The organism is Psychroserpens jangbogonensis, from assembly GCF_000797465.1.
Classification (GTDB): Bacteria; Bacteroidota; Bacteroidia; order Flavobacteriales; family Flavobacteriaceae; genus Psychroserpens; species Psychroserpens jangbogonensis.
Map to the genome: position 1 here is coordinate 230,685 of NZ_JSWG01000001.1, position 57,671 is coordinate 288,355.

Below are 57,671 nucleotides of genomic sequence, written 5' to 3' on the forward strand. Positions count from 1 at the left end.
ACCTTGAATTTCAATAATTTCTGGATTAACAGCGGCATCATTATCATTACAATCACCATCAGCAATTGTAAATCCATCGCCATCAAAATCAATTGGGTTATCTACCCATTCTGGTATTCCATTTACAATTCGTAACACCTGACCTTCAGTACCTCCTGATGGTATCCCATTGTTGGCATGCAAAGCATAAGGCACACTCAATAATTCACTCGTACCAGTAATGGTATACGTTGCGCCTCCTGTTGGATCGGTTTCTGTTTTTATAAAATAGGGACCAGCAGACCAATCAATAGTAGAGAAATCTCCTGAGACTACAGAGCCCATTCCTATCTCTATACTTATTAAACCATTGGCATTGGTCGTTGGTGTTTGGGTTTCTACATAAACCGCTGTTGCGTCTTGTAAAATGCTTATTTGCATACCTACAGCTTGATTGCTTACTATGGCATTACCAGCGTCTCTCACTACGGCTTGGTAACTTAGTTTCTCTGGCGCTTGAGCGAACATAGTCGCTGTTGCGAATAAGGTCACTAATAAGGTGTATAGTTTTTGAATCATAGTATTTGCTTTTAAATTCTGAATGTTTTAATTGATTGCTAATTCATGTTATTTACTTCTGCAATTTTTTATTTCAACTCTTTTATCGTTAATGATGATGGTGCTCTACCATTAGCACCGTTAGGATCAAAGTTTGATGAATAGTTTACTACTATTGTATGAGTTCCCGCAGCTAATCGAACCACACCGGAACACGAATTTGAGACCGATGAGGCCCCACCACTATTACTAGTTCTTATTCTTTTTGTAAATATTCTGTTTTCAGAACCGTCGATAAAAACAGAAGTGTTAAAATACTTATTTCCAGTTGGACTATAGGCGTTTGTATTGTATGTAATCAAGACATCAGATTCTTTATCCAATAAAATGGTTTTAGCCAAAACATCAAACTGTGTTATTTGATTCATAGTAAAAGTAAAATTTGCATTAGAAATTATATTTTCATAAATCCCTTTATCTACGTCTTTAGCATGCAAAGCATAAGGCACACTCAACAGTTCACTCGTACCAGTAATGGTATAGCTAGTTCCTCCTGTTGGGTCCGTTTCTGTTTTTATAAAATAAGGACCAGCAGACCAATCAATAGTAGAGAAATCTCCTGAGACTACAGAGCCCATTCCTATCTCTATACTTATTAAACCATTGGCATTGGTCGTTGGTGTTTGGGTTTCTACATAAACGGCTGTTGCGTCTTGTAAAATGCTTATTTGCATACCTACAGCTTGATTGCTTACTATGGCATTACCAGCGTCTCTCACTACGGCTTGGTAACTTAGTTTCTCTGGCGCTTGAGCGAACATAGTCGCTGTTGCGAATAAGGTCACTAATAAGGTGTATAATTTAGTTTTCATTTTTTATGTATGTTATTTTATTAATTGTATTAAAATGCTCGAACTGCACGCGCATTGTATTGGTACCAGGTCTTCCCTTCGAAAAAATAATTACCAAAATCAAAATTCCGTATAAAGACATAGTCATCTAGGTTACTCTCATTGGATCCTGTAGTACTCCAATACATACCACTTAAATTCGCAGCGTTAGTGCTAATATAAATGTCATACATAAGGTCTACTTCTCTTATGGTAGGTAATCGCCAATCTTTAAATTCAGAGCCATTAATATCATGATTAGCAGCAATGTTCAGCATATCATCAGCCTCATACCACCTTACACCTCCATTTTGGTTTTGGTCTTGCATAGCAACTACCAAACCATGTTTCCCACTAGCGCTAATTTCTATGACGTATCCTCCCAATTCTGCATAAAAGGTGTTTACAGTATAAATTGGTTGTGTTACTGTTTTAGCATGCAAAGCATAAGGCACACTCAATAATTCACTCGTACCAGTAATCGTATACGCAGCACCTCCTGTTGGGTCGGTTTCTGTTTTTATAAAATAAGGTCCAGCAGACCAATCAATCGTATAAAAATCTCCTGAAACCACAGAGCCCATGCCTATTTCAATACTAACCAAACCATTTGCATTTGTTGTTGGGGTTTGGGTTTCTACATAAACCGCTGTGCCTCCTGCTGTGGTTTGTAATACGCTTATTTGCATGCCTACAGCTTGATTGCTTACTATGGTATTACCACTGTCTCTTACAACGGCTTGGTAACTCATTTTTTCTGGCGCTTGCGCAAATGTAGAAGCCGTTACTAGAAAGGCTGCTAAAATGGTAAATAACTTACACATACTATTAAATGTTTTTGGTTGGTTTTTATAATTAAGGAATTAGATTAAAAGACAATTATTACTTAATAATTACTTTTTGTGATTTGTTTTGTGCGTTATTTTGTAGTTGAACCACATACACACCTGCACTTAGGATGGAGACATCCAAACGGTTTTGTACAAGTGCTGCATCAAGTTCAGTTGATAATACCTGTCTACCTTGAATATCGTAAAGCGCTAATGTCGTGTTGTCTTGTAATTGACCATTCACAACTAATTCTTTAGAGGTATGTAAAGCGAAAATGTTGAGCGCATCTAAATTAGTTTCAATCGTTGATAAAGCATCATCAGATGTTCTTAAGAAGAAACGTCCAGTTCCAGATAAAGCTGTTGTTGGTGAGATTACATAATCAGAATTATTTAATAAGGTTGAAGTATTGGCAACTGCATCTTCAAGATATACAGAAACCGATGCTGGTAATGTTGTGTCAGCAATACTAAAAGTTAATTGTTCCCCTTGATTAGCATTGACTCCCAAAGGAATGGTTACCTCAATAAGATTATCTATATCAAGTGTTTGTAATGCGATTGGATGACCTGTATTATCTTCAACTAAGTTTGAATAGATGGCAAAATCTGATGACGCATCATCCCAAGCCCTAGCATCGTATCCAAAATCATATCCAGGAGTTGCATTCGCATTAAAGTAAAATTCTGTGTTATAAGAGTTTGTAGCAGTACTCGCATTTAATTTAACAAATGTCAGTTCTGCATTTCGTCCAGCGATAAAATCATCACCAGAACCCGTTGAACGCATAGCAGGCGTGAATTGTAAATCGTAAAGCGCTGCATTTGTTGGATCGGCACTGACAAAGAACCCTTGTCCAGGAGCAATAAGGGTAGACGCTGTTGTATTGGCTAAGTTGTATATTGTCCAGCCATTTTGTGCATTTCCATCATAACCATAGATAGCAGCCGTTCCAGTATCAAATAATTGAAGATTAGTAACAACAGCTGCAGTGTCATCAACATCATGATTAAGAAACGCTTGCACATTTAAATACGAAGGGTAAGGGTTTCCAATGAGGTTCCACTCTTCATTATTACTTCCACTATTGATAATGTCATTAAATACAATTCCATTATTTGCAGTACCATTAAAAACGAACGAACCATTATCTGAAGACGCAGCTCTAAAGCCAACACCTGGATCTAGTGTAGCCGTTTCTGTATCTGTCCAAGTTACAAACGTACCAGTTACTTTTTCAAAAGGTCCAAATAAATACAAGGTGCCGTTATTAAAAATATTCGGATTGTTAGTCGCAAAATCACTAAACACTTCTCCAGTTAAAGGTGCAGAAATTAAATCGTTACTTCCAGTTGTTCCAGAACCATTAATATTGACATGACGTTCATATTCTAACGTACCAGTAACAATGCCATCGAGAATTAAACTCGAATAGTTTGTAGAACTAGATTCAAGCATCAAACCATTCGTTGTTGAAAGCGTCATGCCTGGATCGATTATAAGTCCAGCACCTGGATTGATGGTCACAGTATTAGTAGTTGTATTAGCATCAATCGTGGCATCACCTGAAGCAATTACAATATCATCTGCAGCTGTAGCTGTACCATTTGGATTACTAGGCATCCACGTGCTATTAAAAATATAAATCGTTTTAGCGTCTGGCTGTTGCACACCTTCAGATAAGGTTCCATTACTACCTGTTTGAGTCGAGTAAAAGACTTGACCGACAGAATAGCTTACAGCACCTCCACTTCCTGTGGCTTCTGAACCAGAAGCATTGATGGATTCTTGTGAAAAAATAGACTGTGAAATAAATAAAAGACAGGCAATTAGTGTTGATTTAATCATAATTTGTTTGTGCTAAAGGATTAGACTTAAGTCAATTAGTTTAGGCAAATCAGATTAAGGGCAATTAGGTAAAAAACTTAGATAAAGGACTTATTTGTGGAGAGTATTTAAACTTACGAGATTAATTTGGTATTACCAATTTTTAGATAAACATATCCAAAATTTAACACATAAAAATCTAACACACAACGTGTTGTGAAATATTTTACTTTTTGCAAGTAGAAAAGAAATAGTTAAAATTATGAATTTTTAAATTAACATATGTTAATACTATGAGTTCTTAATTGTAGTTTTTGTTTATACTTCTGTTAACAACTTCCACTTCCAAAAGTCGCAAATAATTGTATTTTTACACTTCATAAATACCAAATCAATTAATGGGTAAAATCATTGCTATTGCCAATCAAAAAGGAGGTGTTGGTAAAACGACAACCTCTGTAAACCTTGCTGCTTCTTTAGGCGTGTTAGAAAAAAAAGTGTTGCTTATCGATGCAGATCCTCAAGCTAACTCAACTTCTGGCCTTGGGATAGATGTTGATGGTGTTGAAACTGGTTCTTACCAATTGATAGAACATACGGCTTCAGCCGAAGATTGTATTATTAAAACTAATTCTCCAAATGTTGATATCATTCCAGCACATATTGATTTGGTCGCTATTGAAATTGAATTAGTTGATAAAGATGACCGTGAATACATGCTTAAAAAAGCTATATCTCACTTAAAATCATCCTATGATTACATCTTAATAGATTGTGCTCCTTCATTGGGATTACTTACACTTAATGCTTTAACAGCATCAGATTCGGTAATTATACCGATTCAATGTGAGTATTTTGCGCTTGAAGGTCTTGGTAAATTATTAAACACTGTTAAAAGTGTTCAAAAGATTCATAATGAGAATTTAGATATTGAAGGCATGTTGCTTACAATGTTTGACCAACGTTTACGTTTATCAAATCAAGTGGTTGAAGAAGTGCAAAAACACTTTACAGATATGGTTTTTGAAACCATCATTCAGCGTAATGTTCGACTAGGAGAAGCGCCAAGTTATGGCGAAAGCATTATTAAATATGATGTAAGTAGTAAAGGTGCTTCAAATTATTTAAGTTTGGCTAAAGAAATTATTAATAAGAACGCATAATGGCGAAGGCAACAAAAAAACAAGCTTTAGGTAGAGGACTCTCAGCACTACTGAAAGATCCTTCAAACGATATCAATTCTGTTAAAGATAAAAATGCCGATACCATTATTGGAAACATTGTGGAGCTTGATATTGAAGCTATTGAATTAAACCCTTTTCAGCCTCGTACCAATTTCAACGAAGAAACTCTGCGCGAATTAGCGTCTTCAATTAGAGAGCTAGGTGTTATTCAGCCCATAACTGTTAGAAAATTAGAATTTAATAAATTTCAACTAGTATCTGGTGAACGTCGCTACAGAGCCTCTAAATTAATTGGACTAACAAGTATTCCTGCATATATCAGGATTGCTAACGATCAAGAATCGTTAGAAATGGCTTTGGTTGAAAACATTCAAAGACAAGATTTAGATCCAATTGAAATCGCTCTATCCTACCAACGGTTGATTGACGAGATTAAATTGACTCAAGAACAAATGAGCGAACGTGTTGGTAAAAAACGTTCAACCATTGCTAATTATTTGCGGTTATTAAAGTTAGATCCAATTATTCAAACAGGAATGCGTGATGGCTTTATTTCAATGGGTCATGGTAGAGCAATTATCAATATTGAAGACCAAAGCATACAACTCGACATCTATGAAAAAATAATAACCGATAAATTATCAGTTAGAGCTACTGAACAGTTGGTGAAAAATTTTCACAATACGACTACTGTAAGTCCTACAAAAAAAGAAGAATTACCAAAGTATATTAAAAAGGGCGTTAAAGAATTTTCAGAATACTTTGGACACAAAATTAACGTTAAGGTTACTAAGAATGGTAAAGGGCAAATTACGATCCCATTTCATTCTGAAGAAGATTTTAATCGCATAAAAAAACTCGTTCAAAGTGCCAAATAAGCATCTTTACATCATTGGTTTACTATTGTTTTTTGGGTTTAATTCATTTTCTCAAAACACTAAAAAAAGTGACAGCTTAAAAATTGACTCCGATCTTATAGTTGTACGAGACACAATTCCACGTAAACCAATTAACATACTTGGGCCTTCTAAAGCTGCATTCTACTCAGCCGTCTTACCTGGTTTAGGACAAGCTTACAATAAGAAATACTGGAAAATCCCTATCGTTTATGCTGCCTTAGGAACAAGCGTATATTTCTTTGTTACTAATAATAAAGAATACAATCGTTATAGAGATGAATACAAAAGTCGTTTAGCAGGGAATGAAGCTATTAATGGAGAGTTTCCTGGAGTAAGTAATGAAGGCCTCATTAACGCTCAGAAGACTCTAAAGCGTCGAAAAGAACTATCTCTATTGATAACTATTGGTATATATGCACTAAACATTATAGATGCTAACGTTGATGCTCATTTACTGCAATACAATGTAGATCAAAACCTAGCCATAAAACCTCATTTTCAGTATAATGAAATGGAGAATTCTTCAGACTTAGGCCTCACACTCAATTTTAAATTCTAAAACCATGAACATTGCGTTATTGGGTTACGGAAAAATGGGTAAAGCAATTGAAACTATTGCCATTAAAAGAGGACATGAGATTGTACTAAAAGTCTCTAGAGACCAAAAAGACTACTCACTTAAAAATGTAGATGTTGCCATAGATTTTAGTTTACCATCTTCGGCTTTTGAAAATATAAGTAACTGTTTCCAGCAACATACTCCAATTATTTCAGGAACAACAGGTTGGTTGGAAAAATATGACGATGCCGTAGCACTTTGTAATCAAAACAAAGGAACATTTTTATACGCTTCTAATTTCAGCTTAGGTGTAAACATCTTTTTTGAGGTGAATAATACTTTAGCAAAATTAATGAAAAGTCTACCACAATATGAGGTAGGTATTGAAGAAATACATCATATTCAAAAACTAGATTCTCCCAGTGGCACTGCAATAACTTTAGCCGAAGAGATTATAAAACAGTCTGACTACAAAAATTGGACACTAGAGACCGCTAAACCAAAAGAGATTGGTATTTTAGCAAAACGAATTGAAAATGTTCCTGGAACTCATGAAATCAAATATGAATCTGAAGTAGATAGTATTTCAATAAAACACACAGCACATAGTAGAGAAGGCTTTGCTCTTGGAGCTGTTATTGCTGCAGAATGGATTCATGATAAGACTGGAGTTTACACAATGAAAGATGTGTTAAACATAGGTTAAGGTGTGATTCATGGGTAACGTTTTAAGATATTTTTCAACCAACAACACAAACAAAACATTATGACAATAACACAGTGGTTAATTTTTATCCTGATTATACAAGTTATTCATGGACTTGGGACATGGAAACTTTATGTTAAAGCTGGCCGACAAGCTTGGGAAGCTTTTATTCCTGTTTATAATTCGGTAATCTTAATGAAAATCATCAATAGACCTTGGTGGTGGACCATCTTACTATTTGTTCCTATTGTGAACCTCATTATGCTTCCTGTTGTTTGGGTTGAAACCGCGAGAAGTTTTGGAAAAAACATGATTCAAGACACGTTTCTTGCTATTATTACTTTAGGGTTTTACAATTACTACCTTAACTATGTTGCAGACGTTTCTTATATTGAAGAAAGAGATTTACATCCAAAATCAAGTTCTGGAGATTGGGTAAGTTCTATTTTATTTGCCATAGTTGCAGCAACTATTGTGCACACTTATTTCATTCAACCATTTACAATTCCTAGTTCATCATTAGAGAAGTCATTACTCGTTGGTGATTTTCTATTTGTTAGCAAGTTCCATTATGGAGCCAGAATTCCTATGTCGACAGTTGGAGCACCAATGGTACATGATACAATTCCTGTATTAAAAAGTAAATCGTATCTATTTGATGACCGTTTCGACAAAAGAAACAGCTCTTGGAAAAACAAACTTCAATTGCCATATTTGAGATTACCAGGTTTTGAAGATATTGAACGTAATGACATTGTGGTTTTTAATCAACCTGCAGATACGTTATTGAATATGAATGATTTCAATCCTGATAGAAATTATTACAAACCTATAGACAAGAAAACGAACTTGGTAAAACGATGTGTCGGAATTGCTGGAGATTCATTGGAGGTCAGAGACGGTTACGTATATATCAACGGACAAAAAAATGAATTACCAGATAGAGCAAAACTTCAGTTTGCATTTGATATTGAATTGAAAGGCAATTATACTGGTGATCAAATTATGGATGCTTTAAAACGTTATGACATAACCGATAATCCATATCGAATAGCTGAATCCACTATTGTAGTTCAAGCAACTGAAGAATCTGTCGCTAAAGCTAAAAACAATCCATATTTCGCAAGTATCACTAGACGAATTACTCCAAAAGGTGTTGACGGAAATCTCTTTCCTAGAGATCCACAATATCAATGGAATTATGATAACTTCGGACCACTATACATTCCGAAAGAAGGGGTTACTATAGATTTAAATTTAGAAGTACTACCTATCTACAGACGATTGATTTCAGAATATGAAGGAAATTCGTTAACGGTAAATGGCAACCAAATTTTAATTAACGGATCGCCTGCTACCTCATACACTTTTAGACAAAACTATTATTGGATGATGGGAGACAATAGAGACAACTCAATTGACGCAAGAGCTTGGGGATTTGTCCCTTTTGATCATGTTGTTGGTAAACCTGTATTTATCTGGATGAGTTGGGACGGACTAAAAAGTCCGCGTTGGGAACGATGGTTTACGACTGTTGGAGGAAGTGGCAAAGCAACATCTTACTTAATTCCATTTTTAGTATTACTATTTGGCTGGATTGGATTCAATTCATGGCGAAAAAGAAAAAAGGCTAATAGCTAATTGGATTTTTAAATTCTAAACAGACGAATGAAAGTCTTAATACATCCTACATACTTTCCGAGTATTGCACATTTTGTAGCGATGATGAAAGCCGAAAGTCTTGTTTTCGAAATTAGTGATAACTATCAAAAGCAGACGTATAGAAACAGAACAACCATTTATGGTGCCAACGGAAGCTTAGATCTTAATGTACCTGTTCACTATACCCAAAAAAATCGCCAACTCTATAGAGATGTAGCCATTTCCAATATAGATAATTGGCAAGATTTACATTTCAAGTCTTTAGAATCCGCATATAGCGCGTCTCCTTTTTTTGAGTTTTATATTGATGATTTAAAGCCATTATTTGAAATTGAAGCGACTAATATTATGGACTTCAACTTTAGGTGCTTAAAAGTTGTTTTTGACTGTCTACAGCTGCCATTTGAATATAAAACAACTCAGGTTTTTGAAAAAGAACCTAAAAACCTACTCGATGCACGTTCTTTAGCCAACAGCAGAAAAGAAATAGAACAGACCTTAGAATCTTACGCACAAGTATTTGACGACAAACATGGTTTTCTAAAGAATTTGAGCATTTTGGATTTACTCTTTAACGAAGGACCAAATTCAATTATTTATCTAGAATCTCAAAAGCTAAACCTGTAATGACTCAATCGTTTGTTCATTACGGAATTCATTTTCTATTGCCCTTAGTTATAGCGGTTCTGTTTTTTAAAAAACAATGGAAATTTGCGCTTGTCATAATGCTAAGCACAATGTTAATAGATTTAGATCACCTTTTAGCCATACCTGTATTTGATCCTAGTCGCTGTAGTATAAATTTTCATCCACTTCACTCCTACTATGCTATTGGTGTTTATGTACTTTTATCTATTTTTAAAAAAACAAGAATTTTAGGGATAGGCTTTTTAATTCACATCCTTGCAGATGCAACTGATTGCTGGATGATGTAGCAAATTAGTTTTGCAATTTCACCTTGGCCATAACCGGATAATGGTCAGATAATTTAACGTCGTATGTTTTAAATGAATTCACTTCAAAGTTTTCATCAACAAGTACAAAATCAATTCTAACTGGAAAAAACTTAAAGTCGAATGTACGTCCGAAACCATTTCCAGCTTCTTTAAATGCATCTTTAAGATTTCCTTTTATTTCTTTATATACATAAGAATAAGCAGTATTATTAAAGTCTCCACAAATAATCATTTTGTAAGAACACTGCTTTTTATGTTTCAAAAAGAGTTCAGTTTGAAATTGTTGCAACTTAAAGGTGGTACTCACACGCTTAAATAAATTTTCAGAATCCTCATTCGCTAATTTTTCAACGGTTGGATCAATACCTAAAGATTGTAAATGCACATTGTAAATACGAATAGTATCTATCCCTTTAACAACATCAGCATAGATGGCATTATTAGAAGTTTCTGGAAATTCTATAGAACCCGATTTAATAATTGGAAACTTTGTAAAAATCGCCTGTCCGTTTTTTACCTTCTTTCCAGATAACTGTTCATATTTATAATACCCTTTAAGATTTACTTTATCATCAGGTCTATACTCTTGTATGCATAGTATATCTGGTTGTTTTTCAGCAATAAAGTTTGAAATATCTCGCTTTACATTCGCGTCTTTTATCCAATCAAAAGCATTAAACAAACGCACATTATAATTCATTATTGAAATATTCTGACTATCATCTACATTTTTCGAAGAAGAAAACTTGTACAGTGAAAACACATGATTATAGCCAATAACAAGTACTAACAGCGACAGAATAAGTTGACGTTTAACCTTTAGCAACCAATACACAGCAAACAAAATATTGACGATAATTAAAGCTGGTACAGTCAAACTTAATACGGATAGAAAAGCAAATTGCTTTGGCGCCATATAAGGCAATACGTAAGATAATAACAAGGCAAATGCCATCAATGAATTGACGACAAATATCAATTTGTCAAAACCTTTAAGATTCTTCATTTAAAAATCATTAATCCTTACCTGCATTAAATAAAAATGCCTTTTCCTCTGAGGTTAGGCTTTCATAACCACTCTTGCTTATCTTATCAAGGATAAGGTCAATTTTTTTTTGATTATTAAACTCATTAAATGAGTTTTTATTATGACCTGCGAATGGTTTCTTTTTGTTTTTGTGAACTGTTTTTAGCGTAGATTTTGGTTTAAATAGGTTAACAATACTATCCGTAAAGCGTCCAAAACCGATTCCTATATCTGTTCCTTTTAGTAATTGCGTGGCATAAAGGTATCCAAGAATACTTCCTCCAAAATGTGCTACTTTACCACCTTGATTTATTCCGAAAAGGCCAACAAAATCAATAACTATAATAGCCAATCCAATATGCCATAGCTTAATTTTAATTGCAAAAAATCTAGTTTCACGGTTAGGCATATAAGCACATAAAAAAATCAATAAAGCATTTACTCCTGCAGAAGCTCCAACTAAAGGACCAACCCTTAAAGACATTGATTCTGGAATAAGGTTATAGACCAATAGATATAAAAATCCTCCAGATAAAATACCCAAAAAGTAAATATTTAATGATTGCTTTGACGGGAATAAATTCACCATACTGCGTGACACAAAATATAGTATCACCAAATTAAATAGCAAATGAAAAAAATCATAATGCGTAAATCCATAGGTAAAAATAGACCAAGGTTTTAGAATAAAATCATAGAAATCTTTAGGAAGTTCAAACCAAGTCAATGTTTTTTCTCTTGGGATTTTCTGAATAGCTTTAATCAACCAGCCTAAAAAAAAGACCATAATATTTACAGCAATGATCTTTTCGAAAACATTAAGGTGTTTTAGCTTGTCTTTTATATCGTATGTTAACGAGCTCATCTATCCCAACGGTTTTGATTGAACTGATTTTTTTTCCAATACCACATGATAATAAACCCGGTTAATGCGCCACCAACGTGAGCCATATAAGCTGTATTACTCGGACTAAAGAACGACTGACCTGTTACTGCCGAAATAACATCTAAAAGAATAATTCCAGGAATAAAGTACTTAGCCTTTATTGGAATAGGCAAGAAAATCAGCATGAGTTTGGCTTCAGGGTTCATCATTCCGAAAGCTGCTAAAATTCCCATGATACAGCCAGAAGCTCCAACCATGGATGCGTTATAAATTGGATATAATGTATTCAACTGTGCTTCTTGTAAATCTGTAGTACGGAAATTCCATGTTCCAGTATTCATAATTTCATTAATAGTGTCCGTAGACAGACCTGAAGCTTGCAATTCAGAAAAAGTTGGCACATAATTAAAATAGTAATATCCTAATTGAAATAAAACAGCTCCAAATCCTGCAGACATATAAATGAATAAGAATTTCTTACTACCCAATTGTGTTTCAACTGCAGAACCAAACATCCATAAGGCAAACATATTAAACAAAAGGTGTGTAATACTTAAGTTTTGCAAATTGGCACCTCCATGCATAAACATGTGTGTAATAATTTGCCATGGCTGGAACATTTCACTCTTTGGGAAATATAATGCAAACCACTCATAAAATAAATTTCCATTCCCAACAAATAATGTTCCTATAAACATTACCACATTGATAATAATTAAGTGTTTTACTGTATTTGTGATGCCTTTTATCATAAATTAATTACATAAATTTTTTATCAAAATCATCTACATTCATTGTAATAAATGTAGTTCTATTGGTTGGTGAAACCGAAGGTTCCTTGCATGCAAACAAACTATTTAACAAATGCTCCTGTTCCATGTTTGTTAGAGATTGCCCAGTTTTAATGGCTAAACTTTTAGATAATGACTTCGCTAGTAAATCTGTTGAACTAAAATTACTATCTGGCACTTCTTGTTCAACATCACTAATAAGTTGTTCTAAAATAATAGACACCTCACTTTCAGGCACATTTACAGGAACTCCTGTAATTTCAATTATACCTCCTTCAAATTTAGAAAACACAAAACCTGTATGTTCTAAATCTTCTTTTAACTGCTGTAAAAGCTCCATCTCTGAAGATGAAAATTGCAATTGCAAAGGAAATAACAACTGCTGACTTACGGCTTCTTTAACTGTTGTATGCTTTAACAAACCTTCATACAGCACACGCTGATGTGCTCGTTGTTGGTCAATAATTAGTATACCAGATTTAATCGTACTTATAATATATTTATTGTGTAACTGGTATGTAGTTTGTTTAACCTCTATAGAATTCTCATTAAATAGTGGTTCGTTTCCTGGTTCACTTTCTAACTGAATTTCACTAAACTCTTGAGTTGTTTTTGTGCCTTTGCTTTCTAATCCTACGTATAAACTTTCCCATTGTGACGCTGGTTCTTTTTTATATGGCGTTGAAAAACTACCAGATTTGCTTGGCGACTTTTCCTCTTGAAACGGATTAAATGATCTATCAACTTCAACTGAAGGATTAGACACTCTTTTTCCTTCGTAATTGTAGGGCGTATCAAGGTTTTTGTCACGATCAAAGTCTAAAACTGGAGCAATATTAAACTGCCCTAAGCTATGTTTTACAGACGAACGTATAATCGCATATAACGTATGTTCATCATCAAACTTAATTTCAGTTTTAGTAGGATGAATATTAATATCTATTGTTTTTGGATCAACCGTTAGATTTAGAAAATAGCTTGGATGTCCTCCATCTTTCAATAAGCCTTCAAACGCAGCGTTTATTGCATGATTGAGATAAGCACTTTTAATGAAACGATTATTTACAAAAAAGAACTGTTCGGTTCTTGTTTTTCTAGCAAACTCAGGTTTACCAACAAAGCCAGATATTTTTAAAACCTCTGTTTCTTCTTCAACAGGAACTAGCTTCTCTTTGGTTTTTCCTCCAAAAATATTCACAATACGTTGTCTGTAGTTACTCTTTGGAAGATTAAAACTTTCACTTCCGTTATGAAACATTACAAAAGCGATGTCTGGATGTGCCAATGCTACACGATGAAACTCATCTACAATATGTCTCAACTCTACATTATTCGACTTTAAAAAATTACGTCTTGCAGGTATATTGAAAAACAAGTGTTTTACAGCTAATGAAGTCCCTTTTGGAGTCACCACAACATCTTGAGTTTTTACTTCGCTACCCTCAATTTCAATTTGAGTACCAAGCTCATCTTGTTCCTGCTTAGTTTTTAATTCTACATGTGCAATTGCAGCAATACTAGCTAAGGCTTCACCACGAAACCCTTTAGTATTTAAACTGAATAAATCTTCAGCAGTTCGAATTTTTGAAGTCGCATGACGTTCAAAACTTAATCGAGCATCAGTGACACTCATTCCTTTACCATCGTCAATAATTTGAATTAACGTTTTCCCTGCATCTTTAACGATGAGTTTAATGTTTGTGGATTCGGCATCAATAGCATTTTCAAGTAATTCTTTAACTACTGAAGCTGGACGCTGTACGACTTCGCCTGCTGCAATTTGATTAGCAACATGATCTGGTAAAAGTTGAATTATGTCTGCCATTAGCGATCTGAAAAGAAAATAGAGAGATCAAAATCTATAATAAACAAGAATACTAAAACTAAAACACCAATAATTATCATGATGCGTCTATTTGCACCAGATCTATCGTGATTGTATTTATAATCGTCTATAGCGTTATTAAGCTTAGTCTTAATACCTTTATCATTTCCAGCAGTAACGCGATACTCATCAAACTTATGTTTAAGCTCATAAGGATTGCCATCACCTTTGTAAAAACGAGGTGTGTAACTATACTTTTTATTCTTGCGTGTGTTTAGAATTCCCATAATTATGATATTTCGTAGTGAGTTAAAATATACCAAACAGCAATTATCATTCCTAAACCAATTAATAATACTACTAATTTATTCGAGGATTTACTTCTGTTTTTACCTTGATTTCTAACCGTTTCCCACTGCGACTTGATGTTATCATCTGAATTGCTCTCGGAATCTCTTAGATGTCTAGGCGTATAACTGAAGTGTTTATTTTTGCGTTGTTGAAATAAGTTCACTACAAAACCTAATAGATGTTATATTCCAAAAGTACTGAATTTACAAGGAAATATAGGTGTTGAAATCCTAAAAATTGTTAACAACAACTGAAGAGTCTAAGAAAGTCAAAATCAAGTAAATTAAAAACTACTTTAAGTTTAAGTCTGCCATTTTAATTGCAGCTATTGCTGCTTCTGTACCTTTATTACCATGTTTACCTCCAGAGCGATCTAAAGATTGTTGCATGTTATTATCGGTTAACACACAAAAAATAGTAGGTGTATTCGTGGTAAGATTTAATTCTTTGATGCCTTGAGTCACACCATCACAAACAAAATCGAAGTGTTTCGTTTCCCCTTGAATCACACAACCAATAGCAATTACCACATCAACATTTTGAGTGATCATCTTTTTTGAGCCATAAATCAACTCAAAACTCCCTGGCACATCCCATTTAATTATATTCTCTGAAAGTGCGCCACAGTCTAATAAAGCATCTAATGCACCTTTATAAAGCCCGTCAGTTACAGTATCGTTCCATTCTGAAACAACAATCCCAAACCGAAAGTCTTTCGCGTTTGGGATTATGTCTTTATTATAATTTGATAAGTTATGGTTTGCAGTTGCCATTTTAGTTCTTTGCTTCTGCTCTTCCTATAAATACATCAATACTAGTAGCTTCAGTAGAGCTTGAAAATTCTTCTTTTATTCTTTTGAAATAACCTAATGCTTTTTCAGCTTGTCCTAATCCTAAAGCAACATTTGCTGCTTTAAACAAATACATTGGTGTTGTATAGTCATTTGTAGAACTAGTAATTGCTTTTTCATAATACCCTAAGGCATCTTCTGGTTGGTTTAACTGAACGAATGCATCGCCAATTCCTCCTTTTGCAACAGGTCCTAAAACAGCATCGTCTGTTTTAAAATCACTTAAATGCTTCACTGCATTTGTGTAGTCTTTAAGATTTAAATATGACATACCTGCATAATAATTAGCAAGATTTCCTGCTGGAGTGCTACCATATTCAGTAACGATATCTAGCATACCATATTTTCCATCACCACCATTTAGAGCTAAATTATATAAAGAATCCTTAGCGGTTCCAGCTACAGCTTCTTCAAAGTATTTTTGAGCAGTGAACATTTCATTCATAGCTTCATTCCCTTTTGGTTCAGCAATAAACTTATTGTATCCTAAGTATCCTAATACTACAACAGCAGCAAGACCAATTAAAATAAAAATATTCTTCTGATTCTTAATAGCAAAGTCTTCAGCTTTTGAAGCACCTTCATCTAAGGTATTAAAAACTTCAGCAGTTGTTGAGTTTTCTTCGATAGCCTCAACTTTCTCAGCTTTTGTTTTTGGTTTGTAACCTCTTTTCTTATAAGTTGCCATAATTCTATATTTGTGCCCGCAAAAATAAAATTTTTATTGGGATTTAAAAGGTAATTTATTTGTTATTTTTACTTCTTCTTACTATGAACAAAACCTAAACACGAATATTCCTGTCTGTTTTATGATTTTAAAAACCCTCAGTCTGGTCAATTACAAGAATTTTGAAAGCCAAGATTTCGAGTTTGACAATAAGATAAATTGCTTTGTTGGCTTCAATGGTGTTGGTAAAACAAATGTGCTTGACGCCATATACCACCTGTCTTTAGGGAAAAGTTATTTTAATCCTGTTGCCACTCAAAACATAAAACATGATGCTGAATTTTTTGTTGTGGATGGTATATTTGATAAGAATGAGCGCACAGAAAAAATTATAGTTTCACTAAAACGTGGACAAAAAAAAATGATTAAACGCAACGGAAAAGCCTATGAAAAATTTAGTGATCATATCGGTTTTATTCCATTAGTTATCATTTCTCCTACAGATCGTGATCTAATTATTGAAGGAAGCGACACTCGACGCAAGTTTATTGACAGTGTTATTTCACAAAGTGACAAATCTTACCTCAACAATTTAATTAACTATAATAAAGTGTTATCTCAACGTAATGCGCTGCTAAAATATTTTGCACTTAACAACACTTTTAACCAACAAACTTTAGAAGTGTATAATGAGCAATTACATGCATATGGCTCTGAAATATTTAAAACGAGACATGAGTTTCTAGAAGCTTTTATTCCAATTTTCAAACAACGTTATGACGCTATCAGCAATAAAAATGAATCTGTAAATCTTATTTATAAAAGTGATTTGTATGAGGACGATTTAAATTCACTCCTATTGAAACGAATTAATAAAGATAAAGCCATACAATATACTAGTGTAGGCATACACAAAGATGATTTGAGTTTTGAAATTGAAACACATCCTATTAAGAAATTTGGTAGCCAAGGTCAACAAAAATCATTCTTAATTGCATTAAAATTAGCACAATTTGATTTTGTAAAGCAACAAAGTGGTGTAACTCCTTTATTGCTTTTGGATGATATTTTTGATAAATTAGATGAACAACGTGTGGCGCAAATTATTGGTTTGGTTGACAATGAGGATTTCGGACAATTGTTTATTAGTGATACACATGCTGAGCGTACGGAAAATGTAGTCAAGCAAATTCATCAATCGTATAAAATTTTCAAACTATAGGTATGAATCTAAAAAAAGTATATTTAGTCGTATTTGCTTTTGTTGTACTAAGTTGTTCTAAAGATCCAAATACATTTATTCCACACCTTAATGGGTATTGGGAGATTGAAGAAGTCACGTTATCTAATGGCTCAAAGAAAACATTCACTTATAATGACACTGTGGATTACATTGAAATCACAGATAGTTTAACGGGGTTCAGAACCAAATTAAAACCTAATTTATCTGGTACTTATGAAACTTCTACTGACAAAGAACGTATAGATGTCAAAATAGAAAATGACAGTTTACATCTTATGTATTCTACACCTTATGCAAATTGGAAAGAAACCGTTTTAAATGCCAATAAAAATCAATTACTAATCATAAATACCAATAAAGATATGTACCTTTATAGAAGGTATGAGCCTTTTAATTTAGAGTAAGGTTTAATAGAAATTGATATGGCAAGACGTAATAATGAGAATCTACCTATTAGTGACATTTTAAAAGAATTTGTTGATGCTAATAATCTCCAAACTGGCTTAGATAAAGTTAATGTTAGAGACGCATGGACAAAAATGATGGGTAATGGTGTAAACAACTACACAACCAATATAGTATTGGAACGAGATACATTATATGTACAATTAAGTTCTAGTGTGTTACGAGAAGAGCTAAGTTATGGTAAGGAAAAAATCATTAAAATGCTTAACGAATCTTTAGGAAAAGATGCTATCTACAAATTAGTTTTACGATAGACTTCATTAAATTTATGACATAAAAAAAGCACCTTAAAAGGTGCTTTTTTATATTTAAAACTGAATGTTATTTTACATCCATTAATTCTACGTCAAATACTAGAGTTGCATCTGGTGGAATAACTCCTCCTGCTCCTGCAGCACCATAACCTAAATCACTAGGAATTACTAAACGTGCTTTATCACCAACATTTAATAAGCAAATTCCTTCGTCCCAACCAGCAATAACCTGACCAACACCAACTTGAAAATCTAATGGTGCGTTTCTTTTGTAAGACGAATCAAACACAGTTCCGTCAGCTAATTGACCTTTATAATGTACAGAAACTGTTTTACCAGATTCGGCAGCTTTACCATCACCTTTTTGAATGATTTGGTAACGTAATCCACTTTTAGTTTCTTCAAAACCAGCAGCTAATTTATCTAATTCAGCACTAGCAGCTTCTCGTTCAGCAGCTACTTGCTTTTCTCTTGAGCCTTCAAAGGTTCTAAATGCTTCAACAGCTTTAAAGCTTTCTGCAGCGGCACCAACTCTTATAATCTCTAACGTTTCGATAGCATCATCTTGTGAAATTGCATCTACAACATCTTGTCCTTCTTGAACTTTCCCAAAAACTGTATGATTATTATCTAACCATGGAGTTTCGATGTGAGTTATGAAAAACTGACTTCCGTTTGTTCCTGGTCCAGCATTTGCCATAGACAATACGCCTGGTGCATCATGCTTTAAATCTGGATGAAACTCATCGTCAAACTTATAACCTGGATTTCCAGTACCTGCTCCTTGAGGACAACCACCTTGAATCATAAAATCTGGTATTACTCTATGGAATTTCAATCCGTCATAATAAGGATTTCCTTGAGGCTTAGCAGAATTTTCTAAATTACCTTCAGCCAAAGCAACGAAATTACCTACTGTTCCTGGTGCTTTTTCAAATTCTAAAGCGACCAAAATCTCACCTTTTGTTGTATTAAATTTTGCGTATAAACCGTCTTGCATCTTGTTTTATTTTAATTGAGGTGCAAAGATAAGAAACTAAGTTAGAAGTGCGAAGCTAGAATTACAATTTGAAATGTAATAGTTTGACTGTGTTGATTATGACTGATTTTGGTTTTGAATTTAATTCATTTAGCTTTGTCCAAAATAATTACAGAATGAATTTTATTACCAAATTAAAGGCAGCCTTTGGAAATCCGAAAGCAATGGAAAAACTTCATGTTGATGATCATACTGAAGCTATTATTACAGAAATAGACAATGATCCTTTAGGTATTTCTGATTCTAATGTTCTTTATGCTGGACTTAACGAACTAGGCGGTTATTATTTTTTTCAAACAGTTATTGTTGGATCGTTTCATATAAAAACAGTAAAAGGCGCGCAACTTAAAGTAGTTGGTAATGATTTTGATTTCTTATTAGACTCAGATATGGTTGAATTAGAATCTGACCATTCTAATGTTTCAAATAGAAGTATTTCTAAAATAGATTTTCAAATTGAAGAAGCAGATGCTGCAAAAATAGATCGTTCAACTTTAAAGCAGTTTGTATTGACTTGTAAAAACGAAAAAATAACGTTTTCAATTTATGAATTGAGTACTGAGGAAGAGGAATAAACTCAACTCTTTTCTATATACTCTGGACAATCTAACCTGATATCTTTATTCATTAATTCTTTTTCCAGTAGTCCACAAAAATCCGAATTATCATGCTTTTGGTAGTACTTACAACCAAAGCATGTTCGCTGTACAGTTAGAGTACCATTTTGATTTAGTTTATAAATCAATTCACTTAGCGTTTTGAAAATATCTTCAAGTTCTGTTTGTTTAAATTTATCGACTTGATGCTTTAAAGGATTTGCAAAATCATAAGTTTCTGAAACTATTTGCTTTCCTAATTGAGATAAATGAATACTATAACTTCTACTATCACTCGAAGAGTAATCTTTGAGAATTAATTGTTTCTTATCAAGAATTTTTACGGCATCACTAATTGTGGGCTTTGTCACATTAAATTCTTTAGCCAAATGACTCACATTACATAACTCCTCATTATGATAGGTTACAAAAATTAAGATCTGTATTTGGATCGGACTTAAACCAACTTGTTTTGCCTTTTCCCAAAGTAAAACTTTAAACACTTCAGAAACACGCTCAAGACCTGAAACAATTTTACTAGAAAGATCTTCCTCCTGTTGATTGGGATTAAAAACACTATTATCCATAATATAAAAAGCCTGCCGAATTTAGTTCGACAGGCAAAGTTAGTCATCCTAATTAAATTAATTACAATTTTCCATTTCAATTATAGAATATCCTTTTTTTGAAATATCATCAATCACAGATTTTGGAGCGGTTTCTATATGACAAAAATTGCATAGTTCTGTAGTGAGTTTTAAAGTTTCAAAGTTCTTATTTGATAAATAAGAGTTTCCGTAACCCAAAATCTGTTCTTCATTGTTAAAATCACTAGGAACTAGCACATCAAAATGCATTGTTTTCCCATCTTTTCTTTGGACATAAGTGTCCCAAACTGCAACTTCCATAAACTTATTGTTTTACTGAATATGGAATCGATAAATCTCCACTAGCTACACTAAACACTTCATAAACACCAAGCATTGGCAGTTCAATATTACTAGTATTAACTTTCAAAAATGCTGTAACACCATCATACTTAAAATCGGTTCTATTATTGATTCTATAATCTGGCACTATAACTTTAATGGTATTCATGTTTGCAATCACAGGATATCCTGGTGAGTCCATATACATTGGCATTCCTGGATTAGTTGGTGGCAAAACAATAGTATTATCTGCTTTTTTAAATTGCTTTACTGAAAGTCCGCCGGCAACTCTTTTATCTTCATGTAAAACAACCCAATGTGGATGCCATACAACACCATCATTATTAAAAATACGATCGCTATTCTCATCCCACAATGGTGTATCGTCAAAATCTGGATGAGATGTTAAGGCTAATGTTACTATGCCTTCCGTTTGACTAAAACCTACATCAGTTGGCTTTAAAGTTGTTGGAAACACGTACCCTAATACTGGAGCTCCATCTAATTGACCTACTTTCATTGGAATCGTATGTGCTGCTTTACCTTTTACAGAAATTTCCCAAATGGTAATACCCAAATCTTTTTGATGTGTAACATTTACTTCTATAATATTGAAGTCATCATTGTTGTATTCACTTACTTGAGCACTAGAATTGAATGTTATACTAGAAAATAAGACTATAGTAATTATTGATATTATTGATTTCATAATTGTTTGATTTATAATAGTTGATATTTTATTTAGGAATCCTAACTATGTGATTTAAAATTACCCCTTGACATCTGCCATTGAAGCTCCAAAATTGATGTGCAATGTATTTCCATTAGGTGTAACCAAAGCAGGAACAGATTCTACTCCAGCATTTTCGGCTTCCTGAATTCTAGATCGATTTTCTCCAATATTAACGATTTCAACATTTTCAGAACCTATGAGGTTAACGATGTCATGTTCTGCACTTACACAAACTGAACATCCTGCGTGATAAAAAATTGACTTACTCATTTTACTATATTTAAAAATTTTTGCATTATTGCGATACAAATATAGTTAGGATTCCTTACTTTAAGTATTATTTTTATATAAATCTCCGTTTTTTATTTTAAAATGTTGAATATGGGACCATTATAAGTCTTCAGGAAAAAGGCTTAATAAGTAGAAACATAAAGAGTGATAGATTAATAAATCAATTAGCGACCTCGCTCATAAACTTAATACGATACAAACGAAGTTCTTCTTCTTCATAATCGCCTTCAAATTCTTCAATGGCATCAGAAATTTTATCAGTTTCAGATTCCATAAAATACTCATGAATTTCTTCTTGCTGATCTTCATCTAAAATTTCATCTATCCAATAGTTTATATTGAGCTTGGTTCCAGAAAAAACAATGGCTTCCATTTCTTTTGTAAAATCAGCCATACTCATTCCTTTTGAAGATGCGATATCATCTAAGCGCAACTTTCTATCCACATTTTGAATGATATATAACTTTATAGCAGAATTTGAACCTGTGCTTTTTACAACAAAGTCGTCAGGTCTCATAATGTCATTCTCATCAACGTAGGTAGAAATTAACTCAATAAAATCTTTACCATATTTTTTAGCTTTACCGTCACCAACACCATGAACATGACTTAACTCTTCAATAGTAATCGGGTATTTTAAGGCCATATCTTCTAACGAAGGATCTTGAAAAATCACAAAAGGCGGAACACCTAAATCTTTGGCGTTAGCTTTTCTGAGGTCTTTTAGCATTCTCATTAATTTCTCATCGGCAACTCCTCCTCCTCCTTTTGCTGCAGTAATAATACCATCATCAGACGAATCGTCAAATACATGATCTTCAGTCATCATGAATGATTTTGGTGACTTTATAAAATCGTGACCAGCTTGTGGCATACGCAGTACACCATAAGTTTCAATATCTTTTTTTAAGAATCCAGCTACTAATACTTGACGAATTAGAGCCATCCAATAGCGTTTATCTCGCTGTTTCCCTATTCCAAAGAAAGGTTGAGCATCGGTTTTATGGGAAGAAATTAAAGCATTTGGTGCTCCTATTAAAACATTGACCAAATCCTTAGACTTATACTTCTCTTTAGTTTTTTCAACTGTTTCTAACAATGTTACGACCTCACCTTTAGCTTCGTGCTGTTTCTTAGGATTACGAACATTATCATCCATCTCTCCTCCATCACCAGTTTCATTATCAAACTCTTCTCCAAAATAATGCAATATAAATTTTCGTCTAGACACTGAGCTTTCAGCAAAAGCAACAACTTCTTGAAGTAATGCTTGTCCGATTTCCTGTTCAGCAACAGGCTTTCCAGACATAAATTTCTCTAGTTTCTCTATATCCTTATATGCATAGTATGCTAAACAATGTCCTTCACCTCCATCACGTCCAGCTCTACCAGTTTCCTGATAATAACTTTCAATACTTTTAGGCATATCATGGTGAATTACGAAACGCACATCAGGTTTGTCAATCCCCATACCAAAAGCAATGGTTGCGACAACAACATCTGCATCTTCCATAAGAAACATATCTTGATGCCTCACTCTCGTTTTTGGATCTAAACCTGCATGATATGGCACTGCTTTTACGCCATTAACTTGAAGTACTTGTGCTAATTCTTCAACACGTTTTCGACTTAAACAGTAAACAATTCCAGATTTCCCTTCGTTTTGTTTAACAAATCGAATGATATCTGCGTCTACATTCTTAGTTTTCGGACGTATTTCATAATACAAATTAGGTCTATTAAAAGACGCTTTAAATGTAGTAGCTTGAGTTATATCTAAACTCTTTAGAATATCCTCTTGAACTTTTGGAGTAGCGGTTGCTGTTAATCCTATAATAGGAATATTGTCTCCAATACGTTTAATAATATGTCTGAGATTTCTGTATTCTGGCCTAAAGTCATGACCCCATTCACTAATACAATGGGCTTCGTCAACTGCCATAAATGTTATCTTCACAGTTCTTAAAAACTCGACATGTTCCTCTTTGGTAAGTGATTCAGGTGCTACGTAAAGCAATTTAGTGATACCATTAGTGATATCTTCTTTAACGCGTTTGACTTCTGTTTTATTTAGCGATGAGTTTAAAACATGGGCGACGCCTTCTTCATCAGAAACCCCTCTGATAGCGTCAACTTGGTTTTTCATTAAAGCAATTAGTGGAGATACAATTATTGCTGTACCTTCTTTTATTAACGCTGGAAGTTGGTAACACATTGACTTTCCTCCTCCTGTTGGCATTATAACGAATACATCCTCACCAGCAACAACACTTTTAATGACACTCTCTTGAAGTCCCTTAAATTTTGTAAAACCAAAGTATTGTTTAAGTGCAGAATGTATATCAATTTCTTTTGTACTCATTAATCCCTATTAGTATTTTTGATACATTTGCATAAGACTAAAGATAACAATTTCTTTAAACCCATCAAACTCAAAAAAAAATAATTTTGAACAGTATACAATCTATCCTAGAAACCGCTAGAAAAACTATAGATTTAGAACGTGATGCCATAGCGAATCTAAGTCATTTACTGACTGACGACTTTGCTAATACGGTCTCATTAATATACAACTCTAAAGGTCGTGTCATTATTACCGGAATTGGTAAAAGTGCAATTATCGCTAATAAAATCGTAGCGACTCTTAATTCTACTGGAACTCCAGCTGTATTTATGCATGCTGCAGATGCCATTCATGGCGATTTAGGTCTGATTTTAGAAGATGATGTTGTGATTTGTATTTCAAAAAGTGGAAATACACCTGAAATAAAAGTCTTAGTGCCTCTGATTAAAAATGCTAAAAATAAAATGGTAGCCATTACAGGTAATGACAAATCATTTTTAGCAATTCAGTCAGATTATATTCTAAATACGTACGTAGCGCAAGAAGCTTGTCCGAATAATTTGGCACCAACAACAAGTACAACTGCACAATTGGTCATGGGAGACGCATTAGCCGTTTGTCTATTAGAACTTCGTGGGTTTTCAAGTCAGGATTTTGCAAAGTATCATCCTGGTGGAGCATTAGGAAAACGCTTATATTTGCGTGTAAGTGATTTATCATCTGTTAATGAAAAACCTAAAGTAGAATTAAACACTTCAGCCAAAGACGTTATTGTTGAAATTTCGGAAAAAATGCTCGGTGTAACTGCAGTTGTTGACAATAATAAAATTGCAGGTATTATTACTGATGGAGATTTAAGACGTATGCTAACAAAAAGTGACGATTTTATTCACTTAAGCGCTAAAGATATTATGGGTAGCAACCCAAAACGAATAGATGAAGATGCAATGGCGATTGATGCGATGGAACTTATGGAAGAACATGGGATTTCACAACTACTGGTTGAAAAAGATGGAGAATATGCTGGCGTAATTCATATTCATGACTTAATTAAAGAAGGCTTAATATAATGGGGAAAAAAAACACCAATGAAATGTCTTTTTTGGATCACATTGAAGAGCTAAGATGGCATTTAATACGAATCACACTTTCTATTTTAATTTGTGCTACGGTTGCATTTATTTTTAGTGGTTTCGTTTTCGAACACATTATTTTTGCGCCTAAACGCATGGACTTCCCTACCTATAAATGGTTATGCCAAGTATCACAGTTTATAGGAATAAATGACGCAACATTTTGTGCTACTGAGTTTCCTTTTAAGGTTCAGAGTAGAACTATGGCTGGTCAGTTTTCCGCAGATATTTGGACCTCTATATTTGCCGGATTTATACTTGCATTTCCTTATGTCATTTATCAGTTATGGAGTTTTATTAGTCCAGGATTGCGCAGTACAGAGCGTAAATATTCGAAAGGATTTATATTCATGACCACATTTTTATTCTTCTTAGGCGTCCTATTTGGTTATTATATAGTTACACCATTATCGATTAACTTTTTAGCAAATTACAGTGTAAGTACTGAAATTTCAAATGAGTTTGATATTAGTTCATATATTTCAATAATACGTTCGTCAAGTTTAGCATCAGGTCTTGTATTTCAATTACCAATCATTATTTATTTTTTAACTAAAATTGGATTGGTCACACCAGAGATCATGAAAAAATACAGAAAATTTGCATTGGTAATCGTCTTAGTACTTTCAGCAATAATTACACCTCCAGATTTAGCGAGTCAGGTTATTGTTGCTATTCCAATTTTAATATTATATCAAGTGAGTATTTACATATCAAAAGTTGTAGTAAGAAACCTAAATAAAATAAAAAAAGCCGATGTCTGATTTAGTTTCTGAATTTAATGCCTATCGTTCTAAAATGAATGATGCCATTTTAGCAGATAATAATAAAATCATTAAACGTATTTTTAATCTGGATACCAATGCGTTCGCAGAAGGTGCTTTGGATAAAAAAACGAAAGAATTATTAGGCTTAGTTGCGTCTACCGTTTTAAGATGTGATGATTGTATTAAATATCATTTAGAAGCAAGTCACAAACAAGGTCTTAGTAAAGAAGAAGTTGTTGAAGCTTTAGGTATTGCAACTTTAGTTGGAGGCACCATTATTATTCCGCATTTAAGACGTGCTTACGAGTATTGGGATGCATTAGAAACTGAGCGTTAAACTTATAATAAAGAAAAAGTAAGTTCTTGTTAATTTACTATTTTAGCCATCATGAAAAAATTAAGAGCTGATAATTTAATGAAATCCTATAGCGGACGAAAAGTCGTTAAAGATGTCTCGCTGGAAGTCAATCAAGGTGAGATTGTTGGACTACTTGGACCTAATGGCGCTGGTAAAACGACATCATTCTACATGATTGTTGGTCTTATAAAACCTAATGGAGGCAATATCTATCTTGATGATACTGAAATCACAAACTTTCCAATGTACAAACGTGCTCAAAACGGAATTGGATACTTGGCACAAGAAGCATCTGTATTTAGAAAACTAAGTATTGAAGATAATATCTTGAGTGTTTTACAAATGACCAAGCTTAGCAAAAAAGAGCAGGTAGATAAAATGGAATCTTTAATTGATGAATTCAGTTTAGAACATATTCGTAAAAGTAGAGGAGATTTATTATCTGGTGGTGAACGTCGTCGTACCGAAATTGCCAGAGCATTAGCTACTGATCCAGATTTTATTTTATTAGATGAACCCTTTGCTGGTGTTGATCCTGTTGCTGTAGAAGATATTCAACGCATTATTGCGCAACTGACCAAAAAGAATATTGGTATTTTAATAACTGATCATAACGTTCAAGAAACTTTAGCAATTACAGACCGAACTTACTTGATGTTTGAAGGAAGTATTCTTAAAGCTGGCAAACCTGAAGAGTTAGCTAATGATGAGATGGTACGTAAAGTGTATTTAGGTCAGAATTTTGAATTGCGTAAAAAGAAATTGCATTTCTAAGCTCAATAATTACTTTGATTTACCTTGTTCAGCAATTAATTTCTTTTGATAGCGTCCTTGTACAATATCCACAACAACTAAAATCGCAATTACAAAATAGAAGGTCGTTTTACTCATTGGTACAATTTCATTTCCAAATATTCTCAAATGTGCTAAATGTCCACCTTCGGTCACCAACATAATTCCAACTATAAAAAGAATAAATAAACCCAGTACTTCGTACATCCTATTTTTCGCCAAGAATGTTGATATCCTATCAGCCAATAGTAACATTAATAGTCCACTTGCAACAATAGCAATAGCCATAACTATAAAAGCTGTAGTTGAATTTGCGATGTCACTTGTTAAACCAATTGCTGCCAAAATAGAATCGAATGAAAACACTAAATTCATTATAACAATGCTGGTAATGACTGCGTTTGAGGACTTTCTGCTTTTGTGATCTCCATCGACCTCCTCACTTAAATCGCTCTTACCAATCATATGCCATATTTCTTTTATAGCCGTATAAATAATAAAAGAGCCACCTGCCAATACAATTAGGCTATGTCCATTAAAAGCAAAATGCAATATTTCTCCTAGTTCACCTGTTAACCAAGTGAAAGGTTCTTGAAAAAAATCAATAATTGAAACTAGTACAAATAACAACACAATTCTTAAAACTATGGCAATTAAAATACCTATTTTTCTAACACGCTTTTGATCAGATAAAGGCGCTTTTTTCGATTCTAAAGAAATATAAAGTAGATTATCAAATCCCAAAACTGCTTGAAGTAAAACAAGCATTAATAGTGTGAAAATAATTTCTAACATAAAAATAGATTATTTAGTTGTTGCATTTTTAATTACCGAAAGTACGATGTAAAGAATAATAATTAAGGGGATTGCTATAAAATGAAAAAGTATCAATAGCAGCATACTCAAAACAATTAACGTGTATCTAAACTTATTATCTGAAAAACTAAAATTTTTATATTTTAAGGCAAACAATTTAATATTAGAATTCAATAAATAACAACTCACAACAGTCAACCCTATTAAAAACCATTGATTCAAAATAAGCGAATTGAAAATCTCATTGTTTTGAAATTCCATAATTAACGGCAATGAAATAATAAGCAACGTATTTGCAGGTGTTGGTAGCCCTTTAAAATAGCTTTGTTGATCTTCATCAATATTAAATTTAGCCAAGCGATATGCAGAAGCTAGTGTAATACATAAACCTATAAGCGCTAATGGCGCGATATACACTGTTGAAAATTGAAAATCAGAACTCCATCCTTGTTTAAGTGCAACTTCAGGAGCATCTATACTAATTGAAATCAATTTAAACATTACTATTCCTGGCACCAATCCACTTGTGATCATATCTGCTAAAGAATCAAGCTGAACCCCTAATTCACTTTGCACATTAAGTTTTCTGGCCAATAAACCATCAAAGAAATCAAAGAAAATTCCTAGAAAAACAAACAATGCAGTTGCTACAAAATCGTTGTTAACAGCAAATAAAACAGCAATACTTCCGCAGAACAAATTAAGAAGTGTTACAAAATTAGGTATGTACTTTTTTATAGACATGCATAAGATTTGTGTAAAAATAGCAAACTATTTTCGACTTATACAAGATGAATGCAATAACTACATCATTTTCCAGTTTAATAGATGAAAAATATTATGCATCTTTGTAAAAAATTTTGCTATTGAAGAATTACTTACTCATTCTACTGTCATTATTGACAACGATTGTCTCTGCTCAAACCGTGCGTAAATACTCAAATGAGTTTTTAAATATCGGTGTTGATGCAGCTGCATTAGGCATGAGTAATGCTGTAGTTTCACATACTGCAGATGTAAATTCTGGATATTGGAATCCTGCTGGATTAGTCCACCTAGAAGACAACCAATTAGCAGTTATGCATTCCAGTTATTTTGCTAGTATTGCCAACTACAATTATTTTGCCTTTGCAAAACCATTAGATGACAGAAGTGCCATTGCAGTATCGTTAATTCGTTTTGGTGTTGATGACATTTTAGATACTACACAATTAATAGATGACCAAGGAAATATTAATTATGATCGTGTAAGTTTATTTTCAACTGCCGATTATGCTCTAACGTTTTCTTATGCTAGGAATTTACCAATTCCGGGATTAAGCTATGGCGTAAATGCCAAAGTTGTAAGGCGAATTATTGGCGACTTTGCCAATTCTTGGGGATTTGGATTAGATGTTGGAATCCAATTCGAAAATGATAACGATTGGAAATTTGGTGTCATGGCAAGAGATATTACAACAACGTTTAATGCTTGGTCTTTTGATGATGACAAACTTGAAGCTATACAAAACGCTATTGAAGGTCAGAATCAAACGGTTCCAGAAAGTACTGAGTTAACCATTCCGAAGTTACAAATAGGAATGTCAAAGAAATACATCTTTCATTATGATTACTCTTTGTTAGCCTCTTTTGATTTAAATGTAAGATTTGAACAAAATAATGACCTTATTTCTACTTCTTTTGCAAGTTTTAATCCTGCTTTAGGATTTGAATTTGGATACACCGATTTGGTGTTTTTAAGAGCTGGAATTGGAAATTTCCAAAATGAGTTACAATTGGATAACTCTGAAAGTCTCACATTCCAACCTAGTTTGGGTTTAGGCTTTAAATACAGAGGGATTTATGTAGATTATGCATTTACAGATATAGGTGACCAAAGTGTTGCATTATATAGTAATGTATTTTCTTTAAAGCTCGATTTTAGTATCTTTAGATAGTGAAGCAACTCTTACTCGCATTAGCCTCAGGATTTTTATTTGTTTTAGGATGGCCAACCTATGGTTTTCCATTGTTGCTGTTTTTTGCCTTTGTTCCTTTACTTCTGCTTGAACACAACATAAGACATTCTGATGTCAAACGCAAAGGACTTAAAGTTTTCGGTCTCTCTTATCTTTCTTTTTTTATATGGAATGCTTTAACCACTAGTTGGTTAATTTACGCTAGTCCTTTTGGTGCCGCATTTGCCGTATTTGTAAATTCGGCTTTGATGGCAATGTTGCTTTTGATTTATCATAAACTCGCTAAACGCTCATCTTTAAACAGGTCATTACTTTTTTTAGTGACACTCTGGATCAGTTTTGAAAAATTGCATTTAGGGTGGGAATTTTCATGGCCTTGGCTCAATTTAGGAAACGGGTTTTCAGAATATATCACTTGGATACAATGGTATGAATATACTGGTACGTTTGGAGGTACGCTTTGGGTGTTACTTTTAAATGTATTTGTCTTTAAAACTGTTCTGAGATTTCAAAAAGAACAATCAAAAGCTCTTATAAAACCATTTGTTTTAAAATTCGCTGCCTTTGTTTTAATTCCTATTGGAATTTCCACAGTCATCTATGCTAATTACAGTCATGAAGGCGATACTGTTAATGTAATAGTTCTTCAGCCAAATATAGATCCATACTCGGAAAAGTATGATATGTCTAATTTAAAAATGGCAGAAATTTTTACTGAATTATCAAATACAAAGATTACCGATTCAACAGACTTTATTTTGGCGCCTGAAACTGTATTTGCACAAAGTGTTAAACTACGACAGTTCGAAAGATCACTTTTAAAGAATACATTGGATCAATACGTGAATAAATACCCAAATATAAATTTACTTACTGGAATGTCTTTTATAGACGTCATAAGAGATGAATCAAAAGTGCGTTCTGAAACCAATCAATATAATGCCACTACTTGGTATGACGATTATAATTCTGCTATTCTCATTAATTCAAGTGATAGTGTACAATATTATAATAAATCAAAACTAGTTGTAGGAATTGAAAACTTTCCATATCAACATGTTTTAAAACCTCTCATTGGAGATGCTATGATTGATCTTGGTGGAACGGTTGCAATGAAAACCACCCAAGATTACAGAGGTGTATTGACTTCTTCTAATAATAAATTTAAGGCTGCACCTATCATTTGTTATGAATCTGTTTATGGAGAATTTGTAACAGGCTATGTTAGAAACGAGGCTAACTTTTTGGCAATTATCACAAATGATGCCTGGTGGAATGATACGCAAGGACATAAACAACATTTAAGTCTCGCTCGCTTGAGAGCTATAGAGACAAGAAGAGATATTGCAAGAAGTGCTAATACTGGGATTTCTGCAATCATAAATGCTAGAGGAGATATTACTAGTCGAATAGCTTACGATCAAAAAGGAGCCTTATCAGGACAGCTTATCACCAATGATAAACTCACATTTTATGTTATTGCAGGAGATTATATTGCAAGAATTTCAATTTTCATTATGCTGTTTGTATTCCTGATTGGGTTTTATAGAAAGAAAAGGCAAACGCTTTAAATAATTAAAGGAAGAATCAGTTATTGCCCTCTATAATACAATATGGTACTTAAGGTTTTTACTACGATATTCAAATCTAAGAAAATACTTCTACGCTTAATATAATACAAATCGTATTGCAACTTAGTTAAACTGTCATCAACTGAAGATCCATATCTCGTTTTAACTTGAGCCCAACCTGTAAGTCCTGGATTAATAATATGCCTCGTTTCATAAAATGGTATAATTCTAGACAATTCATTAACAAAAAATGGGCGCTCAGGTCTAGGTCCTATAATACTCATTTCACCTTTCAATACATTAATAAATTGTGGGATTTCATCTAATCGAGAACGACGTAAAAACTTTCCAAAAGTTGTTATTCTTACATCATTTTTCTGTGCCCATATTGCTCTATCACTTTCAGCATTTACAATCATACTTCGCAATTTCATAATCTGAAAAATACTTCCATTTTTACCAACACGTTCTTGTGAATAAAACAATGGCCCTTTGTTCGCAATAAAATTACCTAATAAAATAACAGGCAACAATAGAACACCAATTAACAACCCAATAATAGAGAACAGAATATCAAATGTTCTATGAAAAAACAAATACAATGTATTTTGATTACTTCTACTAAATGGAAAATATTTATAGAAATCCTTTCCTACAAACTGTATAGGCACACGATATGTTATTTCTTCATAGACTTGAGTATACTCTCTAATTGTAAAACCATGTTCTAATAAATTAATTAAATCATGATATATCTCTGCAGTTATAGTTTCTGAGTCATAACTGGCAACTAGAATTTCTGAGATTTTATGTTTATGTATAACATCCATGAGCTCATTAGGCTGAAATTCTTTTAGGCCTTTAAACTTAATGGGGTTCTCAGTTTCTTTTTCACAATTAATAAAGCCAATTATTTTGTAGTTTGGATCGGTTTCATTTAAAGGTTTAACAATGTTCTCAATATTAGAAATCTCGCCTACCAAGAGCACTTTTTTATAAAACCTTGGAGAAGAAATTAAAGTAGTATAAGCCAATCGCCATAAAAATAACATGACAACTATAATCATAAAAAAGTAAATAATTTTCAATCTGTTTTCTGGTAAGAATGGTGTAAAGAATGGCGTTAACAAATAAAACAAAACAGTTGTTGAGGCTGTAATTACAATGTTTTTAAATGTAACATCAAGTTTATCAGATTTTTGAAGATCGTAGATTTCAAAAATAGTTCCAAAAATAGAAATGTATAAAACTAATACAAATAGTGCTACGATATTTTCTTTATTGATTATTAAATAATCAAACCCTAAAAACAATTCAATAAGATAAAGTCCAGCAAAAACAAATAAAATATCAAAGATGCGTAAGAGAATCTTACGTTCAGATATTTCAAAATGTATGCCTTTCTTTTTAGTCATTTATTCAAATTATTGATAAATATAATAAGTTAAGATAAACTTTCACCTTTATTAGTGCTTAATGCATTAAACCAAAGTGATTTTACATCGTTCCAGTCAAATTCTAACACTTTTTCTCTAGCATTTTTTATCAATGTATTTCTTTTATTTGAGTTCTCAATTACTGATACAACAGTAGAACTCATGTTTTCGACATGATTAGGTGCAACTAGTATTCCATCAACATCATTTTCGATTAAATAAGGCATGCCTCCAACATTAGTAGAAACAACAGGCAAACCTAAAGCCATAGCTTCAATTACACTTACTGGTGCATTATCAAAATTTGTTGTGTTAATGAATATATTATATTCTTCCGATAGTTCTATCCATTTTTTTTTACTTAGTTTACCTGTGAACTTTACATTTAAGTTTAAGTCTTTAGCTAATTGTTTTACCTCTTTTAATGTCCCATCACTATCTGGCCCAACCATACATAATTGCACCTCTGGATATACTTTTTTTAAAGCACTTAAAACTTTCACTGCTAATTTAGGATTATAGATTTTAGAAAATGAGCGTACCCATAATAACTTAGGTATATCAAATTCTCTATTGAAAAAAGGGTAGTTTCTAATTTCTAAAGTATTGGGAATATGGACAACATTGTCAAATCCATGATTTTCAAATGCAATCTTCAAATATTTGGATGGTGAAACGTTACATTTTGAATTTAAAAAAATCATCCTACACATTTTTGGACTTTTCTTCAATCGTTCTGGTAAGTTACCTCCATGTAAGATAGGTATATAGTCTAAATTTAGCTGCCTGCATATTTGACTAATAACAAATGCATAATAAAAATTTTGAGTGCTATAAGTATCAATCAGAACCACATCCATCTTGCTAGACAATTTTAAGCATGTCCAAATCATATCTATCAACCTTAAAACTTTATTAAGTTTTGAAGATGCATAGTGAAGTACCAATCCTTCATTTTCGAGCAAAGGACCTAGAGTTTGAATCCCAGATAAATTTGATGTTTTATTGTTTAAGTTGTTTCCTATGTATAGGATTTTTTTCATAAGTGATATTTAAAAGAGCTAAGGCATATATAAAAGCCGGAACCGCCAAACGCATAGAGGAATGATTAATCGTAGCAAACCAAAAACATAAAAATGCATAGAAAAAATAATTCTTATTATTTCTTGCTCTCAAATCTAAGGGCTTGAGTATTAAAATGAGTAATATTATTATACCTAAAATTCCATGCTCTGCTAAAGTTCTACTCACTTCACTATGAGATGTCAAACCTTGACCATCTATTTCTATACGCTGATCTTTGGCACGACTAGAACCAATTCCAAAAAAAGGATTAGAAATAAACCCAGCTAATTCTCCCATAAAAAGTTCTCCTCTTCCAGTAGTTACATCTGATTTTTCACGTCCTAAATGATCTCTATTGGTATATCTCAAATTTATAAAACCATCTGTTTGATTAGAACTAAATATCCAAGTCGCGCTAAATGCAAAAGAAAATACTGCAAATAGTATTATTATCTCATTTCTTTTTTTTCGGGATACTCTTAAATAATACAATATTAGAAATGCGAGAATGGCTATTACAGCTGTAATTACTCCACCACGACTAAAAGTCACTACAGCTCTGTAAGTTATTGCTGAGAATAAAGCAATATTTAAAATTTTAAACCCTAAAGCTGGTGACTTTGTAAACAACCGCACTACTAAAATAAACATACCTAAACCTAAAATAGTAGAAACCTGATTTGGTCCCCAGCCACCAGAAGCCGATCTATTTGATCCCGTTCCAGACAATACATCTTTTACACTTGGGTTATAGAAAAATATATAAATCGTGTGTGATATTATAGGTAGCAACATATACAATAATATTTTATTGATTTGCTCTACACTCACCTTTTTATCATAGCAAAATAAAGCCGCTGCACCTAAGCAAACTGGTCCACTAAGCACGAAAGCAATATTTGTTCTAAAATTTGCATCAAAACTTAATGTAGTGGATGCTACAAATATTGACGGTACCAGCAACAATAAGTATAAAAAATAAGGATAAGCTCTACCAGAAATTCCTTTATAAAACATTCCCATTATCACAAATACTATCACCAAATACTTACCTGCTTCGTAGGATATAGAGCCTTTTGTCATTCTTAATAATACTTCAGCACCAACAAAATAGGCACAAGCAGTTAATACAACATATGTTTTTGATGATTTAGGTGCTAGAATAATTTTTGCAAGAAAGTATAATAAAGCAATCGCAAAATAAAGTTTGGCAAGATTTTCATTAAAGTAAATAAGCATGCCTATTAGGGCATGAAATGCGATTGCATTTATATAAGTAACATCTGTCTTCAATAGTTAATTTTATAGCTTAAAATAAAAATTCAACCTTCAGAAATGAATATTTTTTTAAGAAAAGATTTTTTTATAATCACCTAATGGAAAACGATAATAATAACTCTTCCCAAAAAGATATAATACAAAATGTGTAACAAATATAGGGACATAAGGCCTAGTATATCTTAAAAAAGCATCATAAGTCTTATTAGAGTAATTACAAATTAAAAATGGAATAGTGTCTGGATTTAAATAGTTTCTTTTAATGTTATTTTCATCTATTTCCTTTAATGAATTAAAAGTCTTAAAATGAACTTGTTTATTTTCATGAACTAATTGATACAGTTCTAAAACAGATAGAGGTGTATCATTAAAATAAAATAATACACTAGAATAAGTATCTATAAGAATCCATTTATTTAAATCTTTACTATAAACCTCATTAAATGAATGTCCTCCATATTCTTTATTAAATGGTGCTCTAGTATTTCCCCATTCTCGAACTTTAACATCATTAATAACACTAAAATTATTAAAAACCTGAGCCATATCACTACAAACTCCTCCTTTACCTTCAAGCATTATTTTTAAAGCTTTCTCAGAAGGCTCACTTAAACCTCGTCCACCTTTAATATTATTATTTAACCAAATACTTAATTTTTTAACGAGTTCTAAGTCAGATTCAGGCTTATTATTTGGAAAAATTGTACTGTTGATTTCTTTAAAATAATCTGGAATATGATTTTTAGGATTTAAATCATTATAACAAAATTCATTTATATCTTCAATATTTGAATTCTTAGACAGCAATTTAAAACGAGCTATGTATAAAAATGGATGTCTTTTAAATATCCAAAGTAACTTTTTGAAGATCATTAATTAGTGTTAAATTTAAAGAAGATGATAAATGTATATTTTTTTTTTTGTTAGACCTAATTATTTCTGACTTAACAGTATTAAGATGAATGTTTTAAATAAATTATTTATTTATATATAAAACTAGGCTAAAGTTCAAAATTCATAAATCATTATTAATCAAATTAGTAGTTATTTTTTTATTATAATAACTATAAGTAAATTTTTGAATATCTTCTCTTTTTGCATTAATCATGCTAGAATACTGATAATCAGACAAATTTAATGCTTTTTCAATTTCATTGACTAGGTTTTCTTTAGTAATTGGGTAAAATAAAAACCCATTAATTTCATTTTTCACATAATTCTCAATGGAAGATATATTTGACACCATTGGCAAACAACCATAATTCATCGCTTCAGTAATTACTTTTGGAAACCCTTCAGAAACCGATGGTAATATTATAACGTTAGATTCTTTATATATTTTGTGCACATCATCGCGAGATAAAAAGCCATGAAACACAAAATTTAAAGCGCTTTTATTTGCTCTATTCTTATAATCATTCATTGCTATACCATCACCAACAATATGTATTTTATTAAGTCTTATTTTTTTATCTTCTGATAAATCATTAAAAGCTTCAATTAGCAAACCAATTCCTTTTTCTTCTTCTAAACGACCAACAAAACAAAAATTAATAGCATTATTAGCAATAGTTTTATCTTTAATTATTTCAACTCCTTTTACAACTTCATAATCGGTTAAACAAGGGTTTTCAAAAGTCAAGCATTGCAATGGTTGATCTTCCCATTGACCATTAATAGTGACTTTTCGTCTTTGTTTTGTTAATAACCAACGTTGAAAACTATAAGCCAAGGGCGCCTTTTTTTGTTTCCAATTTCCTGCATACTTAAACCATCCTTTTTTTGAACTCAACAGAACTAAATAAGGAATTACAAAAACTCCAATTCCTGTAGGTGCCCTGAATTGAAAATAATCCGTTTTATTAATTGCGTCTTTTATCGTCTTTAAAACTGAAGGAGCTTTCCAAATAATTGCTAGTTTATCATTAATTTTTGGACCACCTAAAGCTGGCAAAGCAATAAATATAATCTTATTGGAAGTATAAGGTAATGCGTTTGGAGGTGCAGAACAATTGTGCAACATCGCCACATGAACAACCTCGTCAAAAACATCTAATAAATGATTAATTTCAGTAACAGTCGATCCCAAACCAACAATGTTGCCCTCTGGAGTTTTATAATGTTCTGTATGTGAAATTATGGTAAGTGTGCTCATTACATTAGTGTAATATATTGTTTTATAATGTTTGACCAATCATGTTGTTCAGCCCATTTTTTTGCTCCATTTTTATAAGCTACTTTATTAGATAATATAATATCAATGGCTTCTTTAGTCTGTTTTGTTTTATTAAATTCGACTAATAATCCTGAAACATTTTGTTGTATTGCATCTTCTATACCACATCCTTTTGATCCAATAGCAGGAATACCTAACGCATTAGCTTCCAAAATAGCAATACCGAAACCTTCAACATCACCAAATTTATCTTCTGAACTTAACATCACAAAAAGATCTGTTTCGCTGAGCATTTGTTTTAAAACTTGTGCATCAACACTACCATGAAATGTGATATAATCATGTACTTGTAACCGCTTTGCTTCTATAATAAAGGCATCAATTTGAGTTGGAATACCAATACAATGATAATGAATCTTTGGAAATTGTTTAATAAGCTCTGGTAGTTGTTTGATAACATTTAGTTGTCCTTTTCTGGAACTTACACGACCTACAGTTGTTAAACTTGGTTCTCCTTTTAATGTTAAATCTTGTTTTTTAATTAATTGCCAAGCAGCAAAATCAATCCCATTTGGAATAACCTCTATATTGAGATTTAAATGTGAAACTAAATGCTTTGTATAATTTGAAACAGCAACTATACAATCAAATTTCTTTAGAGCTATATCTATAGATTTCCGCAGTATAAATGATTTAAAGTTAACTTCTGTTCCGTGAATTACTGCAATTGTTGGCGTTTTTTTAAATATACTAAGAAAACCAACATTCCAAAGTGAAAACTTGCCAGTTGCAATAATATGAGATGCACTTTTAAATCGTTTTCGAGTCATTATTAAACGCTGAAAATACATTCTGAAACGTAAATTATGTCGTTTAATTCTAGTCACTTCAAAAGGTAATGTTAGGTCAAAAATAATCTCTTCCTTTCCTGTTTCTGAACGTTGATCTGCAATTACATGAACTGTATAATTCTCTTTAGACAAATACAATGCTAAATTATAAGCATGATTTCCTATACCTCCTGGTTGAGGAGGAAACTCTGAAGTTACAATGACTATATTTTGGTTTTTCAGACTCACACAAACGTTTCTATTAATGGTCCTTGCTTAATTTTATTACTGGCTAAATTCCAAGATTTAAAAACCTGATAAAACACTATTGGAAGTAGCAGAATAGTTACCAAAACTCCTATCAACAATAAAGGTTTATTCTTTTTAAATTGATATGGTAAAATTGATAATGGCACCATACGTAACAATGCCAATTTTGAAGGTTTATTGCCAAAATAATTTCTAAAAAAATAAAGCACACTTGGTATAGGCCGAGGTGCGAAAAAATTTGATGGTCTAAATGCATCCCAACTTCCCATTTCACGTAATCCTCCTACTCCTGCTTTGACATCAATACAAGATGCTTTAGGATTTGATATGCTTTTGATGTTTGCTAAATATAATCGTAATCCAAATTCGCCATCTCCCATTCTTTGTTTTTCAAATTGTCTATCAAACAAATTCACTGTTTTAAAAACATCCTTAAATAACATGGCATTCCCTGTTGCAAATTGCGAGGCTACAGCAAAGAATGATCGCTCTTTAGGTATTTGTTTACCTTCAGGATAAAATACACCTGCAGACACTTGAGCGTTAAAATAGTCTAAACATTTTAAATGCGATGTTATCCAATCTGGCTCAATTCTAACATCATCCTCAGATAATGCTATAAACTCTCCTTTTGCGTTCTTTACAGCATTATTCCTAGCTAGCCATAAGGCCTTCTCTTCTTGTTTTATAAGATGAGTGCTTAATTTAAAATCTTTATAAAAAGCTTCATTAAATGGCTGAGATTGGTCAACAACAATAACTTCAAAGTTTTTGTAATCTTGTGCCTCTAAATCTCTCAAAACGTCTTGTAAATAATCATACCTATTCAACGTTGGAATAACCACGCTTACTTTTGGACCGCGAGCTATTAAAGACGACTTGAAATTCTCAAAATCATTGTCATAAATGGAAATATTATTAATTTGAACTCTATTGACACCCTTGGTTTTATACCATCCTCTAATTTCTTTTAATGGATTTTTAAATGACACCAAACGTAATATTAACACATAGAATACCCAAGCTTTGTTAAAATATTTTCTAATGAAATGATAATTATCCTGTATGCTGATTTCAGTAAAACTGTGATAAGTTGGTACATTTCCTATATATCCTTTTTGAATAGCTTGCCATGATAAATCATAATCCTTAGCTTGTTTTGACTTAAACCTATCATCTACTTCCAAATGCAAAACCACTTGTTCTGGTAAATTTTCAACTTTAGGAAAAATAGATTTCCCTGTATTTGTATACAATTGAAAATAATGTGTTGGTTGAAGATATTTTAAAAAATCAAAAGGCATAGATTATATTATAGCGGTCAAACTTCTAGAATGACCAATATTTAGTTTTGTTTTGTTCTTGATATTTTGTTTCAGACACATGTGCTTAAGTCTCTGTTATGTTTGTCAAAATAGTAATACTTCTAAATTTATACTAAATAGTATTTGGTAACTTATGATTTTGTGTAATTCCTTTTAAATACTCTGGATATTCTTTTGTGTCAGGCAATAACAGCAAATGACATTTCCCTCTACTTTTAACAGTTTCTGCCATGGTAAGTTCTTCGCCTGTTTTAAGATACCATGATTTATAATTCATATCTGTACACCAATCTAACATCGCTTGAGCTGCAGCTTCCATCCCTAAATTTTCAACATTATGCATTTCAATAAAAAAGTTGCATTTTGTTTCATTTGCAAGTTTCTTAGCCGCTTGCATAACTAATGTTTCTGCACCTTCCACGTCAATTTTAACTAAATCTGGCTTTATATTATAAAAAGAATAAATATAGTCCAAAGTAACTGTTTTTACTTCCATATAGGAATTTGCTGAAGCTGCCGTCTCTGCATGAGATGCATACATACTTCCAGCTGCTCCTGCTCCTATGGTATAAAATTTTACCGTATCATCTAATACATTACCAACAAATGCCGTTAAATATTGAGCTCTACTTCCTAAGTTGTTTTTAATAATATTTATAGCTGCCTTTTCTAAAGCTTCTGGATTAGGGTCTACAAGAATTATTTGTCTTTTAGGGTCTTGTATTAATGACAACAAAGCTGTATAACCTATATTAGCTCCAATATCAAAAATAATATTATGGTGTTTAGATAAATAAAACCACCAAGCATCATCTTGGTCTTCATGTTTTCTAATTGTTCCAGAAAGCGTTTTTAGTGGTACACCACACAAACTAGTTTCTACATACTTAGATTTATCTAGATTTAATGAATAATATATCTTTTTAAATATTTTTTTTACTTTCATAAAATATTAATTATGCAGTTGTGATTTCTAATTATAACCTATTCCTATTAAATGTGCTGTTTTTATAGGTGAATTTGAAACGTTTTTTGATTGAAATCTGTTAATAATATTTGAAAAAATTGACTTTAATGTTTCTACAGGATTTATTAAACTAAAACTTTTTAAGCCTTGTACTCTGTATTTTCCTGTTTTAACTGCATAATGCACATCAACCGAGTCAAAATATTTTTCAAGTAGTGTTTGTAATTCTAACTTTGAATAGTGTCTTACATGGTCTGGATTTTTTCCTGGACCTTCATTTTTTATAAAGTCTCCATTAGGCGTTGTAAAATATGCCCAACCTCCTTTATCTATAGCTTTTGAAATGTTTTTCACAAATACATTGTCTTCTTCTACATGCTCAATAACTTCAATACAAACAACGGCATCATAAGATGCATCTTTTACAGTAGATTTTGTCATATCTTGTATAACAACATCTTTAATATTACTTCGTTTTTTTTGAATTGATGTTAAAATATCTTTTGTAAAACCCAAATTCAGTTCTTCTCGTGTACCACTTTCTTGAGGAACATCTAGTAAAGTTATGTCAGCGGGCAAGTTGATTGTATATGGTGATTTCCTTCCTCCTACATCTAAAATAGACATCTTAGACTCCCCTTTTCTATTAGACTTTACAAGGCGTTTAATATCATTACGTACGGTTACTAAATGCGTTGGCATAATCGAAAATGTTGCCCATCGCATAAATTCGTAATTTGTCATAGGTATGTTATATCATTTAATGATTACAATATTATATATAATGAATCAAAAAACCACGTAGTTTGAGAAAAAGCTCTCACAAATTAAAATTACATCTTTTAATTTTCATAAAAGTTTTCAAATGATTTGTTTTGTTTTTGTAAATTAAACTCTTCTCTTACCCGGCTAATTGCTGTTTCCCTAATGCTTTCCCTTTCATTAGAACTAAGATTTATCACTTCTATTATTTTTTGCGCTAATAGTTTGGGCTGGCGTTTTGGAACGACCCATCCAGTTTTACCATTCAAAACGTTTTCGCTTAAGCCTTCAGCATTAGACACTATACACATTAAACCCATAGCCTGAGCCTCTAAAACAGCATTACAGAATCCTTCTTGAATACTATACTGTAAGTAAACATCTGATTCCTCTAGTTGTTTTTTTACTTCTACTTGGGACATTTTACCTGTAAATGTAATGCAATCTTGAATTCCTAACTGATGAGCAGCAAAAACCAAGCGTTCTAATTGGCTTCCATCTCCTATGATTGTATAATGAAAGTTAATTTCATTTTGTTTTAATTCATGAATGGCTTCTAAGGTATATTCAATTCCTTTTTTCCAATGCAATCTAGCAATGGTTATAATTTTTACAACTTTATTTTCAGTATGATTCCCTTTAGATTGAAAAAAATCAATATTTATGGCTGGTGGAATCACTTTAATTTTATATGCAGATATTTTATTATCGATTAAATCTTCCTTCATTTCTTGTGATAGCAAATGATATTTTACATCTTTTAAAAATAGCTTATCATAACAATTTTCGTGTTTTAGAGGCGAAAGATATAAATCAAAACCTCTAAAGCTTACAGCCATTTTAGCTCCTATGGCTTGAGCTACATTTTCTCTGTTGTTAGATAACATTCCAAAACCAAAGTGTAACCAATCTATTGTTTTTGCTAATAAAAATTGATTGACAATAAGATTTCTCATTCGTTTTTTAAAGGACAAGCCATCTCTTTTATCTAATAGATACAATTTAAAACTCTTTTTCGGATGTAAAAACAAGCTTTTTATGATTGAAGAGCAGCTATTTAAAAATAGTTTCAAAAGGTTGCCTCCAAAATCTGGAGCAGCAACAATAGAACATGGAAAATTAAGATCTCCTTCTTCAATATAATCAACAAATAACACCACATCAAAACCATTATTTTGCAAACCTATAATTTTATTTCTAAAAAAGGTCTCAGAATACCTTGGCACTGTTGACAATACAAGTCCTATTGTTGGTTTATTATGACGCTCTGGATGCATGTATTTAAAATTACAGATTTTGATATAACTTAAGCATACCTGTTATCATTTGTTGTTCATTATGTTGTGCCTTAACTGTTTTTAAAGCATTTTGAGTGATTCTAATTACATCACTGCTTGGCATTTTAGTGATTTCCATTATTTTTTCTGCAAGTTTTTCGGAATCACGAATAGGAGCTACAAATCCGTTATGATTATCTACTATAACTTCTGTAATACCGCCACAATCTGTGGTGAGCACCAAGGTATGTAATAACATGGCCTCCAATACAACATTGGCAATCCCTTCTTTTAAACTTGGTAATACTAATAAGTTTGAATCCTCTATAAGTTTTTGCACTGTATCAAACGGTTTACGATGTAATAAAACAATCTCACTTTGCAAGTTGAGATCTTTAATTTGATAAGCCAATTCAATATTACCTGCAGCTCCAATGATTGTATACTCAAATTTGCAGCCTTTATCTTTCAATATCTTACAAGCATCCAAAGCATAAGTATAGCCTTTAATCCAATGTGGTCTTCCTATAGATAACATTTTTAAGATAGAATTCTCTTTTTCAACAACATGCTTTATAGACTCTAAATTTAAACCGCTATATACAACTTTAATTTTTTCTTTTTGTGCAACATATTTTTCAGCTTCTAAAGCAATTGCCTTAGAAACTGCATGAAAAGCATCTACTTTAGGGAAATTAGCTTTGTACATATCTGCAAGCGATTTGTTAGCTATAGGAGATAGATTTATTTGCGTACCTCTTAAACTTAATACTACTTTAATACCGAATTCTTGTACCCAAATCCAGTCTTTTAATCCTTTTGCCCATTGCAGATGAAAAATATCAGGTTTGTGCCACAGTACAGGATAAAATTTCACTTTATCTAATAATGTATTTCTTTTTTGAGACTTTAAGATAGAGTCTAATTTTTTTTTGTCTTTTCTTCGAAAGAAAAACAAAAAGGCACTATATTTTATAAGATGAATGGTTTTGTGCCATTTTATATTTTTATATCCAGCAAACTTAACATTTGAATCATAATTACTTTCATTTTGTATGGCTCCAAAAAGATAGATTTCACACGTATTAGATGACGCAAGTCCAATAATTAGTCGCTCAATAAAGGTAGAAGAAGGAATAACTCCAGAGTAAATCGCTATTTTTAATTTGTTATTCATTTTCTACTTTAAAATAAACTATTAGAAGGTAATAATTAAAAGACATTTGCTATAAAACCCCTTGAAATTTAAGATTTTTAATAGCATTTGCATTAAAACTTTCTTTTTTTAAGCATAAATAGTCTCCACCTAAAACATGAATTAAATAATTATTGTTTTTTAAATAATTTACAGACTCATTCTTTTCTGCTTTTGAAAGGTGTTTGTGTTCAAATAATATTGTCTTTGGTTGGTAACTATTAAAATCTAACTGAGAAAGCACTTTCCAGTCGTAACCTTCTGTATCAATATGTAAAATATCAATTGATGATATTTTATGTTTTGTAAAAAGGTCTTGCAAAGTCAATCCTTTTATTTTAGACTCTATTATATAAGGATCTAAGATACCGTTTAGATGTTTGGTTATATTTTCTTTATTAAATGAACCAAGTTGGTCATACCATGATGGTAGATTTTCTATTTTACCTTTTACACTTTCTGAAACTGAATAAAAAACTTGAAAAGAGCCGTCATTTATGGCTGCATTTTCAAAAACAAATCGAGAGTCATTAGCATAATTTCTTTTTAGTTTTTCAGCCAAAAGAGGTACTGGTTCAACAAACAACGCAGTCCATTTTTTATGTTTAACTATTAATTCATGTAGTGGATCACCAGTAATTCCATCATTTGAACCAATTTGAACTACACTTATTTTTTCTTCATCAAAAAGTTCATTCAACCATAATGAAGGTTCACTAAAAAAGAAATCTGTTTTAGGTTTAAATTTATTATAAACTGCTGTTATTACATTACCAATAAATGGCATGTTTTTAATAGATTGTTTAATACTGTTTTTCATTTTATGTGTAAGACGTTTAGCTTATTAAAAGTAAGTGTTCCAAACTTTAATTTTTTTACTGTCATTTATTCTATTCATAACAAAATCATAGTTTTTAATAAAAATAGTATTAAACTGCTCTTTGTTATAAGACTCTAATTTAATCAACTCTCTATGTATTGGATCATACCTATATGGGTGAAAATTATAACTCAATAAGATATCTAAAATCTCTACATTTTCTACACCATAAAACTGATTACTAAAGTTAATTTCTATAATTATTGCTTTTAGGCTATCACTTTTCAAAGTTGAAGAACTACCGTTAAGTACAAATTTCTCAAAACCTTCAACATCAATTTTCATGAGGTTAAATGTTTCAGAACCATCTAAAGAATCTATCGCTTTAACTTGAACCTTAACAGCTTCTTTGTATGTTTCATCTACAACTTTATTCATTGTGGTTTTATCTGTAGAAAAAAACAAATAGTCAGATTTGTCAGCTACTCCAATATTTAAGGTTTCAATTTTATTGCTCAGTTTATTTAATTCAATTTGGTCATTAAGTCTTTTAAATGTTGATGGTACGGGCTCAATAGCAATAGTATTACATTTACTAACTCCAGAAGCTAATAAAGCATAATGTCCAATATTTGCTCCTACATCTAAAAACGTATCCTCTTCTCTTAAAAAATGAATTAGAAATATAGATTCATAAAACTCATAAAGTCCAAAGTAAATATTTCCTACAATCCCACCATCCCCTTTACTTGCATAAAATTTCAAACCACCAACCCACTTATAAGTTATGTTTTTTGTAATCCTATTTTTAAAATTGAAAACAACATATCTAAAAAGGGCTTTATTGCGATGGTTTTTTGTGACAGGATGTTTTGCAAACATCTTTTTACGTTGCTTAATCTTCCTGTAAACTATCATCTTTTTAATGCGTTTCAACAACATATTAGATATTTATTTTTGAGTTCGTTGAAATTGAAGGAAAAAGAAACTCCATAAATTCAATTGATCTTTCCATAAATTACGATTTTCTATTTGGATTGCTTCAAATTGCTCAATGCTCAAAGATTTGTGGAATTCTAAAACCTTTTCCTCTATACTATTTATTTCTGAAGGCTCAATCCAAACTAAATGATCTTTCCAATTGATACTTTTAGATAATGGCAACAAGCCATCAGTATTTATATATATAGGAATACGTCCCATTGCTAAGGTTTCATAAAACCGTACTGAAAAATTTCCAGCTCCTCGATAACAGATAATATAATCTGAATTTTTCATGTTATCAAAGTACTCTTCAGCAATATTAGTTACACCTCTCCCATGCTTAACTCCTCCTCCATATTGCTTTCTAATAATAAAATTAGGCTTAATTTTTGAAGCCGATTGTAATCGTTTTAAAATCTTAAATCTATTGTATGAAGTAGATTGTATTTTTTGAGGACTCATCTTAGCTAAACCTAGATAATATCTCATGTTTTTGTACAACACTCTAAGTTGTTCTTTTATTCTATTCTTTATTGATTTAGATGCTTGCCCACAAAAACCTATAGTTGGTGTAACCTCATAAGGTCTTATTATTGATTGCTCGTGTTCATAATATCTCATTATTGGATCTCTATGAAAGACAGGTAATCCTAAATGTGATTTAGGCAATTTACTTTTATAACCACTACATCTAAACACACGAACATTAGTGAAATCTGGAATATTAACACCAAAATCGCCTGAGATAAAAACAAAAACAAGTTTATTGAGATGATTTACACTTTCAATATAATCTTGAGCTAGTTTTTCTTTTTTGTGAGTGACATAAAAGTCCCAAGACATAGGCAAAACAAAAACGTCTGCCTCATCTTTTTGGTCTACAATTTGTATATTTTGATTAGAAAAATCAAAAACGTCCAATGCTGGGTTTTCTATAAACTTATCAGACTTAATAAAAACTTTTAAAAGAGGAAATAAAGCAAAGCGATTTTTAGAGTTTGAATCGTAAAGAAATTTTGGGTAGTACAATTTCATTTGATGCGTTGCAATAAATTATTCTCTTTTGTATAATTGAGTTTCAAATATATCTAATAATTTATTAACATCTGCTCTATCTTGTGGTGTGATTTTAGTTGTTGATTGTTTTTTATTCGTTAATAAACCACTTTCAGGATGAGTTTTACTTGAAGGTGTTCTATAATGTGATTTTAAGTTCACTATTGGTTCTATAGAAAAGGTATCACACAAGTCATAAAACTCTTGAATATTTGAAATCAAGTCTTCATATTTCACCACAGCAGATTTATTTTGATAGCCATTAAAAACCTCCAGAGGAATAACATTTTCTATACACCATCTAAGGCAAAGTTTTTCAGTATCAGTCAGGTTTTTATACTGTGTAATATCGTAGTTGAATTTTTCTTGTATTAGTTGAACTAAATGCTTTTGATTTGAAAATATAGACAAATCAAATAACCACGGAAAATTCACTTGTTTTTGTGATTGAATCACATCATAAGGATTACGAATGATGTGAATTACAGGAATATCAAAAACATCATTTATATATCGTGCCGAAAGATTAGCACGTACAAACTTGATAATATACTTTTTAGGAATAAAAGGCCAAAGGTGCATTTTAAATTTTCGATTACTATTTTGAGCAATCCAATTGCAATCTACTTGGTTTGAAAATACGCGATGTAAATATTTATGTGCCTTAACTGCTTCTGCTTTAGTTTCTATCCACTGATCACATATTAAAGATCCTTTTTCAGTTCTAGTTTCATGTTCAGGTTCAAAAAGCAATCTATAACGAAATTGCTGAGCTATAGTTTCACTCAACCAACTTGTTCCGCTTCTAGCAGTTCCTACCACGACAATATGCTTATTAAATTTTGACATTACTTTTTAATGATAAGCTCTGTGTATAAATCTTCATGAGCTTTTATAAAAGTAGACATTGCAAAATGATTTACACAATATGTTTGCAATGCTGAGCCTATTTCGTCTCTTTCTTCCTTTTTTAAATTTCTGGTTAGTCTTAACTTATTTGCAAGTGCTTGAAAATCTCCAGCTTGAAAAAGAAGTTCATCAAAACCTTTTAAAACATAATTAATTCCAGTAATATTAGATCCAAGAATTGGAATCCCCATACTCATAGCTTCTACCAATGCCATTGGCATCCCTTCTTTTCTCCCTTGATCTAATGTAGGTATTACGTATAAATCAGATTTTGCGATATAAGGACGTACATCTAATTGTTTTCCGTGAAATACGACTTGATCTAACATGTCTAATTCTCTACATAATTCTTGAACGGACTTACCATAATCGTTATCATTATCCCCTAAAATGTTTAGTTTTATTTTACGATCGCTTAAATGATGAATCGCTCGAATTAAAACTTCAACTCCTTTTACAGGCACAAGGTTAGCGACAGTAATTACTTCAAAAAATTCTGATTTATTTTTTTCGAATTGAGCAGCATTGTAATAGTCTGTGTCAATACCTAAAGGTATTAATTTTTGAGATTTTTTATTTGGGAAATACTTTTTCATTTCATTATTAATGGTAATAATAAAATGTGCTAAATAACTTTTAATTTTCCAGTGTTTATTAAAGCCCATGGCTTTCTTAGTGTAAATCCACTTTTTACCTGCCAGACGGGCTGCAATGGCTTCTGTCCAATCATTACTCCATTGCCAAGAATGAATAATATCGTAATTGTTTTTTTTATAAAACTTAGATATGGGTAACACTCTAAATAATAAGGAGTAATAAGGTCTGTATGCTGTTTTTGTTTCGAATATATGTATAGGAAGGCCCAATGCCTCAACAGTTTCAAAGAAGTTCCCTTTATTATGAGCACAGGCAATCTCTACATCAAATTTGGTTTTATCTAGCCCATTTACTAGGTCGTACACCACTTTACCACTTCCTGCAGTATCAAAATTTGGAATTGTAAGCAATATTTTAATTTTATGACCTTTACTCATCATTCTTTTTGACAAAAATAAACTATATCAAACTACTTATTATACAACCTATCCCAAAAACTCAATGTTAATAACATACTAACTGCATGCGCATGATATACCTTATCCTTTTGGTTAAAATCATTATAAACTTCAGAAATAAATTCCTTAGGCACAATGCTATTTTGAAATAAATAATCTTTAAGTTTTATTTGACTTGACTCACCCAAAAACTGCAATTCCCAATTGCGCTGAACCAAGGGTGCTTGAATTAATTCTTTAGACATTCTTGTCACTTTAGAATAAACTCTATAAGGCAAATTGTATGGCATTTTATTGTATCGATAATTATAAAGGTTGAATGGCTTTTCTTGATGCCAAACTATTTTAGCTAATTCAGGGTTTCTACGTTTTATATATTCGATTTGAATTGCCCTTTGATACAAATAAGATTCTGGGGTTTTACAAATGAATTTACATATTTCATCATCATAATACGGGATTGTGATTGGTTTTACTTCACTAAAGATGTTTAGATTTATACTTGTCCATCTTGGAGCCCAATACATGCTTTTGAAAGCTCTAATTCTCGCATTTGCATCGTTTTGAATATCTATACCTTTATGAAGTGTCTCTAAACGCTGAAACAAATAATCCTTAAATTCACCTTCAAAACCATAATGTTTCCATAATTTATCAGCAAGTAGTTTACCTGAGGGTTTTACTATTTTTTTATAAAGCACCTCTACCTGTTGTATAAATCCTAAATCACTGGGCACACCCATATCATTAAAAAGTACATCTCCCCAATGTCCTAGACTGAAAACATCTCCCATTTCACTGTAATAATCAATAATTGCCATCTGTCTTGGATGGGTAAACTCAGAATAGCATTCGCTTATTTCTGCTAAACGTTCTATTTTAGACCAAAGATAATTGGGTTGAATTCGAAATTCTTTAAACTCAAAATTACATTGTTTAGCTATAGCTTTTCCTATTTTCCCCTCTGGATAACCACCATTAAATGAGTAACAATAAGAGGATACGTTTTTGTTCAATTTATTGAGAGCAACAGCTTGAGTTCTACTGTCTAAACCACCAGATAAAGGCAAAATAACTTGTTTATTTCCTACTTGTCTATCTATTACGTTTTCAAACAATTCACCAAAAGCATCTACGGAATTCGAGAATGATAACGATTCATCAGGATCATAAAACCATTTAAAATTTTGAGAAGATGATATTAAATTACCATCAGCATCTAATAGATTTTTTGTTCCTGGACGTAGTACTTTTTTATGCTTCCAAAAGGTATCATCATCTAAAAAAAAACCAGTAGTAACAAACACACAAATAGCTTTTAAATCTAAAGATTTTGGCACTCCTTTTAAGGTTGCAATTGTTTGCTTTTCAGGAATAATTGATGTTGTTATTTCTGGCATAAGTTATAAATACTGTTTAACTTTTTCAAGAGCTTGTTTTGGGTGAGTCACATTAACTATAGCTGATGTTTTTCTTTTGATAAAAGAGAAATATCTCAAATAATGTAATTGCTTATATTTTTTTTTGTTAATCAAAATGTGCGCTTTGAAATAATCTTTCAAATACATCTCATTAAACTGTTCATCATTAACCATATCTCTCCATAAGGTTTTTAATGTACCAATGCCATTTCCACTTAAAAACTTATTTGGGTGTGCTTTAAAGTTCTTATATTTTTTTATAAAATCTTCAAAATCATATAAATGGTAATGTAATAGGAAACCCATTTTCAAACTCTTCAAAGGTGTTTTATCTATTGTTTGATAGCGATGAACATTTTTAGGAATCGTATTAGAATCAACTCTTATAGCCAATTTACCCATATTATGACCCAACCAATAGGAATGAACTATTGACTTTTTATTATAAGGATTAAAGAAAGAGAAATAAATACGGTTAAAATGACTTTTAAAATTCTTTTTGAGTTTGAACTGTGTCTCTTCAAGCATTATTTTGTCGTAAGTCATTTTTCTACATAATACCTCTAATGTTTGCAATTGAACCACATCGAAAGGTTTTAAGGGTTCAAAAAAATGGGATAAACTAATTGGTGATTTATGATCTGTTAAAAAAAGTTCATCTGCATCAAGAGAAATCAACCAATCAATTCCTAAATCGCGACATTTCATTTGCGCATCATAGGTATTTAAACATTGCCTTGCAGTATGAATTTTATTTACATTACTGCAAATATGTTGCATATAATCTAAATGTTTAAATGTTTCTACAGACACAGAATTATTACTCTCAACACCTTCAATATCATTAATTAATTGTTTACCATTATCAGTAGTGCCATCAAAATATACGTATATTTTTTCTATACCAATTGAACGATGATACCATAGATTTTGCCTTAACAAACGAGCTTCGTTTTTTACTGTTATAACTAATGCAACTCTCATTAAACTTACTTTAAGTTTCGTTTGTAATTTATATACATTTTTAAAAAGCTAAAGTTAAGCTTTTCTTTTCTAGTCATTCTATATCTTGCTCGATTAAAGAAACGTGTCACATAAGTATTATATAGTGATCCAGAAATTTTATTTATTTTATAAACCTCCTTTATAAATTTTAAATGTTCGAAAAAATAACCTCTATAGTATTTTAAACTTCTATTGTCTAAAGTCGAAACACTATCGCCTGATTTTCTAAAATATGCTGTTGTCTTTTGATTTTTAGTGATTGTCTTGTTTAAAAATGCTTCGTGATAAAACACACGATCACCAATAATATTATAGTCAGTAAATGTCTTTGCTAAGTCACATAAATGTGATTCAAAAACTATGGCACTAACATTTAATATTGGACAATATAATACATCATTTAAATGCAATAATTGTTTTTCATTTTTCTTAAATGCTGGATGTTGAACTTCGTCAAATACACCTTTCTCATTGAATTTTAATGTTTTAGCTACCACAACATCACTCGTATTTGAATCTAACAAACTTAGTTGCTGTTCTAAAAAATTAAAATCTGCTTTGTCGTCACTTTCAGCAATCCAAATATATTTTCCTTGTGCTAATTCAAATCCCTTTTGCCATTGCATAAATGGTGAGCCAGTATTTGTTTTGTTTAATATGAAGTGTGATACTTTTGGATGATTCCTATAAGGCTCCAAAACCTTCAAACTAGAATCAGTAGAACAATCATCAAGAATAATAACCTCAAAATTTAAATACGTTTGATTGAAAATACTATCCAGTCGCTCTTTTAAATATGAGGCATGATTATAATTTGGAAGTATGACAGATACTAATGGTTTCACAATTTTGATTAATTCTTATAGGTTATTTCTTTCTTATCCATAAATTCCCTCCTGTACTTTTATACGTCAAAGGCATCGATTCAAAAATAGTTTTATGAGATTTATGAAGATAACTTGAAAATAAAACAATTTCAAAATCATTATTATACATTAAAAATGCTCTCAAAAAATAATCTTCATTCCAATTAAATCCATTAAGCACCCATTTTTTAGGATATTCAAACGGATAAAAAACATCATGAAAGTGAATGTAAACACCAGAATTTAAAATTGGTAAAATATTAAATAGTATGTGGTGTACATCGCTTCCTGTTTTAACAACATGAGAGCTATCTACAAACAAAATATCGTTTTTTTTAAGAGTTTTAAACAGCTCTAAATCTATTTCCTGTACAAATGATTCTACAATATTGGTTTGTTTCTTGTCTGAAGGTTTTAACAAGGAATTTAATCGCTTAGGGTATGGTTCTACAAATGTTAATGACATTTTATTATTAAAAAAATGCTCGTTGACATCTAACATTAGTGCAGATGAATATCCTGAACCAATTTCTATAACCCTTTCAGGCTTTAAATGCCTTAGCATGCTATATAATACGATTCCATCAGTATAGGAATAAAATTTGTTTTCAAAATAATACCTTAAGCCGTTGCTTGCATTTTTTCGGAATGGCAATTCGGCATAATAATCATTAAATGCTCTGACAAGTTCTTTCTGCTTGTTTGTATTTAAATCAATACCTACAATATCTTCAACAGGAATGGATTTCCAAATATCATTTTCCTTATTTAGTATCTCACTTTTTGAAACAATCGGAGAATAAAAATGTCCTGGAGGAAATCGCATACTTTTTTTATTCTCCCTTTGTTCATTATAAAGTGAACGAACATAAGGTAGTTTATTTAAAAATTTCTTGATACTACTATACATTGATTTTCTTGTTTTTAGGCATATAACTATTATAGTGGCTTTTTACTTTTAAAAGTCTAATATAAGTTTTTATAATTGATTAAAATTTCTATATTGGAATCTATTGAACAGTCGTTTAAAACAATTATCTAAATATTTGAATAAGGCTTGATTAAAAACACTAATTAATCGCACTATTAATACTATCGATGGTTATAATTGGAAACGATAATAGATGGCAAATTAGTCATATTCAGAATGTCTTTTTAAATCACCAAAGCCATTTTCAACTCTCAATTTATTAATGATTTCAAGCATTTCTTAATTAATAGAACAAAATTATGAATACTTGGGTTTCGGAATATAAAAAGCATTAAATAATCTTTTACATTAAACTGTATAATTTCATCAATCCGAACATCTTTGATAGGCTTAATCTTCTGTTTTAAAGATTGTGGCTCTTTGTAAGCAGAAGGCTTTATGTTAAATTCATTGAAAATTGCATCTTTAAATTGAAATCTGTTAAAAATATTAGCTAACATTTTCCCAGTACTAAAAAGGTCTGAGTATTGCCCTTCTTTATATTTGAATTGCTCACCTAATCCTAAAGGATTGATTGCTTTCTTCGATTCCGAAAGTTTAACTGCCCAACCAAAATCAAACAACTTTAGATGAATCGCATGTTGTTTATCGAAATACACCATTAAATTTTCAGGTTTAATATCACGATGCATTATTTCATTTTTTAATAACACTTCGTTAAAGTAAACCAACTGTTTCATTAAACTTATAATATTTTTTTTATTCCAGAAACGTCGATCTTGGGTTGCTAAATCAAGTGTTTTCCCTTTTAATTTTTCTATGACAACATAACAATTATTTAACTCTAATACATGGTTATTAATCTTAGGAACAAATTCAGTTTCTTTTAAAAGGTCAAGAAAGTAAAACTCATTTTTGATAATTAAATCGCTACCGTATTTAGTAATAAATTTTCCGTTATCATATACTTCAGTAAAAAAAATATCATTTTCAAAGCGCGCTTGTCGTGATGCAATCAACTTACCAAATTTTGAAAGACGATTACTTTCATATTTTAAAAATAATTGATTAAAATAAACCGTCTTATCTATTGGTACTGTATAAGAGTATGTCTTTGTATTCATAAATGAATTTAATACAGTCTTAATTTCATCAAATGCATAATTAGACCTATAGTCAACGTTCAATTCTTTAGACATGTTCTCTAATCGCTCAATATAATCATCCTTAACGCCTTTTTTCTGTATATAGGCATGATATAGAAGTGAATAGAAATAATTTTTAAGATCAGGCACTTTAATAATAGAATTGAAATAAATCGTTTCATTTAAAATGTCACGCTGCCATTTAATATCATAATACTGATCTCCAACAAATCTAAAATCAAATGGTACAATTGTATTTGCAATTTCAATACCGTAATGAACTCTATACTCCTTATCTGGAAAACAACTTTTCGCCAAAGTAAGGTATTTCATATAATTAAAATCCTCTACTAATAAATCGATATCTCCATGACCATCGACAGTGTATTCTTCAGGTAAACATTCATAATTTCTAAGGACACAATAATTAATAGAGTTATTCAAAACATAAAAAAGTTCGTCAATATTCTTATAACCATTTACACCTAAACAATTTTGATTATGTAACTGATTTCTCATTCCATCAGAAGAATATTTTTTCAGATAATCTTGAATATTCAATCCTAACAGTAAGGTTAAGTCTTTATTGGATTCAAACAAATTATCAGAGGCATGTATTTTATGACCTCCACCAATGCTTTTTCTTAAAGAATCTTTAAGATCAAAAACCTTAGTATTTACTTTGCGGTTTCCACTAGATGTGATTCTAAAGTCATAGATTGGTGAAAAATCTTCATAAACAAATAAAGTAAAAATTTCGTCACCACAATGTTTTACTTTATTCTTAAGAAGAATATCGAAGTTAGCTACGTCTAAATGTTTCTGGGAGTGCGCATAAAATATTTTTAGGTTATCATTAAAATATTCTTTATCCCATTCAATCTCAATCACAGAAAGCAGCTTGAAGCTATTGCTCAATTGTTTTTCAATACTCTCTTTTGCTTGTGATGCATTTGACCATACAATCATAGTATGTAGTTCACTCATGATATTAAATTAGTTTTTTCGTTAAATATCTTTTTTTAAAACTATTACAATCTTAAAATCTATACTTGAGTCTTTAAAAGTGTTCTTTTCTTCAAAATAATCCGCTTCTTATAAAACTGATAGAAATATTTTATTATTCTTAATTGATTTTCAGTATAAAACACCCAAGAATTTTTATAGAACTCTTTATTAAAGAAATACAATACATTACCAAAGTTATGCGCTTTTAAAAAAGGTTTTCGGCTTGGTCCTGTGTAATGTATAAAATCTACTTCAGTACTTGTTTTTTCTTTAACAGCGTCAATATTCAACTTTTGGTATTTAGCTTCATCTTCTTTACCATAAATGCCGTTATTAACAGCTTTAACTTCTAATTCATTTTGAAAACTCAATATATTAACTACAAAATTAAAAAAACCTTGATCTCCAAATTTAAAACGAGTTTGTTTTGAAAACCCGGTATTTAATTCATCTCTATACTGTGTTAAATAGTGTTTTATTGGTTTTATTAAACCTTTACTCATTATAAAATGTCCTGATGAAAAATACCATAAATGTTTTAAATCAAATTGTACTTCCTCAAAAGAAGTTGGCTTAAAAGCAAAGTTATTAAATAGTTTTGCTAGCTTTTCATCGTGGTAGTCTAAGGATTTCCCTTGAAGGATATAAAAATCATTTTTTAAGTTTTCTAATTTAGCCTTAAAATCACTGCTAGTAATTATAGAGTCAGCATCCATGTGTAAATAATAATCATATACTAAACCCATTTCAGGCAAAAAACAGAGGTTTATTTTGGTTAATAAACCCGTTAATTTAAGATCGTGATAGGTATTTATTTCTTTTGTTGAAATTACAGTGACATTTTCTTTATTTTCAATGGATTTGATATTAAAATCTCCATCTTTTAAAACAATAACTTGATTTTCTATACCATAATGTTCTATACTAGCTATTAAAGCTTTACAATAATGAATATGGCTTTTTGCCAACGAAATAACTATAACTAGAGATTTTTCTTTCATAAAATTAGTTAATCACATGTTTTACTGCCCATTTTTGCCAAGCATATATATGCCAAACTCCCCAAGACGAAAATAATCCTTTATTATAATACTCTCTTACAGATGCTTTAATACGTTCTATATCTAGAAATTCTGCACCATAAAATGGAATTTCAAAAATGTGATACATAACATCTTCTTTTAATTGATTGTTTAACCAATCGTCTAAAGGCACCATAAAACCCATTTTCTTTTTATTGATTAAAGTCTCTGGCACAAACTGACTTAAACAGTCTTTTAATGTTTTCTTTAATACTTTATGCTTTGATAAATCGGATTCTAAACTCCATGAGAATTCAATACTATCTTTATCTAAAAATGGAACGCGGACTTCTAAACTATTTGCCATACTAGATCGATCTACCTTGATAAGTACACGCTGTAAATGTGCATAAAACTCGTTATGCCTTAGACTATGTAACAATTGTTTTTTAGTAGATACCTCATCAAAATTATACAATTCTAAAAGTTCATTAGAATACGAGATATTAGGAAACATTTCATCTAATTGTTGTGGAAAAATATGCATATGTTTTGCCATTTGCCAATTACTAAATGTCTTATAGTAAAACGGTGCAGACACATTACTCAAATTACTGCGATTTAATAATCTGACTAATGGTTTTCTAATACTAAAGGGGATTTTAAACAAATAGTAATGTTCTATAAATTGCCTAAACCTCGGGTATCCATAAAATAATTCGTCTCCTCCATCACCAGATAACATCACTTTATAATTTTTAGCAGCATGCTTAGTTAACAAATACGTAGGTAAAGATGAATAGTCGCCAAAAGGTTCTGCACATTTTTCAAAATAACTATCAATGTTCTCTAAAATTTCAGAAGTTTTTACTGTAAAAATATCTTGATTTACTGAAAGTACTTTTGCATAATCTTCAGCTATTTCACTTTCATTAAGAGACTTATCATCTACTTTTAAGGTTATAGCTTCAATATCCGATTTATTTGATTTTGAATGTGCAGTAACTAGTGGACTATCTACTCCTCCACTCAAAAATGTTGCTATTGGAACATCGCTAATTAATTGCCTTTTAGTAATCGTTTCTAATAACTTATTGTATTGACTAGCAGTTTGATTGTTTTCCTTTTTT

The 57,671-nt window shown here is 31.6% G+C and carries 60 protein-coding genes (2 of these 60 cut by a window edge); 17 read left to right on the forward strand and 43 right to left on the reverse strand.

Features of this window, described 5'->3' with window-relative positions:
• From RH81_RS16230 to RH81_RS16245, 4 genes are all read right to left on the reverse strand, one after another.
• Nucleotides 1–558, reverse strand: partial view of a MopE-related protein gene (locus RH81_RS16230; protein WP_052172355.1) — the 5' portion only. Its footprint begins 558 nt before the window's first position; 558 of the gene's 1,116 nt are visible here — the first part of the coding sequence; the start codon lies at nt 556–558; its stop codon lies beyond the left edge, outside the window.
• Nucleotides 559–626: 68 nt separating this feature from the next.
• On the reverse strand, nt 627–1,409 hold the full coding sequence (locus tag RH81_RS17240; RefSeq protein ID WP_052172356.1) for a hypothetical protein: 783 nt from the start codon (nt 1,407–1,409) through the stop codon (nt 627–629).
• Between the two features lie 29 nt (nt 1,410–1,438).
• The gene (locus RH81_RS17245) at nt 1,439–2,251 is read right to left on the reverse strand and encodes an Lcl C-terminal domain-containing protein (RefSeq protein WP_052172357.1); all 813 of its coding nucleotides are present in this window, start codon (nt 2,249–2,251) and stop codon (nt 1,439–1,441) included.
• Nucleotides 2,252–2,309: 58 nt separating this feature from the next.
• Entirely contained in the window at nt 2,310–4,106 is a 1,797-nt protein-coding gene (locus tag RH81_RS16245; RefSeq protein WP_052172358.1) for a T9SS type A sorting domain-containing protein, read from the reverse strand.
• A 377-nt stretch (nt 4,107–4,483) separates the two neighbouring features.
• Between RH81_RS16245 and RH81_RS01120 the strand changes: the two genes are divergently transcribed.
• From RH81_RS01120 to RH81_RS01150, 7 genes are read left to right on the forward strand one after another with little or no spacing between them, the layout of a single operon-like run.
• A complete protein-coding gene (locus RH81_RS01120) occupies nt 4,484–5,248 on the forward strand; it encodes a ParA family protein (RefSeq protein ID WP_033956378.1) in 765 nt (254 codons plus the stop codon).
• Complete coding sequence (locus RH81_RS01125) at nt 5,248–6,147, forward strand: ParB/RepB/Spo0J family partition protein (protein WP_033956382.1); 900 nt, start codon at nt 5,248–5,250, stop codon at nt 6,145–6,147. The genes RH81_RS01120 and RH81_RS01125 overlap by 1 nt, the downstream gene beginning before the upstream one ends.
• Nucleotides 6,137–6,727 carry a DUF5683 domain-containing protein gene (locus RH81_RS01130; RefSeq protein WP_033956387.1) on the forward strand — a complete coding sequence of 197 codons (591 nt, stop codon included), beginning with the start codon at nt 6,137–6,139 and terminating at the stop codon, nt 6,725–6,727. Before RH81_RS01125 ends, RH81_RS01130 begins: the two co-directional genes overlap by 11 nt.
• A gap of 4 nt (nt 6,728–6,731) precedes the next feature.
• A complete protein-coding gene (gene dapB / locus RH81_RS01135; protein ID WP_033956390.1) occupies nt 6,732–7,433 on the forward strand; it encodes a 4-hydroxy-tetrahydrodipicolinate reductase in 702 nt (233 codons plus the stop codon).
• Between the two features lie 60 nt (nt 7,434–7,493).
• Complete coding sequence (gene lepB / locus RH81_RS01140) at nt 7,494–9,074, forward strand: signal peptidase I (protein ID WP_033956393.1); 1,581 nt, start codon at nt 7,494–7,496, stop codon at nt 9,072–9,074.
• A 27-nt stretch (nt 9,075–9,101) separates the two neighbouring features.
• A complete protein-coding gene (locus tag RH81_RS01145; protein ID WP_033956395.1) occupies nt 9,102–9,722 on the forward strand; it encodes a WbqC family protein in 621 nt (206 codons plus the stop codon).
• A complete protein-coding gene (locus tag RH81_RS01150) occupies nt 9,722–10,030 on the forward strand; it encodes a DUF6122 family protein (RefSeq protein WP_033956398.1) in 309 nt (102 codons plus the stop codon). The genes RH81_RS01145 and RH81_RS01150 overlap by 1 nt, the downstream gene beginning before the upstream one ends.
• Before the next feature lie 4 nt (nt 10,031–10,034).
• On the opposite strand, the gene RH81_RS01155 is transcribed toward RH81_RS01150, so the two are convergent.
• The 8 genes from RH81_RS01155 to RH81_RS01185 form a co-directional block, all read right to left on the reverse strand.
• A complete protein-coding gene (locus tag RH81_RS01155) occupies nt 10,035–11,057 on the reverse strand; it encodes an endonuclease/exonuclease/phosphatase family protein (RefSeq protein WP_033956401.1) in 1,023 nt (340 codons plus the stop codon).
• A gap of 10 nt (nt 11,058–11,067) precedes the next feature.
• Nucleotides 11,068–11,943, reverse strand: a complete 876-nt coding sequence (locus tag RH81_RS01160) for a rhomboid family intramembrane serine protease (protein ID WP_033956403.1) — start codon at nt 11,941–11,943, stop codon at nt 11,068–11,070.
• Complete coding sequence (locus RH81_RS01165; RefSeq protein ID WP_033956407.1) at nt 11,940–12,716, reverse strand: rhomboid family intramembrane serine protease; 777 nt, start codon at nt 12,714–12,716, stop codon at nt 11,940–11,942. The genes RH81_RS01160 and RH81_RS01165 overlap by 4 nt, the downstream gene beginning before the upstream one ends.
• 7 nt (nt 12,717–12,723) lie before the next feature.
• Nucleotides 12,724–14,580: a DNA mismatch repair endonuclease MutL gene (gene mutL, locus RH81_RS01170; RefSeq protein ID WP_033956410.1), complete on the reverse strand. Its 1,857-nt coding sequence runs from the start codon at nt 14,578–14,580 to the stop codon at nt 12,724–12,726.
• Nucleotides 14,580–14,867, reverse strand: coding sequence for a hypothetical protein (locus RH81_RS01175; protein WP_033956415.1), 288 nt, complete (start codon nt 14,865–14,867; stop codon nt 14,580–14,582). The genes mutL and RH81_RS01175 overlap by 1 nt, the downstream gene beginning before the upstream one ends.
• 2 nt (nt 14,868–14,869) lie before the next feature.
• Nucleotides 14,870–15,094, reverse strand: a complete 225-nt coding sequence (locus RH81_RS16870; RefSeq protein WP_152604760.1) for a hypothetical protein — start codon at nt 15,092–15,094, stop codon at nt 14,870–14,872.
• A 127-nt stretch (nt 15,095–15,221) separates the two neighbouring features.
• Nucleotides 15,222–15,704, reverse strand: a complete 483-nt coding sequence (gene ribH / locus RH81_RS01180) for a 6,7-dimethyl-8-ribityllumazine synthase (protein ID WP_033956418.1) — start codon at nt 15,702–15,704, stop codon at nt 15,222–15,224.
• A gap of 1 nt (nt 15,705) precedes the next feature.
• Nucleotides 15,706–16,470 carry a tetratricopeptide repeat protein gene (locus RH81_RS01185; RefSeq protein WP_033956419.1) on the reverse strand — a complete coding sequence of 255 codons (765 nt, stop codon included), beginning with the start codon at nt 16,468–16,470 and terminating at the stop codon, nt 15,706–15,708.
• 121 nt (nt 16,471–16,591) lie between these two features.
• Here RH81_RS01185 and recF point away from each other — a divergent pair, with 121 nt between their 5' ends.
• Genes recF through RH81_RS01200 form a run of 3 tightly spaced genes read left to right on the forward strand, consistent with a single transcriptional unit; the run spans nt 16,592 to nt 18,411 of the window.
• Nucleotides 16,592–17,671, forward strand: a complete 1,080-nt coding sequence (recF, locus tag RH81_RS01190) for a DNA replication/repair protein RecF (protein WP_033956420.1) — start codon at nt 16,592–16,594, stop codon at nt 17,669–17,671.
• 2 nt (nt 17,672–17,673) lie between these two features.
• Nucleotides 17,674–18,096, forward strand: a complete 423-nt coding sequence (locus RH81_RS01195) for a lipocalin family protein (RefSeq protein ID WP_033956421.1) — start codon at nt 17,674–17,676, stop codon at nt 18,094–18,096.
• Nucleotides 18,097–18,114: 18 nt separating this feature from the next.
• Nucleotides 18,115–18,411: a DciA family protein gene (locus tag RH81_RS01200; protein ID WP_033956424.1), complete on the forward strand. Its 297-nt coding sequence runs from the start codon at nt 18,115–18,117 to the stop codon at nt 18,409–18,411.
• 67 nt (nt 18,412–18,478) lie between these two features.
• Here the strand turns inward: RH81_RS01200 and RH81_RS01205 are convergent, their stop codons facing one another.
• A complete protein-coding gene (locus RH81_RS01205) occupies nt 18,479–19,411 on the reverse strand; it encodes a peptidylprolyl isomerase (RefSeq protein ID WP_033956427.1) in 933 nt (310 codons plus the stop codon).
• 155 nt (nt 19,412–19,566) lie between these two features.
• Between RH81_RS01205 and RH81_RS01210 the strand changes: the two genes are divergently transcribed.
• Nucleotides 19,567–20,025: a hypothetical protein gene (locus tag RH81_RS01210; RefSeq protein ID WP_152604761.1), complete on the forward strand. Its 459-nt coding sequence runs from the start codon at nt 19,567–19,569 to the stop codon at nt 20,023–20,025.
• Between the two features lie 2 nt (nt 20,026–20,027).
• Here the strand turns inward: RH81_RS01210 and RH81_RS01215 are convergent, their stop codons facing one another.
• From RH81_RS01215 to RH81_RS01235, 5 genes are all read right to left on the reverse strand, one after another.
• The gene (locus RH81_RS01215) at nt 20,028–20,633 is read right to left on the reverse strand and encodes a MarR family winged helix-turn-helix transcriptional regulator (RefSeq protein WP_033956431.1); all 606 of its coding nucleotides are present in this window, start codon (nt 20,631–20,633) and stop codon (nt 20,028–20,030) included.
• Nucleotides 20,634–20,690: 57 nt separating this feature from the next.
• Nucleotides 20,691–20,954 (reverse strand): DUF2024 family protein, encoded by a 264-nt coding sequence (locus RH81_RS01220; protein WP_033956433.1) that lies wholly within the window; start codon nt 20,952–20,954, stop codon nt 20,691–20,693.
• Between the two features lie 4 nt (nt 20,955–20,958).
• The gene (locus RH81_RS01225) at nt 20,959–21,684 is read right to left on the reverse strand and encodes a hypothetical protein (RefSeq protein WP_033956449.1); all 726 of its coding nucleotides are present in this window, start codon (nt 21,682–21,684) and stop codon (nt 20,959–20,961) included.
• 60 nt (nt 21,685–21,744) lie between these two features.
• A complete protein-coding gene (locus RH81_RS01230) occupies nt 21,745–21,978 on the reverse strand; it encodes a hypothetical protein (protein WP_033956450.1) in 234 nt (77 codons plus the stop codon).
• A 181-nt stretch (nt 21,979–22,159) separates the two neighbouring features.
• Nucleotides 22,160–24,361 (reverse strand): RecQ family ATP-dependent DNA helicase, encoded by a 2,202-nt coding sequence (locus tag RH81_RS01235; RefSeq protein WP_033956461.1) that lies wholly within the window; start codon nt 24,359–24,361, stop codon nt 22,160–22,162.
• An 86-nt stretch (nt 24,362–24,447) separates the two neighbouring features.
• Here RH81_RS01235 and RH81_RS01240 point away from each other — a divergent pair, with 86 nt between their 5' ends.
• The 4 genes from RH81_RS01240 to lptB are packed head-to-tail and all read left to right on the forward strand — an operon-like array spanning nt 24,448 to nt 27,375.
• On the forward strand, nt 24,448–25,413 hold the full coding sequence (locus RH81_RS01240) for a KpsF/GutQ family sugar-phosphate isomerase (RefSeq protein WP_033956467.1): 966 nt from the start codon (nt 24,448–24,450) through the stop codon (nt 25,411–25,413).
• Nucleotides 25,413–26,240 (forward strand): twin-arginine translocase subunit TatC, encoded by an 828-nt coding sequence (tatC, locus tag RH81_RS01245; RefSeq protein WP_033956469.1) that lies wholly within the window; start codon nt 25,413–25,415, stop codon nt 26,238–26,240. Before RH81_RS01240 ends, tatC begins: the two co-directional genes overlap by 1 nt.
• Nucleotides 26,233–26,580 carry a carboxymuconolactone decarboxylase family protein gene (locus RH81_RS01250; protein ID WP_033956470.1) on the forward strand — a complete coding sequence of 116 codons (348 nt, stop codon included), beginning with the start codon at nt 26,233–26,235 and terminating at the stop codon, nt 26,578–26,580. Before tatC ends, RH81_RS01250 begins: the two co-directional genes overlap by 8 nt.
• 51 nt (nt 26,581–26,631) lie before the next feature.
• The gene (gene lptB / locus RH81_RS01255) at nt 26,632–27,375 is read left to right on the forward strand and encodes an LPS export ABC transporter ATP-binding protein (protein WP_033956471.1); all 744 of its coding nucleotides are present in this window, start codon (nt 26,632–26,634) and stop codon (nt 27,373–27,375) included.
• Nucleotides 27,376–27,384: 9 nt separating this feature from the next.
• Here the strand turns inward: lptB and RH81_RS01260 are convergent, their stop codons facing one another.
• Together RH81_RS01260 and RH81_RS01265 are read right to left on the reverse strand one after the other, a co-directional pair.
• On the reverse strand, nt 27,385–28,188 hold the full coding sequence (locus RH81_RS01260) for a TerC family protein (RefSeq protein WP_033956472.1): 804 nt from the start codon (nt 28,186–28,188) through the stop codon (nt 27,385–27,387).
• Between the two features lie 9 nt (nt 28,189–28,197).
• Nucleotides 28,198–28,953, reverse strand: a complete 756-nt coding sequence (locus RH81_RS01265) for a CDP-alcohol phosphatidyltransferase family protein (protein WP_033956474.1) — start codon at nt 28,951–28,953, stop codon at nt 28,198–28,200.
• A gap of 122 nt (nt 28,954–29,075) precedes the next feature.
• Here RH81_RS01265 and RH81_RS01270 point away from each other — a divergent pair, with 122 nt between their 5' ends.
• Nucleotides 29,076–30,146: a putative type IX sorting system protein PorV2 gene (locus tag RH81_RS01270; RefSeq protein WP_033956475.1), complete on the forward strand. Its 1,071-nt coding sequence runs from the start codon at nt 29,076–29,078 to the stop codon at nt 30,144–30,146.
• Complete coding sequence (lnt, locus tag RH81_RS01275) at nt 30,146–31,738, forward strand: apolipoprotein N-acyltransferase (protein WP_033956476.1); 1,593 nt, start codon at nt 30,146–30,148, stop codon at nt 31,736–31,738. The genes RH81_RS01270 and lnt overlap by 1 nt, the downstream gene beginning before the upstream one ends.
• Before the next feature lie 20 nt (nt 31,739–31,758).
• Here the strand turns inward: lnt and RH81_RS01280 are convergent, their stop codons facing one another.
• From RH81_RS01280 to asnB, 23 genes are all read right to left on the reverse strand, one after another.
• Nucleotides 31,759–33,153 carry an exopolysaccharide biosynthesis polyprenyl glycosylphosphotransferase gene (locus RH81_RS01280; RefSeq protein WP_033956477.1) on the reverse strand — a complete coding sequence of 465 codons (1,395 nt, stop codon included), beginning with the start codon at nt 33,151–33,153 and terminating at the stop codon, nt 31,759–31,761.
• A 29-nt stretch (nt 33,154–33,182) separates the two neighbouring features.
• Nucleotides 33,183–34,217 carry a glycosyltransferase family 4 protein gene (locus RH81_RS01285; protein ID WP_033956478.1) on the reverse strand — a complete coding sequence of 345 codons (1,035 nt, stop codon included), beginning with the start codon at nt 34,215–34,217 and terminating at the stop codon, nt 33,183–33,185.
• Entirely contained in the window at nt 34,177–35,532 is a 1,356-nt protein-coding gene (locus tag RH81_RS01290; RefSeq protein WP_033956481.1) for an O-antigen ligase family protein, read from the reverse strand. Before RH81_RS01290 ends, RH81_RS01285 begins: the two co-directional genes overlap by 41 nt.
• Nucleotides 35,533–35,586: 54 nt before the next feature.
• Complete coding sequence (locus RH81_RS01295) at nt 35,587–36,390, reverse strand: transglutaminase domain-containing protein (protein ID WP_052172359.1); 804 nt, start codon at nt 36,388–36,390, stop codon at nt 35,587–35,589.
• Between the two features lie 142 nt (nt 36,391–36,532).
• Nucleotides 36,533–37,672, reverse strand: coding sequence for a glycosyltransferase (locus RH81_RS01300; RefSeq protein ID WP_033956483.1), 1,140 nt, complete (start codon nt 37,670–37,672; stop codon nt 36,533–36,535).
• On the reverse strand, nt 37,672–38,772 hold the full coding sequence (locus tag RH81_RS01305) for a glycosyltransferase family 4 protein (protein WP_241478942.1): 1,101 nt from the start codon (nt 38,770–38,772) through the stop codon (nt 37,672–37,674). The genes RH81_RS01300 and RH81_RS01305 overlap by 1 nt, the downstream gene beginning before the upstream one ends.
• Nucleotides 38,769–40,097: a glycosyltransferase family 2 protein gene (locus RH81_RS01310; RefSeq protein ID WP_033956491.1), complete on the reverse strand. Its 1,329-nt coding sequence runs from the start codon at nt 40,095–40,097 to the stop codon at nt 38,769–38,771. Before RH81_RS01310 ends, RH81_RS01305 begins: the two co-directional genes overlap by 4 nt.
• A 133-nt stretch (nt 40,098–40,230) precedes the next feature.
• A complete protein-coding gene (locus tag RH81_RS01315; protein WP_033956492.1) occupies nt 40,231–41,064 on the reverse strand; it encodes an FkbM family methyltransferase in 834 nt (277 codons plus the stop codon).
• A 27-nt stretch (nt 41,065–41,091) separates the two neighbouring features.
• On the reverse strand, nt 41,092–41,829 hold the full coding sequence (locus RH81_RS16250; RefSeq protein ID WP_052172360.1) for a methyltransferase domain-containing protein: 738 nt from the start codon (nt 41,827–41,829) through the stop codon (nt 41,092–41,094).
• Between the two features lie 98 nt (nt 41,830–41,927).
• Entirely contained in the window at nt 41,928–43,124 is a 1,197-nt protein-coding gene (locus RH81_RS01325; protein WP_033956500.1) for a glycosyltransferase family 4 protein, read from the reverse strand.
• A 10-nt stretch (nt 43,125–43,134) separates the two neighbouring features.
• A complete protein-coding gene (locus RH81_RS01330; protein ID WP_033956503.1) occupies nt 43,135–44,301 on the reverse strand; it encodes a glycosyltransferase family 4 protein in 1,167 nt (388 codons plus the stop codon).
• Between the two features lie 49 nt (nt 44,302–44,350).
• Nucleotides 44,351–45,139, reverse strand: coding sequence for an FkbM family methyltransferase (locus RH81_RS01335; protein ID WP_033956507.1), 789 nt, complete (start codon nt 45,137–45,139; stop codon nt 44,351–44,353).
• Between the two features lie 24 nt (nt 45,140–45,163).
• Complete coding sequence (locus RH81_RS01340; RefSeq protein ID WP_161791963.1) at nt 45,164–46,057, reverse strand: FkbM family methyltransferase; 894 nt, start codon at nt 46,055–46,057, stop codon at nt 45,164–45,166.
• A gap of 33 nt (nt 46,058–46,090) precedes the next feature.
• Nucleotides 46,091–47,158, reverse strand: a complete 1,068-nt coding sequence (locus RH81_RS01345) for a hypothetical protein (RefSeq protein ID WP_033956515.1) — start codon at nt 47,156–47,158, stop codon at nt 46,091–46,093.
• An 18-nt stretch (nt 47,159–47,176) separates the two neighbouring features.
• Nucleotides 47,177–48,028 (reverse strand): sulfotransferase domain-containing protein, encoded by an 852-nt coding sequence (locus RH81_RS01350; RefSeq protein WP_033956519.1) that lies wholly within the window; start codon nt 48,026–48,028, stop codon nt 47,177–47,179.
• Nucleotides 48,028–49,125: a glycosyltransferase family 4 protein gene (locus tag RH81_RS01355; RefSeq protein ID WP_052172361.1), complete on the reverse strand. Its 1,098-nt coding sequence runs from the start codon at nt 49,123–49,125 to the stop codon at nt 48,028–48,030. Before RH81_RS01355 ends, RH81_RS01350 begins: the two co-directional genes overlap by 1 nt.
• A gap of 29 nt (nt 49,126–49,154) precedes the next feature.
• Nucleotides 49,155–50,543 carry an asparagine synthase-related protein gene (locus RH81_RS01360; protein ID WP_033956521.1) on the reverse strand — a complete coding sequence of 463 codons (1,389 nt, stop codon included), beginning with the start codon at nt 50,541–50,543 and terminating at the stop codon, nt 49,155–49,157.
• Nucleotides 50,544–50,546: 3 nt separating this feature from the next.
• Nucleotides 50,547–51,548 carry a glycosyltransferase family 2 protein gene (locus RH81_RS01365; protein WP_033956525.1) on the reverse strand — a complete coding sequence of 334 codons (1,002 nt, stop codon included), beginning with the start codon at nt 51,546–51,548 and terminating at the stop codon, nt 50,547–50,549.
• A 5-nt stretch (nt 51,549–51,553) separates the two neighbouring features.
• Entirely contained in the window at nt 51,554–52,414 is an 861-nt protein-coding gene (locus RH81_RS16255) for a glycosyltransferase family 2 protein (RefSeq protein WP_052172362.1), read from the reverse strand.
• Between the two features lie 22 nt (nt 52,415–52,436).
• Complete coding sequence (locus RH81_RS01375; protein ID WP_033956528.1) at nt 52,437–53,345, reverse strand: class I SAM-dependent methyltransferase; 909 nt, start codon at nt 53,343–53,345, stop codon at nt 52,437–52,439.
• 272 nt (nt 53,346–53,617) lie between these two features.
• Entirely contained in the window at nt 53,618–55,498 is a 1,881-nt protein-coding gene (locus RH81_RS01380; protein ID WP_033956531.1) for a protein kinase domain-containing protein, read from the reverse strand.
• A 59-nt stretch (nt 55,499–55,557) separates the two neighbouring features.
• Nucleotides 55,558–56,520 carry a hypothetical protein gene (locus tag RH81_RS01385; protein WP_033956534.1) on the reverse strand — a complete coding sequence of 321 codons (963 nt, stop codon included), beginning with the start codon at nt 56,518–56,520 and terminating at the stop codon, nt 55,558–55,560.
• A 4-nt stretch (nt 56,521–56,524) separates the two neighbouring features.
• A protein-coding gene (gene asnB / locus RH81_RS01390) for an asparagine synthase (glutamine-hydrolyzing) (RefSeq protein ID WP_033956538.1) crosses the window boundary here: on the reverse strand, nt 56,525–57,671 show its 3' portion. It continues 701 nt past the right edge of the window; 1,147 of the gene's 1,848 nt are visible here — the last part of the coding sequence; the start codon falls outside the window, past its right edge — the gene reads right to left on this strand; it ends in the stop codon at nt 56,525–56,527.

Excerpts from the sequence above, each read along its gene's own strand:
- RH81_RS17240 (WP_052172356.1), bottom strand. The coding sequence starts at position 1,409 with ATGAAAACTAAATTATACACCTTATTAGTGACCTTATTCGCAACAGCG.
- RH81_RS17245 (WP_052172357.1), bottom strand. The coding sequence starts at position 2,251 with ATGTGTAAGTTATTTACCATTTTAGCAGCCTTTCTAGTAACGGCTTCT.
- RH81_RS16245 (WP_052172358.1), bottom strand. The coding sequence starts at position 4,106 with ATGATTAAATCAACACTAATTGCCTGTCTTTTATTTATTTCACAGTCT.
- RH81_RS01120 (WP_033956378.1), top strand. The coding sequence starts at position 4,484 with ATGGGTAAAATCATTGCTATTGCCAATCAAAAAGGAGGTGTTGGTAAA.
- RH81_RS01125 (WP_033956382.1), top strand. The coding sequence starts at position 5,248 with ATGGCGAAGGCAACAAAAAAACAAGCTTTAGGTAGAGGACTCTCAGCA.
- dapB (WP_033956390.1), top strand. The coding sequence starts at position 6,732 with ATGAACATTGCGTTATTGGGTTACGGAAAAATGGGTAAAGCAATTGAA.
- lepB (WP_033956393.1), top strand. The coding sequence starts at position 7,494 with ATGACAATAACACAGTGGTTAATTTTTATCCTGATTATACAAGTTATT.
- RH81_RS01145 (WP_033956395.1), top strand. The coding sequence starts at position 9,102 with ATGAAAGTCTTAATACATCCTACATACTTTCCGAGTATTGCACATTTT.
- RH81_RS01150 (WP_033956398.1), top strand. The coding sequence starts at position 9,722 with ATGACTCAATCGTTTGTTCATTACGGAATTCATTTTCTATTGCCCTTA.
- RH81_RS01155 (WP_033956401.1), bottom strand. The coding sequence starts at position 11,057 with ATGAAGAATCTTAAAGGTTTTGACAAATTGATATTTGTCGTCAATTCA.
- RH81_RS01160 (WP_033956403.1), bottom strand. The coding sequence starts at position 11,943 with ATGAGCTCGTTAACATACGATATAAAAGACAAGCTAAAACACCTTAAT.
- RH81_RS01165 (WP_033956407.1), bottom strand. The coding sequence starts at position 12,716 with ATGATAAAAGGCATCACAAATACAGTAAAACACTTAATTATTATCAAT.
- mutL (WP_033956410.1), bottom strand. The coding sequence starts at position 14,580 with ATGGCAGACATAATTCAACTTTTACCAGATCATGTTGCTAATCAAATT.
- RH81_RS01175 (WP_033956415.1), bottom strand. The coding sequence starts at position 14,867 with ATGGGAATTCTAAACACACGCAAGAATAAAAAGTATAGTTACACACCT.
- ribH (WP_033956418.1), bottom strand. The coding sequence starts at position 15,704 with ATGGCAACTGCAAACCATAACTTATCAAATTATAATAAAGACATAATC.
- RH81_RS01185 (WP_033956419.1), bottom strand. The coding sequence starts at position 16,470 with ATGGCAACTTATAAGAAAAGAGGTTACAAACCAAAAACAAAAGCTGAG.
- recF (WP_033956420.1), top strand. The coding sequence starts at position 16,592 with ATGATTTTAAAAACCCTCAGTCTGGTCAATTACAAGAATTTTGAAAGC.
- RH81_RS01195 (WP_033956421.1), top strand. The coding sequence starts at position 17,674 with ATGAATCTAAAAAAAGTATATTTAGTCGTATTTGCTTTTGTTGTACTA.
- RH81_RS01200 (WP_033956424.1), top strand. The coding sequence starts at position 18,115 with ATGGCAAGACGTAATAATGAGAATCTACCTATTAGTGACATTTTAAAA.
- RH81_RS01205 (WP_033956427.1), bottom strand. The coding sequence starts at position 19,411 with ATGCAAGACGGTTTATACGCAAAATTTAATACAACAAAAGGTGAGATT.
- RH81_RS01210 (WP_152604761.1), top strand. The coding sequence starts at position 19,567 with ATGAATTTTATTACCAAATTAAAGGCAGCCTTTGGAAATCCGAAAGCA.
- RH81_RS01215 (WP_033956431.1), bottom strand. The coding sequence starts at position 20,633 with ATGGATAATAGTGTTTTTAATCCCAATCAACAGGAGGAAGATCTTTCT.
- RH81_RS01220 (WP_033956433.1), bottom strand. The coding sequence starts at position 20,954 with ATGGAAGTTGCAGTTTGGGACACTTATGTCCAAAGAAAAGATGGGAAA.
- RH81_RS01225 (WP_033956449.1), bottom strand. The coding sequence starts at position 21,684 with ATGAAATCAATAATATCAATAATTACTATAGTCTTATTTTCTAGTATA.
- RH81_RS01230 (WP_033956450.1), bottom strand. The coding sequence starts at position 21,978 with ATGAGTAAGTCAATTTTTTATCACGCAGGATGTTCAGTTTGTGTAAGT.
- RH81_RS01235 (WP_033956461.1), bottom strand. The coding sequence starts at position 24,361 with ATGAGTACAAAAGAAATTGATATACATTCTGCACTTAAACAATACTTT.
- tatC (WP_033956469.1), top strand. The coding sequence starts at position 25,413 with ATGGGGAAAAAAAACACCAATGAAATGTCTTTTTTGGATCACATTGAA.
- RH81_RS01250 (WP_033956470.1), top strand. The coding sequence starts at position 26,233 with ATGTCTGATTTAGTTTCTGAATTTAATGCCTATCGTTCTAAAATGAAT.
- lptB (WP_033956471.1), top strand. The coding sequence starts at position 26,632 with ATGAAAAAATTAAGAGCTGATAATTTAATGAAATCCTATAGCGGACGA.
- RH81_RS01260 (WP_033956472.1), bottom strand. The coding sequence starts at position 28,188 with ATGTTAGAAATTATTTTCACACTATTAATGCTTGTTTTACTTCAAGCA.
- RH81_RS01265 (WP_033956474.1), bottom strand. The coding sequence starts at position 28,953 with ATGTCTATAAAAAAGTACATACCTAATTTTGTAACACTTCTTAATTTG.
- RH81_RS01280 (WP_033956477.1), bottom strand. The coding sequence starts at position 33,153 with ATGACTAAAAAGAAAGGCATACATTTTGAAATATCTGAACGTAAGATT.
- RH81_RS01285 (WP_033956478.1), bottom strand. The coding sequence starts at position 34,217 with ATGAAAAAAATCCTATACATAGGAAACAACTTAAACAATAAAACATCA.
- RH81_RS01295 (WP_052172359.1), bottom strand. The coding sequence starts at position 36,390 with ATGATCTTCAAAAAGTTACTTTGGATATTTAAAAGACATCCATTTTTA.
- RH81_RS01300 (WP_033956483.1), bottom strand. The coding sequence starts at position 37,672 with ATGAGCACACTTACCATAATTTCACATACAGAACATTATAAAACTCCA.
- RH81_RS01310 (WP_033956491.1), bottom strand. The coding sequence starts at position 40,097 with ATGCCTTTTGATTTTTTAAAATATCTTCAACCAACACATTATTTTCAA.
- RH81_RS01315 (WP_033956492.1), bottom strand. The coding sequence starts at position 41,064 with ATGAAAGTAAAAAAAATATTTAAAAAGATATATTATTCATTAAATCTA.
- RH81_RS16250 (WP_052172360.1), bottom strand. The coding sequence starts at position 41,829 with ATGACAAATTACGAATTTATGCGATGGGCAACATTTTCGATTATGCCA.
- RH81_RS01325 (WP_033956500.1), bottom strand. The coding sequence starts at position 43,124 with ATGCATCCAGAGCGTCATAATAAACCAACAATAGGACTTGTATTGTCA.
- RH81_RS01330 (WP_033956503.1), bottom strand. The coding sequence starts at position 44,301 with ATGAATAACAAATTAAAAATAGCGATTTACTCTGGAGTTATTCCTTCT.
- RH81_RS01335 (WP_033956507.1), bottom strand. The coding sequence starts at position 45,139 with ATGAAAAACAGTATTAAACAATCTATTAAAAACATGCCATTTATTGGT.
- RH81_RS01340 (WP_161791963.1), bottom strand. The coding sequence starts at position 46,057 with ATGATAGTTTACAGGAAGATTAAGCAACGTAAAAAGATGTTTGCAAAA.
- RH81_RS01345 (WP_033956515.1), bottom strand. The coding sequence starts at position 47,158 with ATGAAATTGTACTACCCAAAATTTCTTTACGATTCAAACTCTAAAAAT.
- RH81_RS01350 (WP_033956519.1), bottom strand. The coding sequence starts at position 48,028 with ATGTCAAAATTTAATAAGCATATTGTCGTGGTAGGAACTGCTAGAAGC.
- RH81_RS01355 (WP_052172361.1), bottom strand. The coding sequence starts at position 49,125 with ATGATGAGTAAAGGTCATAAAATTAAAATATTGCTTACAATTCCAAAT.
- RH81_RS01360 (WP_033956521.1), bottom strand. The coding sequence starts at position 50,543 with ATGCCAGAAATAACAACATCAATTATTCCTGAAAAGCAAACAATTGCA.
- RH81_RS01365 (WP_033956525.1), bottom strand. The coding sequence starts at position 51,548 with ATGAGAGTTGCATTAGTTATAACAGTAAAAAACGAAGCTCGTTTGTTA.
- RH81_RS01375 (WP_033956528.1), bottom strand. The coding sequence starts at position 53,345 with ATGTATAGTAGTATCAAGAAATTTTTAAATAAACTACCTTATGTTCGT.
- RH81_RS01380 (WP_033956531.1), bottom strand. The coding sequence starts at position 55,498 with ATGAGTGAACTACATACTATGATTGTATGGTCAAATGCATCACAAGCA.
- RH81_RS01385 (WP_033956534.1), bottom strand. The coding sequence starts at position 56,520 with ATGAAAGAAAAATCTCTAGTTATAGTTATTTCGTTGGCAAAAAGCCAT.